General features: G+C 58.3%; 49 protein-coding genes and 8 tRNA genes (2 of these 57 running past the window's edge). 28 read left to right on the top strand and 29 right to left on the bottom strand.

Annotated features, from left to right (window positions below):
* Window positions 1-256 carry the start of an EamA family transporter RarD gene (rarD, locus tag BW958_RS17170; RefSeq protein WP_076577132.1) on the bottom strand. 635 nt of this gene lie to the left of the window's left edge, so 256 of the gene's 891 nt are visible here — the first part of the coding sequence; the start codon lies at window positions 254-256; its stop codon lies off the left edge, out of view.
* A gap of 94 nt (window positions 257-350) precedes the next feature.
* On the opposite strand from rarD, the gene BW958_RS17165 reads away from it, so the two are divergent.
* On the top strand, window positions 351-935 hold the full coding sequence (locus tag BW958_RS17165; RefSeq protein WP_076577130.1) for a uracil-DNA glycosylase family protein: 585 nt from the start codon (window positions 351-353) through the stop codon (window positions 933-935).
* Between the two features lie 6 nt (window positions 936-941).
* Here the strand turns inward: BW958_RS17165 and znuB are convergent, their stop codons facing one another.
* Both znuB and znuC read right to left on the bottom strand, forming a co-directional pair.
* Window positions 942-1,721, bottom strand: a complete 780-nt coding sequence (gene znuB, locus BW958_RS17160) for a zinc ABC transporter permease subunit ZnuB (protein WP_076577129.1) — start codon at window positions 1,719-1,721, stop codon at window positions 942-944.
* A 10-nt stretch (window positions 1,722-1,731) separates the two neighbouring features.
* Window positions 1,732-2,490 (bottom strand): zinc ABC transporter ATP-binding protein ZnuC, encoded by a 759-nt coding sequence (gene znuC / locus BW958_RS17155; protein WP_076577127.1) that lies wholly within the window; start codon window positions 2,488-2,490, stop codon window positions 1,732-1,734.
* A gap of 92 nt (window positions 2,491-2,582) precedes the next feature.
* On the opposite strand from znuC, the gene znuA reads away from it, so the two are divergent.
* The 20 genes from znuA (at window position 2,583) to mutT (ending at window position 26,521) form a co-directional block, all read left to right on the top strand.
* On the top strand, window positions 2,583-3,530 hold the full coding sequence (gene znuA, locus BW958_RS17150; RefSeq protein WP_076577126.1) for a zinc ABC transporter substrate-binding protein ZnuA: 948 nt from the start codon (window positions 2,583-2,585) through the stop codon (window positions 3,528-3,530).
* Between the two features lie 376 nt (window positions 3,531-3,906).
* On the top strand, window positions 3,907-5,253 hold the full coding sequence (gene mepM / locus BW958_RS17145) for a murein DD-endopeptidase MepM (RefSeq protein ID WP_076577124.1): 1,347 nt from the start codon (window positions 3,907-3,909) through the stop codon (window positions 5,251-5,253).
* Between the two features lie 304 nt (window positions 5,254-5,557).
* Entirely contained in the window at window positions 5,558-6,016 is a 459-nt protein-coding gene (mraZ, locus tag BW958_RS17140; protein WP_076577122.1) for a division/cell wall cluster transcriptional repressor MraZ, read from the top strand.
* Window positions 6,017-6,955: a 16S rRNA (cytosine(1402)-N(4))-methyltransferase RsmH gene (gene rsmH / locus BW958_RS17135; protein ID WP_076577121.1), complete on the top strand. Its 939-nt coding sequence runs from the start codon at window positions 6,017-6,019 to the stop codon at window positions 6,953-6,955.
* Window positions 6,956-6,959: 4 nt separating this feature from the next.
* Complete coding sequence (gene ftsL, locus BW958_RS17130) at window positions 6,960-7,274, top strand: cell division protein FtsL (RefSeq protein WP_076577120.1); 315 nt, start codon at window positions 6,960-6,962, stop codon at window positions 7,272-7,274.
* A complete protein-coding gene (locus BW958_RS17125) occupies window positions 7,271-9,046 on the top strand; it encodes a penicillin-binding transpeptidase domain-containing protein (RefSeq protein WP_076577118.1) in 1,776 nt (591 codons plus the stop codon). The genes ftsL and BW958_RS17125 overlap by 4 nt, the downstream gene beginning before the upstream one ends.
* A 52-nt stretch (window positions 9,047-9,098) precedes the next feature.
* Entirely contained in the window at window positions 9,099-10,511 is a 1,413-nt protein-coding gene (murE, locus tag BW958_RS17120) for a UDP-N-acetylmuramoyl-L-alanyl-D-glutamate--2,6-diaminopimelate ligase (RefSeq protein WP_372630011.1), read from the top strand.
* On the top strand, window positions 10,508-11,863 hold the full coding sequence (gene murF / locus BW958_RS17115; protein WP_076577115.1) for a UDP-N-acetylmuramoyl-tripeptide--D-alanyl-D-alanine ligase: 1,356 nt from the start codon (window positions 10,508-10,510) through the stop codon (window positions 11,861-11,863). Before murE ends, murF begins: the two co-directional genes overlap by 4 nt.
* Complete coding sequence (gene mraY / locus BW958_RS17110) at window positions 11,857-12,939, top strand: phospho-N-acetylmuramoyl-pentapeptide-transferase (RefSeq protein ID WP_076577114.1); 1,083 nt, start codon at window positions 11,857-11,859, stop codon at window positions 12,937-12,939. The genes murF and mraY overlap by 7 nt, the downstream gene beginning before the upstream one ends.
* A 4-nt stretch (window positions 12,940-12,943) precedes the next feature.
* Window positions 12,944-14,227 (top strand): UDP-N-acetylmuramoyl-L-alanine--D-glutamate ligase, encoded by a 1,284-nt coding sequence (gene murD / locus BW958_RS17105; RefSeq protein WP_076577113.1) that lies wholly within the window; start codon window positions 12,944-12,946, stop codon window positions 14,225-14,227.
* Complete coding sequence (gene ftsW, locus BW958_RS17100; protein ID WP_076577151.1) at window positions 14,227-15,411, top strand: cell division protein FtsW; 1,185 nt, start codon at window positions 14,227-14,229, stop codon at window positions 15,409-15,411. The genes murD and ftsW overlap by 1 nt, the downstream gene beginning before the upstream one ends.
* A complete protein-coding gene (murG, locus tag BW958_RS17095; protein ID WP_076577112.1) occupies window positions 15,408-16,478 on the top strand; it encodes an undecaprenyldiphospho-muramoylpentapeptide beta-N-acetylglucosaminyltransferase in 1,071 nt (356 codons plus the stop codon). The genes ftsW and murG overlap by 4 nt, the downstream gene beginning before the upstream one ends.
* Window positions 16,479-16,487: 9 nt before the next feature.
* Entirely contained in the window at window positions 16,488-17,942 is a 1,455-nt protein-coding gene (murC, locus tag BW958_RS17090; protein WP_076577110.1) for a UDP-N-acetylmuramate--L-alanine ligase, read from the top strand.
* Between the two features lie 97 nt (window positions 17,943-18,039).
* Window positions 18,040-18,792: a cell division protein FtsQ/DivIB gene (locus tag BW958_RS17085; RefSeq protein ID WP_076577109.1), complete on the top strand. Its 753-nt coding sequence runs from the start codon at window positions 18,040-18,042 to the stop codon at window positions 18,790-18,792.
* The gene (gene ftsA, locus BW958_RS17080; protein WP_076577107.1) at window positions 18,773-20,035 is read left to right on the top strand and encodes a cell division protein FtsA; all 1,263 of its coding nucleotides are present in this window, start codon (window positions 18,773-18,775) and stop codon (window positions 20,033-20,035) included. Before BW958_RS17085 ends, ftsA begins: the two co-directional genes overlap by 20 nt.
* Before the next feature lie 39 nt (window positions 20,036-20,074).
* The gene (ftsZ, locus tag BW958_RS17075) at window positions 20,075-21,226 is read left to right on the top strand and encodes a cell division protein FtsZ (protein ID WP_076577106.1); all 1,152 of its coding nucleotides are present in this window, start codon (window positions 20,075-20,077) and stop codon (window positions 21,224-21,226) included.
* A 99-nt stretch (window positions 21,227-21,325) separates the two neighbouring features.
* Window positions 21,326-22,249: a UDP-3-O-acyl-N-acetylglucosamine deacetylase gene (lpxC, locus tag BW958_RS17070; protein ID WP_076577104.1), complete on the top strand. Its 924-nt coding sequence runs from the start codon at window positions 21,326-21,328 to the stop codon at window positions 22,247-22,249.
* Between the two features lie 126 nt (window positions 22,250-22,375).
* Window positions 22,376-23,281 (top strand): M23 family metallopeptidase, encoded by a 906-nt coding sequence (locus BW958_RS17065; RefSeq protein WP_076577103.1) that lies wholly within the window; start codon window positions 22,376-22,378, stop codon window positions 23,279-23,281.
* Between the two features lie 55 nt (window positions 23,282-23,336).
* A complete protein-coding gene (secA, locus tag BW958_RS17060; RefSeq protein WP_076577101.1) occupies window positions 23,337-26,045 on the top strand; it encodes a preprotein translocase subunit SecA in 2,709 nt (902 codons plus the stop codon).
* 59 nt (window positions 26,046-26,104) lie between these two features.
* Window positions 26,105-26,521 carry an 8-oxo-dGTP diphosphatase MutT gene (gene mutT / locus BW958_RS17055; protein ID WP_076577100.1) on the top strand — a complete coding sequence of 139 codons (417 nt, stop codon included), beginning with the start codon at window positions 26,105-26,107 and terminating at the stop codon, window positions 26,519-26,521.
* Window positions 26,522-26,559: 38 nt separating this feature from the next.
* Here mutT and yacG read toward each other — a convergent pair whose 3' ends face one another.
* The 9 genes from yacG to BW958_RS17010 all read right to left on the bottom strand — a co-directional run bounded on the left by yacG (window position 26,560) and on the right by BW958_RS17010 (window position 34,055).
* Window positions 26,560-26,751 (bottom strand): DNA gyrase inhibitor YacG, encoded by a 192-nt coding sequence (gene yacG, locus BW958_RS17050; RefSeq protein ID WP_076577098.1) that lies wholly within the window; start codon window positions 26,749-26,751, stop codon window positions 26,560-26,562.
* Window positions 26,752-26,760: 9 nt separating this feature from the next.
* Window positions 26,761-27,483 carry a cell division protein ZapD gene (gene zapD, locus BW958_RS17045; RefSeq protein WP_076577097.1) on the bottom strand — a complete coding sequence of 241 codons (723 nt, stop codon included), beginning with the start codon at window positions 27,481-27,483 and terminating at the stop codon, window positions 26,761-26,763.
* Between the two features lie 38 nt (window positions 27,484-27,521).
* Window positions 27,522-28,136: a dephospho-CoA kinase gene (coaE, locus tag BW958_RS17040; RefSeq protein WP_076577095.1), complete on the bottom strand. Its 615-nt coding sequence runs from the start codon at window positions 28,134-28,136 to the stop codon at window positions 27,522-27,524.
* Between the two features lies 1 nt (window position 28,137).
* Entirely contained in the window at window positions 28,138-29,016 is an 879-nt protein-coding gene (locus BW958_RS17035) for a prepilin peptidase (RefSeq protein ID WP_076577094.1), read from the bottom strand.
* Between the two features lie 23 nt (window positions 29,017-29,039).
* Entirely contained in the window at window positions 29,040-30,269 is a 1,230-nt protein-coding gene (locus BW958_RS17030; protein ID WP_076577092.1) for a type II secretion system F family protein, read from the bottom strand.
* 17 nt (window positions 30,270-30,286) lie between these two features.
* A complete protein-coding gene (pilB, locus tag BW958_RS17025) occupies window positions 30,287-31,993 on the bottom strand; it encodes a type IV-A pilus assembly ATPase PilB (RefSeq protein WP_076577091.1) in 1,707 nt (568 codons plus the stop codon).
* A 7-nt stretch (window positions 31,994-32,000) separates the two neighbouring features.
* Window positions 32,001-32,432 (bottom strand): pilin, encoded by a 432-nt coding sequence (locus BW958_RS17020; RefSeq protein WP_076577089.1) that lies wholly within the window; start codon window positions 32,430-32,432, stop codon window positions 32,001-32,003.
* A gap of 277 nt (window positions 32,433-32,709) precedes the next feature.
* The gene (gene nadC, locus BW958_RS17015; RefSeq protein ID WP_076577088.1) at window positions 32,710-33,567 is read right to left on the bottom strand and encodes a carboxylating nicotinate-nucleotide diphosphorylase; all 858 of its coding nucleotides are present in this window, start codon (window positions 33,565-33,567) and stop codon (window positions 32,710-32,712) included.
* A 5-nt stretch (window positions 33,568-33,572) separates the two neighbouring features.
* A complete protein-coding gene (locus tag BW958_RS17010; RefSeq protein WP_076577086.1) occupies window positions 33,573-34,055 on the bottom strand; it encodes a retropepsin-like aspartic protease family protein in 483 nt (160 codons plus the stop codon).
* A gap of 24 nt (window positions 34,056-34,079) precedes the next feature.
* Between BW958_RS17010 and ampD the strand changes: the two genes are divergently transcribed.
* The 5 genes from ampD to lpdA all read left to right on the top strand — a co-directional run bounded on the left by ampD (window position 34,080) and on the right by lpdA (window position 41,879).
* Window positions 34,080-34,652 carry a 1,6-anhydro-N-acetylmuramyl-L-alanine amidase AmpD gene (gene ampD / locus BW958_RS17005; RefSeq protein ID WP_076577085.1) on the top strand — a complete coding sequence of 191 codons (573 nt, stop codon included), beginning with the start codon at window positions 34,080-34,082 and terminating at the stop codon, window positions 34,650-34,652.
* A 274-nt stretch (window positions 34,653-34,926) separates the two neighbouring features.
* Complete coding sequence (pdhR, locus tag BW958_RS17000; RefSeq protein WP_076577083.1) at window positions 34,927-35,688, top strand: pyruvate dehydrogenase complex transcriptional repressor PdhR; 762 nt, start codon at window positions 34,927-34,929, stop codon at window positions 35,686-35,688.
* Between the two features lie 57 nt (window positions 35,689-35,745).
* Window positions 35,746-38,406: a pyruvate dehydrogenase (acetyl-transferring), homodimeric type gene (gene aceE, locus BW958_RS16995; protein ID WP_076577082.1), complete on the top strand. Its 2,661-nt coding sequence runs from the start codon at window positions 35,746-35,748 to the stop codon at window positions 38,404-38,406.
* Window positions 38,407-38,420: 14 nt separating this feature from the next.
* Window positions 38,421-40,301 (top strand): pyruvate dehydrogenase complex dihydrolipoyllysine-residue acetyltransferase, encoded by a 1,881-nt coding sequence (gene aceF / locus BW958_RS16990; protein WP_076577080.1) that lies wholly within the window; start codon window positions 38,421-38,423, stop codon window positions 40,299-40,301.
* A gap of 150 nt (window positions 40,302-40,451) precedes the next feature.
* On the top strand, window positions 40,452-41,879 hold the full coding sequence (gene lpdA / locus BW958_RS16985) for a dihydrolipoyl dehydrogenase (protein WP_076577079.1): 1,428 nt from the start codon (window positions 40,452-40,454) through the stop codon (window positions 41,877-41,879).
* Between the two features lie 122 nt (window positions 41,880-42,001).
* On the opposite strand, the gene BW958_RS16980 is transcribed toward lpdA, so the two are convergent.
* Together BW958_RS16980 and BW958_RS16975 are read right to left on the bottom strand one after the other, a co-directional pair.
* Window positions 42,002-43,648, bottom strand: a complete 1,647-nt coding sequence (locus tag BW958_RS16980) for a methyl-accepting chemotaxis protein (RefSeq protein WP_076577077.1) — start codon at window positions 43,646-43,648, stop codon at window positions 42,002-42,004.
* 99 nt (window positions 43,649-43,747) lie between these two features.
* On the bottom strand, window positions 43,748-45,658 hold the full coding sequence (locus BW958_RS16975; protein ID WP_076577075.1) for a methyl-accepting chemotaxis protein: 1,911 nt from the start codon (window positions 45,656-45,658) through the stop codon (window positions 43,748-43,750).
* A gap of 177 nt (window positions 45,659-45,835) precedes the next feature.
* On the opposite strand from BW958_RS16975, the gene BW958_RS16970 reads away from it, so the two are divergent.
* Complete coding sequence (locus BW958_RS16970) at window positions 45,836-48,100, top strand: patatin-like phospholipase family protein (RefSeq protein WP_076577074.1); 2,265 nt, start codon at window positions 45,836-45,838, stop codon at window positions 48,098-48,100.
* Window positions 48,101-48,309: 209 nt separating this feature from the next.
* On the top strand, window positions 48,310-50,907 hold the full coding sequence (acnB, locus tag BW958_RS16965) for a bifunctional aconitate hydratase 2/2-methylisocitrate dehydratase (protein ID WP_076577072.1): 2,598 nt from the start codon (window positions 48,310-48,312) through the stop codon (window positions 50,905-50,907).
* Window positions 50,908-50,948: 41 nt separating this feature from the next.
* On the opposite strand, the gene yqfB is transcribed toward acnB, so the two are convergent.
* The 15 genes from yqfB to BW958_RS16890 all read right to left on the bottom strand — a co-directional run.
* Window positions 50,949-51,269 (bottom strand): N(4)-acetylcytidine aminohydrolase, encoded by a 321-nt coding sequence (gene yqfB, locus BW958_RS16960; protein WP_076577071.1) that lies wholly within the window; start codon window positions 51,267-51,269, stop codon window positions 50,949-50,951.
* An 18-nt stretch (window positions 51,270-51,287) separates the two neighbouring features.
* A complete protein-coding gene (locus tag BW958_RS16955) occupies window positions 51,288-51,959 on the bottom strand; it encodes a Crp/Fnr family transcriptional regulator (protein WP_076577069.1) in 672 nt (223 codons plus the stop codon).
* A 62-nt stretch (window positions 51,960-52,021) separates the two neighbouring features.
* Window positions 52,022-52,747, bottom strand: coding sequence for a nucleoside phosphorylase (locus BW958_RS16950; RefSeq protein WP_076577068.1), 726 nt, complete (start codon window positions 52,745-52,747; stop codon window positions 52,022-52,024).
* A complete protein-coding gene (gene pnuC, locus BW958_RS16945) occupies window positions 52,744-53,460 on the bottom strand; it encodes a nicotinamide riboside transporter PnuC (protein ID WP_076577066.1) in 717 nt (238 codons plus the stop codon). Before pnuC ends, BW958_RS16950 begins: the two co-directional genes overlap by 4 nt.
* Window positions 53,461-53,592: 132 nt before the next feature.
* A tRNA-Leu gene (locus BW958_RS16940) sits at window positions 53,593-53,675 on the bottom strand.
* Between the two features lie 8 nt (window positions 53,676-53,683).
* Window positions 53,684-53,760, bottom strand: a tRNA-Met gene (locus BW958_RS16935).
* 63 nt (window positions 53,761-53,823) lie between these two features.
* Window positions 53,824-53,898 (bottom strand) — tRNA-Gln (locus BW958_RS16930).
* Window positions 53,899-53,934: 36 nt separating this feature from the next.
* Window positions 53,935-54,009, bottom strand: a tRNA-Gln gene (locus tag BW958_RS16925).
* 8 nt (window positions 54,010-54,017) lie between these two features.
* Window positions 54,018-54,094, bottom strand: a tRNA-Met gene (locus BW958_RS16920).
* Between the two features lie 6 nt (window positions 54,095-54,100).
* Window positions 54,101-54,175, bottom strand: a tRNA-Gln gene (locus BW958_RS16915).
* A 37-nt stretch (window positions 54,176-54,212) separates the two neighbouring features.
* A tRNA-Gln gene (locus BW958_RS16910) sits at window positions 54,213-54,287 on the bottom strand.
* Window positions 54,288-54,294: 7 nt separating this feature from the next.
* Window positions 54,295-54,371 (bottom strand) — tRNA-Met (locus BW958_RS16905).
* Window positions 54,372-54,592: 221 nt separating this feature from the next.
* Window positions 54,593-55,684, bottom strand: coding sequence for a redox-regulated ATPase YchF (ychF, locus tag BW958_RS16900; RefSeq protein ID WP_076577064.1), 1,092 nt, complete (start codon window positions 55,682-55,684; stop codon window positions 54,593-54,595).
* Window positions 55,685-55,721: 37 nt separating this feature from the next.
* Window positions 55,722-56,312, bottom strand: a complete 591-nt coding sequence (pth, locus tag BW958_RS16895) for an aminoacyl-tRNA hydrolase (protein WP_076577062.1) — start codon at window positions 56,310-56,312, stop codon at window positions 55,722-55,724.
* Between the two features lie 124 nt (window positions 56,313-56,436).
* Window positions 56,437-57,671, bottom strand: the 3' portion of a protein-coding gene (locus BW958_RS16890; RefSeq protein ID WP_076577060.1) for a bifunctional metallophosphatase/5'-nucleotidase. The gene runs 763 nt beyond the window's last position; the window shows 1,235 of its 1,998 coding nt (coding positions 764-1,998); the start codon falls outside the window, past its right edge; its stop codon occupies window positions 56,437-56,439.

The raw sequence follows: 57,671 nt of genomic DNA, 5'->3' as shown, positions 1-57,671 counted from the left end.
TGCTCCAGCTTACCGACATAACGGGGCCGGCCAGCACAATCAACAGCAGCTGACGCGGTTCACGGCAGAGGCGCTGCCAAGGTAGCGGGCGGCCGGTAATGCGCAAAAACAGGGTAAGCAGCACCACCGACCAGATGACCCGGTGCGACAGCAACTCCCACATATCGATGGGAGGCATAAATTGGTAATAAAGCGGGAGCAGACCCCAGACGACAAAGGCCAGAGCGACAACGCCCGGGCCTGATAACAGCGGCATGATGTGTGTATTAAATTAAACAAACTGCGCGCAGTGTAGTGAGCTACTGTTCACTCGGCAAGCAGCCGTGCAAAAAATCGGTTAGCATCGCGGCATGGAAACACTCGAACAACTGTTTTGCCGCATTCGTGCCTGCGCGCACTGTGCGTCGCATCTTCCGTTTGGTCCGCGCCCGGTTATCCGTGGTAGTGCCACGTCGCGTCTGCTGATTATCGGTCAGGCGCCTGGAACCAAGGTACATGCCAGCGGTATTCCTTGGGATGACGCCTCAGGAGGCCGGCTGCGTGAGTGGCTGGCTATCGATAAGTCGACCTTCTATGACGAGGCCCGGGTTGCCATCATGCCGATGGGGCTCTGCTACCCCGGCCGGGGCCGCTCGGGCGATCTGCCGCCGCGCCCTGAGTGTGCGCCGCGCTGGCATGGCGAAGTATTGGCAAAGATGCCGCATATCGAGCAAGTGCTGCTGATTGGGCAATATGCCCAGCAGTATTATCTGGGCAGCGACTGGAAAGGCACGCTGGGCGAGACGGTGCGCCAATGGGCGCAGTTGCGCTTACACCTGTTGCCGCTGCCCCACCCATCTCCACGCAACACCTTGTGGCTAAAGAAAAATCCCTGGTTTGAAGCCGAGATTTTGCCGGTGCTGCGCCAACGAGTGGCTGATCTATTGGCGCGCTAACACGCATTAGACCCGTTTGAGCTGGGCGAGGATAAACAGGCCGGCGGCGCACACTACCACCGACGGACCGGCCGGCGTGTCTTTAAACCAGGAGAGCATCAGGCCACCGACGACGGCGAGACAACCAACCAGCGAGGCCAGCAGTGCCATCTGCTCCGGGGTTTTGCTAAAGCGACGCGCGGTGGCCGCCGGGATGACCAGCAGCGCCGTAATAATCAGTGCGCCGACAAACTTCATGGCGACCGCGATCACTAGGCCTATCAACAGCATCAGTGTGGCGCGCAGCAGGTCAACCCGTATTCCTTCCACCCGTGCCAGCTCTTCTGAAACGGTCATCGACAGTAGCGGATTCCACAGCCGCCACAGCAAAAGCAATACCAGTGCGCCGCCGCCGTAGATCCAAGCCAGATCGGAGGGCTGTACCGAGAGCAGGTCACCAAACAGGTAAGACATCAGATCGACCCGCACATTGTCCATAAAGGCCAGCGTGACCAGCCCCAGCGAGAGGGCGCTGTGAGCCAGAATGCCGAGCAGGGTGTCGGTGGCGACCAGTTGATTGCGACTTAAGATAAACAGCAAGGTAGCCATGGCCAGACAGCAGACGATCACCGCCAGCATCAGGTTGGCCTGCAGCAAAATTCCCAGTGCAATGCCAAGCAGACAGGAGTGGGAGAGGGTGTCGCCGAAGTAGGCCATCTTGCGCCACACCACGAAACTGCCCAGTGGGCCGGCCAGAATCGCAATACCAATGCCCGCAGCCAGAGCGTAAAGCAGAAAACTTTCCAAGCGAAACTCCTCAGTGGCGAGCGGGCAGACGAATAACCGGGGCACCGTGATGGTGGTGATGTTCACCGTCGCAGTGGTGGTGATGGGTATAGACGGCGAGTTGCTCTTGCTCAGGGCGACCGAACAGGCGGGCAAATTCAGGGTGGCGGGCCACGCTTTCCGGGGCTCCGTGGCAGCAGACATGGCCGTTGAGGCAGATCACTTCATGCGTGCTGGCCATCACCAGATGCAGGTCGTGGGACACCATCAACACGGCGCAGTTGAGCTCGCCAGCAAGGGCACTAATCAGGGCATACAGCTCGATCTGGCCGCTGACATCAACACCTTGTACCGGTTCATCCAGCACCAGTAATTCGGGCTCGACCAGCAGGGCGCGAGCCAGCAATACCCGTTGCAGTTCGCCACCGGAGAGTTGCTGCATCCGGTTTTGCAGCAGATCGCTGATATCCAGACGCGAGAGCACCTCACCCAGCGCTCTGCGGCTACCGCGTGCCAGTTTCAGGAAGCGCTCTACCGTAATGGGAAGGGTGGGATCGAGGTGGATCTTTTGCGGCACGTAGCCAATGCGCAGACGCGGCTGACGAAGAATCTCTCCGCTATCGTGCTTGAGCAGCCCGAGCACCAGCTTGCTGAGGGTGCTTTTACCTGCCCCGTTGGGACCAACTAACGTGGTGATCTTGCCCTTATCCAGTGTCAGGGAGATGTTGTCGAGCACGGGACGTCCCTCGAAGGAGAGGCAGACATCCTTCAGCTCCACCAGTGTGGTCATGAGAAACTCCGGGGTTTACTGCTGCGATTAATGTTATAGTATAACAACTTATTGTGGTTATGTTACCACGCTTCGCGAGTTGATGAGATCCTATGAAACGTCTTTTTTTAAGCCTGATGTTGCTGGGCTCGGCATTGCCAGCCAGTGCGGCAGAAGTATTGACCACTATCAAGCCGATTGGCTTTATCGCAGCGGCAATCACCCGCGATATCAGTACGCCTGAAGTGTTGCTGCCAAGTGGCGCCTCACCGCATGATTTTGCGCTGCGCCCTTCGGATATTCGTCGCATCGAGAGCGCCGATCTGGTGGTTTGGGTTGGCCCCGATCTTGAGCAGTTCATGGTCAAACCCTTGGCCGGCAAGAGCAATACACTGACATTGTTGGATATTCCTGGCTTACCGCTGCATCGCTTTAGTGAAGAGGACTCGCATGAGCATGACCACGACCACGATGCCGGAGCTCATGAGGCGCATGGTCACGACCACGATGACGGCGATCATGATGAGCATGATCATGACCACCATGCTGGTGGCATCGATCCGCATATCTGGCTGGGCCCCAATCTGGCGGTGCCGATTGCCAAGGCGATTGTGGAACGACTGAGTGCCATTGATCCGGCTAATCAAGCCCGCTACCAGGCCAACTTAGCCCGCTTTGAGCAAGAGCTGGCGCTCAAAGACAAGCAAGTGGCCAGCATGATGGAGCCGGTTAAGAAGCAAGGCTATTTCGTGTTCCATGAGGCTTATGGCTATTGGGAGCGTCATTACGGCATGCAGGCTAAGGGACATTTCACCGTGAGCCCTGAGCGCCGTCCTGGTGCCAAGACGCTGGTGGCTATTCGCAAGGCACTGGAAGAGCAGCAGGCTCGCTGTGTGTTTGCCGAGCCGCAATTCAAGCCGGATGTGATTGAATCGGTGGCGCGCAATACCGGCGCCAAGGTGCTGATCCAGGATGAGACTGGTGGCGATCTGGCGGTCGGGCCGGATGCCTATATCCAGTGGATGGATAATATGGCCAAGGGGTTTGCTGCCTGCCAATAATCGAGACGGAACAAGCCGTCTTTGGTTCAATTCATGTCACTCCGGATTCGACGGAGTATGGGGCCGTGCATCAGCGCGGCCCTGTCATAACCGACAAAATGTATTTTGTTTGTTAATTGTCCTGCGCAAAAATCAACAACTGCACTACATTTCTCGGGCGGGAATTTATTTTTATACGATCTTGACCAATAAATATGAAAAAAATTGTGAAAAAAGTCCCCCATTTCTGCCCTCCGCTCACGTTTATGCATAAAATGCGTCGAGGCAGAGAAATTTGAATGAACTCTCTCGGACGAAAACTGTCGAATGGGCAGTTTGACTCTTTTTTATCAGGCCATAGGGCTCAAGGTTCACAATTCCAAAAACAGGATAACGGATGAAGCGACTCCGTCCCTTGGTGGCTCACGCGGCCAACTGGGAACCCCCGGTTCCCCGAAAACATTTTTATGCAATTCTGATTCTGACATGGCTCACCTTGTCGGCTGTCGCTTTGCTGCCTGCGCCCGGCGATATTCTCGAACAACCCCTGCGTCTTGAATTGCCCCTCTCTGCCCAGGGGACTAACACCGACCAGAACAATACCGAATTTAACGCGATCCCCGATCATGAACTGGTCGATCCCGGTACTGACAGTACCCCCGATGATGATATTCCTGCGGTCGCCGAGCCGGAGTGGATGGAATACAAGATCCGTGATGGCGAAAACCTGACCGCGATTTTCAATAATCTCGGTCTGTCGAACACCACGCTCTATAAGGTGATCGATGCTGATACCAAGAATCGTCTGGCCAGCCTAAAGCCAGGTCAGGTCATTGAGGTGCTGATCGATCAAGACAGCCTGCTGCAACAGCTCAAGTTCCGCCTGAATATCAAAGAGACCCTGATTCTTGAGCGCAAGGACGATCAGTACGAAGAGCGGGTGCTGAGCAAGGATGTGGAGTGGCAAAACAGTACCCTGCTCGGCAAGATCAATGGCAGCTTCTATCAAAGTGCCCGTAATGCCGGTCTGAGTTCTGCCCATATCCAGAAAATTGCCAACCTGTTCCAGTGGCGCATGAACATCTCTCGCGAGCTCAAGCAAGGCGATACCTTCAAGGTGTTGCTCAAGAACGAGACGGTTGAGGACCAGAAAACCGGTAACAGCGTGTTGCTCGGTGTGGAGTTCAAGACCGGAGGCAAGAGCGTATCCGCCTGGCTGTCTGATGATGGCAATTATTATGATGGTGATGGTGCGAGTCTGGAGCGCGGTTTTCGCCGTTTCCCGACACACACCCGCTACCGTGTCAGCTCAGCATTCAACCCGGCCCGTAAGCATCCGATTACTGGTTTAGTGCGTCCGCACGAAGGGACTGACTTTGCCACGCCGGTAGGTGCTCCGGTGCTCTCGACCGGTGATGGGATTGTGCTCAAAGCAACCAGCCACCCGTTGGCTGGCACCTATGTGGTGATTCGCCACAGCCGTACCGTGACGACCCGCTATCTGCACCTGAGTAAACTGCTGGTCAAGACCGGGCAGCAGGTGAAAATGGGCGACAAGATTGCTCTGACCGGTAATACCGGCCGTTCAACCGGTGCCCACCTTCACTATGAAGTGCGAATCAACAACCGTCCGGTTGATCCGATGAAGGTCAAGCTGCCGATGGCAGAACCTCTGTCGGGTAAGGCCAAACGCCAGTTCTTGGCCAAAGTGACTCAGTATCGAAAGGCACTTGCCGATTCGTAAATCCGACAGCATAAAGCCCCTCTCGAAGGGGCTTTTTGTTGTATATCCCTCTAATTCCCCCGCAACACCCTCTGCAATGGTTCATTTATTGAGCCTTTAAGGTCGCCGAGAGAGAAGAATATTTTATTTAAAATCAGTGCCCTCGATCTTTTTGGTAGAAATGGCGGCAAATAAGGGTCGATCCAGGCTCTGCCTTGCTTGAAAAGGGTCGGTGGGCTCCTTAAACTTTACAGTGGAGAAAAGTGGATCAAAGTGGTTTTTTGATCCCAAGGAAGGGTCACTACTTTCATTCAGGGGAGACAGGATGCTGCGTGGTGCACATGCCATCAGTCTCGATAGCAAGGGGCGGTTGGCGATTCCGACCAGATTTCGTGATTGGCTTCGCGACGAGAGCGACGGCCAGCTGGTCTGCACCATCGATCTTTGCGATCCCTGTCTGCTGCTCTACCCCTTAGGCGAATGGGAGGAAGTGGAACGCAGGCTGCGCTCCCTCTCCAGCATGAATCCGGCCGAGCGGCGCGTGCAGCGCCTACTGCTGGGACATGCCAGTGAATGTGAATTGGATAATAACGGTCGTCTGCTGCTGCCCGCTCCGCTGCGGTTGCATGCCGGGCTCGACAAAAAAGTGATGCTGGTTGGCCAGCTCAACAAGTTCGAGTTATGGGATGAGGCTCGTTGGCTGCAACGTGTGCAAGACGATATCAAGGACTTTGCCCAGGACGATGGGGCAAGTTCGGAGCGACTACGGGATTTCTCATTATAAATGACGCAAGGTTTTGAACACGTCACCGTACTGCTAAACGAGGCAGTCGACGGGCTGGCTATTAAGCCGGATGGCATCTATGTCGATGGTACTTTCGGCAGGGGTGGTCATTCTCGATTGATCCTGCAGCAGCTTGGGCCGCAAGGGCGCCTGATTGCGATCGATCGCGATCCGCAGGCGATTGCCGAGGCGTCCACCATCGATGATCCCCGTTTTGAAATTGTGCACGGTCCCTTCTCCGGCGTGGCCGGCTATATCGCCGAGCGCGGCCTGACCGGCCAGATCGATGGTTTCCTGATGGATTTGGGCGTCTCTTCGCCGCAGCTGGACGATGCCGAGCGCGGTTTCAGCTTTATGAAAGATGGCCCGCTCGACATGCGTATGGACCCCACCAGTGGCCAAAGCGCCGCCGAGTGGCTGGCTCATGCCGATGCCGATGACATCTCCTGGGTGCTGAAAACCTTCGGTGAAGAGCGGTTTGCCAAGAAGATTGCCCGCGCCATTGTTCATGATCGGGATGAAACCCCCTTTATCCGGACCCGCCAGTTGGCCGAGATGATTGCCCGGGTCAATCCGAGCAAAGAGAAAGGCAAGCATGCGGCGACTCGCAGCTTCCAAGCAATTCGCATCTACATCAACAGCGAACTCGACGAGATTGAAAAGGCGCTCTCGGCCTCTATTTCCATCCTCAAGGCGGGTGGGCGTTTGTCTGTCATCAGCTTCCACTCCCTTGAAGATCGACTGGTGAAGCACTTCATTCGCAAGCATGAAAAAGGACCGGAGATTCCGCATGGGCTGCCGCTGACCGAAGCCCAGCTTAAGGGCGATCGCAAGCTTAAGTCGGTTGGCAAGGCCTTGAAGCCCTCTGATGACGAAGTGACCCACAACAGCCGGTCACGCAGCTCGGTGCTGCGCGTGGCCGAACGGTTGGCGGAGTAGTCTCATGGCTGATGAGCGCATCAACCTCTCCCGTGAAATTGTTGCCGACCTGTGGCGACACAAGCTGCAGTTGCTGCTGGTGGTCGCCGTGCTGGGTACGGCGTTTGCGGTCATTCTGGTGACCAACATGACGCGGGGGATGACGGCCAAGTACAACGAGATGATGGCCGAGCGGGATGCGTTGGAGATCGAGTGGCGCCACCTGTTGCTCGAGCAGGGAACCCTTGCCGAGCACTCACGGGTGGCGGCGTTGGCCATGGAGAAGTTGCAGATGGCCAGACCCGTGGTGACGACTGAGAAGGTGATCATTCAACCATGATACGTAGCAAGAGCACACCTTCCAAAACGACGGCAGCCAAGGGAGCCAAGGCCCCGGCCACGATGCACCCGTGGCGTTTTCGTACCCTGATTTTCTTTATCGGACTGGCGTTTGGCGGTTTGGTGTTACGTCTGGCCTGGATCCAGGTGATCGATCCGGATCGCCTGCGCCAGGAAGGGGACATGCGCTCCCTGCGTACCACGGAAACCCAGGCCGTGCGCGGCATGATCAGTGACCGTAATGGCGAGCAACTCGCGGTTTCTGTTCCGGTAGAGGCTGTTTGGGCCGATCCCAAGACGGTGCATGAATCCGGCGCCATCAGCAATGAACGAGCCTGGCAGGCGCTCTCTGAAGTGCTCAAGGTTGACCTTAAGACGCTCAAGGAGCGGGTAGCCAACCCGAAGAAGCGGTTTGTCTACCTGCAGCGTCAGGTGACGCCAGCTGTCGCAGAATATATCAAAGGTTTGAAGCTCGGTGGCGTGTTCCTGCGTCCCGAGTCGCGCCGTTTCTACCCGACCGGTGAAATCAGTGCTCACCTGGTGGGGGTGACCAACATCGATGGTCACGGTATTGAAGGTATTGAACGTAGCTATGACGACTGGCTGACCGCCACTCCGGGTGAGATGCGGGTGCGTAAGGACCGGCACGGTCGGGTGATCGAGCAGCTGGGGATCGTCAAGGAAGGAAAGGATGCCAACGATCTGCACCTGAGCATCGATCAGCGCGCCCAATCCATTGCCTATCGTGCGCTCAAGAAAACCACTGATGAGAACATGGCCACCTCGGGTTCCATGGTGATGCTCGACATCAAGACCGGCGAAGTGCTGGCGATGGTCAACACTCCCTCTTACAACCCCAACAACCGTGGCCAGTATCAGACCTTCCGGGTTCGTAACCGGGTGGTGACCGATACCTACGAGCCGGGCTCGACCGTTAAGCCACTGATAGTCCTTAGCGCCTTGGCGGCCGGGGTGACCGACTGGAAGGAAGTGTTCGATACCAGTGGCCTGATCATCGGTGGCAAGCAGATCCGCGACGTGCACCGCATGAACAGTGGCACCATCTACGACATTTTGCGTTACTCCTCCAACATCGGGATGTCACGCATTGCCCTGCGTATGCAGGCGCAAGACATGATCAACACGCTCAGTATGTTTGGCTTTGGTATCGAGTCCGGTAGCGGCCTGATGGGCGAAACCGGCGGTATGTTGCCGCAACGTCGGCGCTGGTCCGATATCGAGCGCGCAACGCTCGGCTTTGGTTACGGCCTGCGGGTGACCCCGCTGCAGCTGGCATCGGCTTACTCCACCCTTGCCAATAGCGGCTGCCGGGTGCCGATCTCGGTCGTTAAGCTCGACAAGGCTCCCCAATGTGAACAGGTGGTCAATCGCACCAACGCTCAGGCCATGATCAATGCGCTTGAGTATGTGGTTGACCAGGGTATCCCCAAGGCCAAGGTGCCGGGCTATCGCGTTGGCGGTAAGAGTGGTACGGCCCGGGTCGCGGTTGCCGGTGGGTACGGCAAGGACTACATGGCCTGGTTTGCCGGTTTTGCGCCAGTCAGCAACCCGCGTTACGCCATGGTGGTAGTGATCAACGAGCCGAAGGGCAATGCCTACTACGGTGGTGCGGTTGCGGCGCCGGCCTTTGCGGAAGCCATGGGCGGCATTTTGCAGCTGTTTAACGTGCGTCCCGATGCCGAGCCTGCCATGACCCCGAATAACAACAGCAAACTAGCCCGTCAGGAGGCTCCCCTTGTTCCCCGCACTTGATTACCTGCTGCAGCCGTTCGGGCTGACAGCGCCGGCCGTCTCTCTGGAGGCCATGACGCTCGATAGCCGTCAGGTCAGCTCCGGAACGCTATTTGTGGCCATTCGGGGACATCAGGTTGATGGTCGTCGTTTTATTGAGCAGGCGGCAGCCCAAGGCGCAGCTGCCATTCTCTATGAGGCTGACGATGAGTTTGTGGCGCCAGCCCTCGGCATTCCCTGCCTCGGTCTGCGTGAGTTGCCGCGCCATCTGTCGGCTCTGGCCGGCCGGTTCTATGGTGAGCCGGTTGAGCGCATGAATCTGGTGGGCGTAACCGGCACCAACGGCAAGAGCACTACGGCCCTGCTGGTCGCAAACTGGCGCACTCTGCTGGGCGGTCAGGCTGGCGTGATGGGCACGGTCGGCAATGGCTTGTTCGGCCATCTGATTGAAGCCGCCAACACCACCGGCAGCGCCATTGAAGTACAGAGCAACCTCAATAGCCTGGCCAATCAGGGCGCCGATCTGGTCGCGATGGAAGTCTCCAGCCATGGTCTGGTGCAGCATCGGGTGGCGGGTCTGACATTTTCGGCGGTGGCGTACACCAACCTCAGCCGCGATCATCTCGACTACCACGGTACTATGACGGCCTATGCCGAGGCCAAGGAGCTGTTGCTGGCACACGTGAATGAGGCCTGCGCTGTCATCAACGCCGATGATGAGATCGGACGCCAATGGCTGGCGTCACGGCCCGCTGCGGTTGCTTACAGCGTGGAAGGTGGGCTTGATTCCCATCCGGGTCCGCAGCTGAATGCATCCGAGCTTGAATTTCACCAGCAAGGATTTCGCGCTCGCATTACCTCCCCTTGGGGGAATGGTGTATTATCCGCCCCCTTGCTGGGTCGCTTTAACGTCTCCAATGTTCTGGCCGCGCTTGGCGTGATGCTGGTGCTGGGTTACGACTTCGACACCCTGCTCGCTACGGCACCGCAACTGCAACCGGTCACTGGTCGTATGGAGTGCTTCGGTGGTAGCGGCAAACCGCTGGCGGTGGTCGATTATGCCCACACGCCGGATGCGCTTGAGAAGGCGTTGCAGGCACTGCGAGTGCACTGTCACGGACAACTCTGGTGTCTGGTCGGTTGTGGTGGCGATCGGGATCGCGGTAAGCGCCCCATGATGGCGGCGATTGCCGAGCAGTTTGCCGATCGCGTCATTCTGACCGATGACAATCCGCGTACCGAAGATCCGCTGCAGATCATGAGCGACATGGTGGCGGGCTTGCGTGAGCCCGGAAGCGTGCAAATTGAGCACGACCGTATCAAGGCGATTGGTTTGGCCGTTGCACAGGCCGCTCAGCAAGACATCATCCTGGTGGCCGGAAAGGGTCACGAGGATTATCAGATCATTGGCAAGGAAAAGCGCCACTATAGCGACCGTGAAACGGTTGCCGCAGTGCTGCAAACATTACCGGAGTCATTCGCATGATGACCCTTCAACTCTCTGACATCAGCGCGGCCCTGGATGCCCGTATGGTCGGGGAGGATAAGTCGATCACCGCAGTCAGTACCGACACGCGTCAACTGGCTGCCGGCTCTCTGTTCGTTGCCCTGCGCGGCGAACGTTTTGATGCCCACGATTTCTGCGAGCAGGCTGTCGCCGCCGGAGCCAGCGCACTGCTGGTCGAGCGCGAATTGCCGCTGCCTGTCACCCAGCTGGTTGTCAGCGACTCTCTGCGTGCATTGGGCCGTCTTGGCAAGCTGGTGCGCCAGCGTATCAATCCGAAGGTTCTGGCCATCACCGGCAGCTGTGGCAAGACCACGGTCAAGGAGATGGCTTCGGCCATTCTCTCCCGTGAAGGCGAAGTGCTCGCCACGGCCGGTAACTTCAACAATGAAGTGGGTGTGCCGCTGACGCTGCTGCGTCTGGAACCTCATCACCGCTTTGCCGTGATGGAGCTGGGGGCCAATCACCCCGGTGAAATTGCCTGGACGACGTCCTTGGCCCTGCCTGATGCGGCCATCATCAACAACGTAGCAGCGGCTCACTTGGAGGGCTTTGGCTCACTCGAAGGGATCTATCACGCCAAGAGTGAAATTTTCCAAGGGCTGAGCCAGCAAGGTACCGCCATCGTCAACGCCGATAACGAGTTCTGGCCGAAATGGCAGGCAAGTGGCATTGACTGCGCGTTTTCGATCGATGATCAAACCCAGCCGTTCCACGCGCGCGAGGTCAAAATCAACGCAGCTGGCTGCGCCGAATTTGTCATGGTGACCCCGCACGGTGAGATCAGCGTGACGCTGGCCATTCCGGGGCGCCACAACATAGCCAACGCACTGGCTGCCGCAGCAGGCTGTCAGGCGCTCGGCGCATCACTGGCCTCGATCAAGGCGGGGCTGGAGCAGATGGCTCCGGTGAAGGGGCGTTTCTGCGTGCAGCGCTGGGGCGGCCTGACCCTGATTGATGACACCTATAACGCCAGCGTCGAGTCAGTGCTGGCTGGCATTGATGCTCTGACCAACATGGCGGGCTTCAAGGTACTGGTCTTTGGCGACATGCTGGAGATGGGCGATGAGGCCTCCGAGCAACATGCCCGGGTGGGTCGTCATGCCCGTGAGCAGGCGCTGGATGCCGTGCTGACCGTCGGTAAGGAGAGTCGTCACACCGCAGACGCCGCAGGTGGACGACATTTTGATAACAAGGCGTCGCTGTTCGAAGTGCTTGCAAACATGATTGGAACCCACGCGGAAATCGCAATACTGGTCAAGGGAGCACGCGGCTCCCGGATGGAAGATATCGTCGAGATGGTCAAGCACCATCAGGAGCAAGCCCAATGCTAGTCTGGCTTGCCGAGTTACTGACTCCTCACTTCACCTTCTTTAACGTCTTCTCTTATCTGACGTTTCGCGCCATTTTGTCGATCATCACCGGCCTGGGCTTTGCGCTCTGGATGGGGCCGCGTTTGATTCGTCGTCTGCAGATCCTCAAATTCGGTCAGGTGATCCGTCAGGAAGGGCCAGAGTCCCACCTGAGCAAGGCGGGCACCCCGACCATGGGGGGCCTGATGATTCTGGCCTCCATTTTTGTGTCGACGCTGCTGTGGTGCCGCCTCGATAACAGCTATGTGTGGCTGGTGCTGTTCGTGCTGGGCGCCTATGGCGCAATTGGCTTTGTCGATGACTATCGCAAGGTGGTGCGCAAGAACACCGATGGGTTGATCGCCCGCTGGAAGTATTTCTGGCAGTCACTGGTGGCGCTGATTGTGGCATTTGTTCTCTACAGCACCGCCACCCATCCGGGTCAGACCCAGTTGGTGGTTCCCTTCTTCAAGGAGGTGATGCCGCAACTGGGGCTGCTGTTTATCCTGCTCACCTACTTTGTCATTGTCGGGACCTCCAACGCCGTCAACCTGACCGACGGTCTCGATGGTCTGGCCATCATGCCGACCGTCATGGTGGCTGCCGGCTTTGCTCTGATTGCCTGGGCAACCGGTAACGTGAACTATGCCGCATACCTGCATATCCCGTATGTGCCTTACACCTCTGAGCTGGTGATCGTCTGCACCGCTATTATCGGTGCTGGCTTGGGCTTTCTCTGGTTCAACACCTATCCAGCTCAAGTTTTTATGGGTGACGTCGGCTCGCTGGCTCTCGGCGGGGCGCTTGGCACCATCGCCGTGCTGGTGCGCCAAGAGTTCCTGCTGGTGATCATGGGTGGTGTGTTTGTGATGGAAACCCTGTCGGTCATCCTGCAGGTGGGTTCATACAAGCTGCGCGGCGTACGGATTTTCCGCATGGCGCCCATTCATCACCACTATGAGAAGAAAGGATGGCCGGAGCCGCGCGTTATCGTGCGCTTCTGGATCATCACCTTGGTGCTGGTTCTGCTGGGTCTGGCGACCCTGAAGGTGAGGTAACGCCATGGTCATCATCATTGGACTTGGCAAAACCGGCCTCTCCTGTGTGGAGTACTTCCTCGCCAAGGGCGTCACGCCGCTGGTGATGGATACCCGCGCCAATCCGCCGGGTCGCGATCAACTGCCGGCTGGCGTCGAGTTGGTGCAGGGTCTGGATCGTGAACGCCTCAAGCATGCCCACATGATCGTGGCCAGCCCCGGTATCGCCCTGGCGACCCCCGAGCTGAAAGAGGCCGCCGAGCGCGGTGTGCAGATCGTCGGTGATATCGAACTGTTTGTGCGGGAAGCCCAGGCACCGATCATCGCCATCACTGGCTCCAATGGCAAAAGCACCGTTACCACTTTGGTGGGTGAGATGATTGCCGAAGCCGGCCTGCGTGTCGGTGTCGGTGGCAACATCGGCATTCCGGCGCTGGAACTGCTTAAAACGCCGGCCGATCTCTATGTGCTGGAGCTCTCCAGCTTCCAGCTTGAGACGACACACAGTCTGCGCGCCGCAGCATCCGTGGTGCTCAATCTCTCTGAAGATCACATGGATCGCTACGAGGGTATGGCCGACTACCGCGCCGCCAAGATGGTGGTGCATCAGCACTCAAGCCATATTCTGGTCAATCGTGACGATCAGCAGACCCGCCCTGATGTGGGCAAAGCCTGGGGCAGTTTCGGTCTCGACAGCGCCGCTTATGGCCGTGTGGAAGTTGACGGGCGTCTTTGGCTGAGCCTGCTGGGTGAGCCGCTGCTGCCGGTCGATGAGATGAAAATAGTGGGAGCCCACAACCACGCCAACGCACTCGCCGCCATGGCGCTGTGTGATGCAGTGGGTATCGTGCGTGAGCCGCAACTGGCGGTATTGCGCCGCTTTGAAGGTCTGCCGCACCGTGCCCGCTTTGTGCGCGAGGTTAACGGCGTGCGCTGGATTAATGACTCCAAGGCCACCAACGTCGGTGCCACGCTGGCCGCAGTTGCTGGCGTTCGTGAGGCGGTGCAGGGCAAGTTGATTTTGCTGGCCGGTGGTCAGGGCAAGGGGCAGGACTTCGGTCCACTGCAGGCACTGCTCGGTAGCCAGATCGATCACATGCTCTGCTTCGGTCAGGATGGCGCCATGCTGGCCGCGCTGGGTGAGCAAACCGAACTGGTCGCGAACATGGAAGAGGCGGTCAAACGCGCCTTTGCCATGGCCAAAGCGGGTGACTGGGTGCTGCTGGCACCGGCCTGCGCGAGTCTGGATCAGTTCAAATCCTTTGAAGTGCGCGGCGACCGCTTCACCGAGCAGGTACTGGCACTATGATGGCCCTGTTGCGATCAACCGGCTCCTGGTTCTGGCGCATCCTGATGCCCCAGCGACCCGGTGCGCTTTATGATCGCCAACTGGTGACCCTAGCCTTTGCCTTGATGTCGGTCGGACTCATCATCGTGGCTTCTGCCTCGATTCCGGAAGGGATCTCGCTGGCCGATGATCCGTTCATGTTCGTCAAACGCCACGGCATGTTCCTGGTCATGGCTCTCGGTATCGCCTGGTTTGTGCTGCAGGTGCCGATGGCTCGCTGGCAGACCTATAACGCGCCATTGCTAGTGCTCGCGATTCTGATGCTGCTGTTGGTGCTGGTTGCCGGTCGCAGCGTAAACGGCTCGGTGCGCTGGTTGCCGCTGGGGCCGTTCAACCTGCAGCCGGCCGAGTTTGCCAAGCTGGCACTGTTTGTCTATCTGGCCGGCTATCTGGTGCGCCGCCAGCATGAAGTGCGCGAGCGTTTTATCGGCTTTATGAAGCCGATGGCGGTCTTGTTTGTGCTGGCCATCCTGCTGCTGCTGCAGCCCGATCTCGGGTCAGTGATCGTGATGTTTGTGACCACCCTCGGCATGCTGTTTCTGGCCGGTGCCCGGCTGGTGCAGTTTATCGGCCTCATCCTGGTGGGGGTGAGTGCGGTGGTGACCCTGATCATCGCTGAGCCTTACCGGATGCGGCGGGTGACTTCGTTCCTTGATCCCTGGGCCGACCCGTTTGGTAGCGGCTATCAGTTGACCCAATCCCTGATGGCGTTTGGCCGTGGCAGCTGGTTGGGCGAGGGGCTCGGTAACTCCATTCAGAAGCTCGAATATCTGCCGGAAGCCCACACCGACTTCGTTTTCGCCATCCTCGGTGAGGAGCTTGGTTATGTGGGTGTGCTGGGGGTGCTGGCCCTGCAATTTTTCATGGCGGCCAAGGCATTGCGCTTGGGCCACGCCTGCGTTCAGGCCCAGCGTCTGTACGAAGGGTATCTGTCGATCGGTATCGGGATCTGGTTTAGCTTCCAGACCTTCGTTAACGTCGGCGCGGCCAGCGGCATGATGCCCACCAAGGGGCTGACCCTGCCGCTGGTCAGCTATGGTGGGTCCAGTCTCATCATCATGTCGATTGCGGTAAGTATGTTGATTCGTATCGATTTTGAATTGCGCCAGGCCAGTGCCCAGGCGCGTGTGCGGGAGGCGTCGTGAGCAAGACTCTGTTGGTGATGGCTGGTGGTACCGGGGGGCATGTGTTCCCGGGGTTGGCCGTGGCCGATCGATTAAAGGATCAAGGGTGGACCATTCACTGGCTCGGCACGGCCGACCGGATGGAGGCCGAGCTGGTACCATCGCATGGCTACCCCATCTCCTTTATCGATATTCAGGGTGTACGCGGTAACGGCATCAAGCGGCTACTGGCCGCTCCCTATCGCGTGGTGAAATCGATTCTGCAAGCGCGTCAGGTGCTACGTGACATCCGCCCTGACGTGGTGCTCGGCATGGGTGGGTTTGCTTCCGGCCCGGGCGGCGTCGCGGCCTGGATGGCAGGGATCCCGCTGCTGCTGCACGAGCAAAATGCCTCGGCAGGACTGACCAACAAGCTGCTGGCAAAGATTGCTCGCCGTGTCTTGATGGCCTTCCCCGGCGCCTTCGCCCCGAGCAGCCGCACCGCCGTGGTCGGGAATCCGGTTCGTCCCGAAGTGGTTGCGCTGCCAGATCCTGTCGTGCGTATGGCACATGGCGATCGCCCGCTGCGGCTGCTGATTATCGGCGGCAGTCTGGGGGCGCGCGTGCTCAACGAGCAGGTACCGCTCGCGGTGGCGGCCGCTGGCATTCCCATTGAGGTGCGCCACCAGACCGGCAAAGGTAATCAAGAGGCGGTCAGCACTGCCTACAGCAAGCTGGGGCTGACGGCGGACGTCAGCGATTTTATCAAGGACATGGCCGGCGCCTATGCGTGGGCCGATCTGGTGGTCTGCCGGGCAGGAGCCCTGACCGTATCGGAAGTGGCGGCAGCTGGCCTAGCGGCCATCTTCGTTCCGCTGCCCCATGCGGTGGATGATCACCAGACCCGTAACGCCCTGACGCTGGTTGATGGCGGCGCGGCAGAATTTCTGGCCCAGGCTGATCTGACGCCTGCCTCGCTGGCAGCGCGTCTGGTGTGGCTGGCAGGCCGGCGTGACACATTACTGAATATGGCCCAGGCCGCCCGACGCATCGCGATTGTCGATGCGGCAGAGCGGGTTGCCGACGAATGCAAACGTCTGGCCAAGTGAGAGAGAGCTATGACCAAGGTTGAACTGGCAAAACTGCGTACTGTGATCCCCCAAATGCGCCGCGTGCGTCGCATTCACTTTATCGGCATCGGTGGTGCCGGTATGGGCGGGATCGCCGAGGTCCTGGCCAATGAAGGTTATCAGGTCAGTGGCTCCGACCTGTCGCGCAATGCCGTGACCGAGCGCCTTGCTGCGCTGGGCGCCGAGATCCATCTCGGCCACCGAGCTGAAAATATCCATGATGCCAGCGTGGTAGTGGTCTCTACCGCTATCCGTCAGGACAACCCCGAGTTGGTCGCTGCCCGTGAGCTGCGCATCCCGGTGGTTCGCCGCGCCGAGATGCTGGCTGAGCTGATGCGTTTTCGCCACGGTATCGCCATTGCCGGTACCCACGGCAAGACCACGACTACCAGTCTGGTGGCCAGTATCTATGCCGAAGCCGAGCGCGATCCGACCTTTGTGATTGGTGGCTTGCTTAACAGTGCCGGCACCAATGCCCGTCTCGGCAGCAGTCGTTATCTGATTGCCGAAGCCGACGAGAGCGATGCCTCGTTCCTGCATTTGCAGCCGATGGTCTCCATCGTGACCAACATTGAAGCGGATCACATGGACACCTATGGCGGTGATTTTTCCAAGCTGCGCTCCACCTTTATCGAATTTCTCCACAATCTGCCCTTCTACGGCCTGGCTGTGGTCTGTGTCGATGATCCGGTGATCCGTGGCATGCTCGACGAGATTGCCCGTCCGACCGTGACTTATGGCCTGTCGGCGGATGCCGATGTGCAGGTGCTCGATTTTGTGCAGACTACCAACCACAGCACCTTCCGCGTTCGTCGCAAAGAAGGTGGTGAGCTGGCGGTGAAACTGAATCTGCCAGGCATCCACAATGCTCTCAATGCGGCGGCAGCGATCGCCGTGGCCACCGAAGATGGCATTGAGGACGACGCGATTGTGTGTGCGCTGGCCAAATTTGAAGGGGTTGGCCGCCGCTTCCAGCAGTTCGGCGAGTTCGAAACCGGTCGTGGCAAGGCCATGTTGGTCGATGACTATGGCCACCACCCAAGCGAAGTGAAGGTCACCATCAATGCTGCGCGCGCCGGCTGGCCCGAGAAGCGGCTGGTGATGGTGTTCCAGCCGCACCGCTACACCCGCACCCGTGATCTCTACGAGGATTTTGCCGAAGTGCTCTCGAAGGTGGATGTGCTGGTGATGCTGGAAGTGTATTCTGCCGGTGAAGATCCGATTCCCGGGGCGGATGGGCGTGCACTGTGCCGTTCGATTCGCTCCCGTGGCGCCCTCGAACCTATTTTCGTAGCCACTCCGGACGATGTGCCGGCGGTGCTGGCTGGCATAGTGACCGATGGTGATCTGGTGCTGACCCAGGGTGCCGGCAATGTGGGGGCACTGAGCCGTCGTCTGGCCGAGATGAAACTGGACATCAACCTGATGAAAACAGGTGGCTGAGCCAGCCAAGGAGTTTTTGACCGTCATGGCGGGGTCGATATAATGGCGAGTCCGATTTGCATGCCGCTGGAATAAGGCGTTGGACGGGGAGCGCAGGTTGGAGGCAAGGCTACAAACGCGCACCAAAGGGGGCTTTCTGGCAGGGGTATTGTTCTTCCTGCTGGTATTGTGGGGGCTCTACCGGGGTGCGCTGAATGTCAGCGACTGGCTGACAGACGTTAATCGCTTGCCCATGAGTGAGCTGTTGCTGCAGGGTCAGCACGAATATGTCACACCGGAGGAGGTGCGCAAGTCGGTACTGGATGGTGCCCAAACGCGCAACTTCTTCGAATTGGATGTGAATGCGGTACAGAATCGCCTGCGTGCGCTGCCATGGGTGGCCCAGGTCTCTGTACGCAAGAAGTGGCCAAACGAGATCAAGGTGTTTCTCACCGAGCAGTCAGTGGCGGCGCGCTGGAATGGCAACCGCTTTTTGAACCGGGGAGGTGAGGTCTTTGCAGCACCGAATCGGGTCAAGCAGCCGCTGGTTGAGCTGTCGGGGCCGGATGATCAGGCAAAACGGGTTTTGGATGCCTACCAGCAGTACGATGCTCTGCTGGGCCCCAAGGGGTTCAAGGTGGCCAAGGTCAATCTCACGGCGCGTCATGCCTGGGAAGTGACCCTGGAGGGTGGTATCCAGCTGTTTCTGGGGCGAGCGGATGATCTCTCCAGATTGCAGCGGTTTATTGATGTCTTTCCGGACATCCAGCCCCATGAGCTAATTGCTTATGTGGATCTGCGATACGACACCGGATTGGCTGTTGGGTGGAAAAAGAACGAAGAGAACGGGAATGACCAAAGCCGCAGATAGAAATCTGATTGTCGGGCTGGATATCGGCACAACCAAGGTGGCGGTTCTGGTCGGTGAGGTTCTGCCGGACGGTGAATTAAATGTCATCGGCATGGGCAGTCACGCCTCACGCGGCATGGACAAAGGGGGCGTGAATGACCTCGATTCGGTGGTCAAGTCCCTGCGCCGTGCGGTGGAAGAGGCGGAAATGATGGCAGATTGCCAGATTAGCTCCGTCTATCTGGGGCTCTCCGGCAAGCATATCGACTGCCGCAACGAGACCGGCATGGTTCCCATCTCCGACGAGGAGGTGACCCAGGAGGATGTGGATAACGTGATCCACACCGCCAAGTCGGTGCGTCTGTCTGATGAGCTGCGCGTGTTGCACGTGCTGCCGCAAGAGTTTGCCATCGATTATCAGGAAGGGATCAAAAATCCGGTCGGTCTCTCTGGTGTGCGTATGGCGGCCAAGGTTCATCTGGTCACCTGCCATAACGACATGGCGCGCAATATCGAGAAGTGCGTGGAGAAGGTGGGTCTGCGGGTTGACCAGCTGATTTTCTCCGCACTTGCGTCAAGCTATGCCGTCCTGACCGAGGATGAGAAGGAGCTGGGTGTCTGCGTGGTGGATATTGGTGGTGGCACCATGGATATGTCCCTGTTTACCGGGGGCGCCCTGCGTCACACCAAGGTGATTCCGTATGCCGGTAGCACAGTGACCAGCGATATCGCCTACGCCTTTGGCACGCCGCCGCTGGATGCGGAAGCCATCAAGGTACGTTATGGCTGCGCCTTGGGCCGATTGGTCAGCAAGGAAGACACCATCGAGGTGCCCAGTGTCGGTGGCCGTCCCGCTCGGAGCCTGCAGCGTCAGACTCTGGCGGAGGTGATCGAGCCCCGTTACGCCGAACTGTTGTCGATGGTGAATGACGAGCTGGTCAGGGTCCAGAACGAACTCAAGCAGCAGGGGGTCAAGCATCAGCTGGCCGCCGGCGTGGTGCTCACCGGTGGTGCCGCTCAGATTGAGGGTGTCGTCGAGTGCGCCGAACAAGTATTCCAGTGCCAGGTGCGGGTGGGCGAACCGCTCAACGTGCGTGGTCTGAGTGATTATGTGCAGGCTCCCGTCTATTCGACGGCGGTTGGTCTGCTGCAATATGGCCGCATGCACCAAAATAGCGGCCCGAGTAAGGAATATAACACCGCCAAGGCGAGCGTTGGGGGCCTGGTCAAACGGGTCAGCAACTGGCTGCGTGGCGAGTTCTAAGAATTTTGCTGAGTCAGGCAAATAAAGCGGAGAGACAACATGTTTGAATTTATGGATAGCCATACTGACGAAGCCGTCATCAAGGTGATCGGTGTCGGTGGTGGTGGTGGTAACGCCGTTGAGCACATGGTGCGTCAGAACATCGAAGGCGTTGAGTTCATCACCGTCAACACAGATGCTCAGGCGCTGCGTAACTCCAGTGCCAACACCACCCTGCAGATCGGTGGCAACATCACCAAGGGTCTGGGTGCTGGTGCCAATCCGGAAGTGGGTCGCGACGCCGCGATGGAAGATCGCGAGAGCCTGCGTGAAGTGCTGGCTGGCTCCGACATGATATTTATCGCTGCCGGTATGGGTGGTGGTACCGGTACCGGTGCTGCGCCGATCGTGGCCGAAGTGGCCCGCGAAATGAATATCCTGACCGTGGCTGTGGTGACCAAGCCGTTCTCCTTCGAAGGCAAGAAGCGTCAGAGCTTTGCTCAGCAAGGTATCGAAGAGCTGGCCAAGAACGTCGACTCCCTGATCACCATCCCGAACGACAAGCTGCTGAAGGTGCTGGGTCGTGGCATCTCCCTGCTGGACGCCTTCAAGGCGGCCAACGATGTGCTGCTGGGTGCCGTGCAAGGTATCGCCGAGCTGATTACTCGTCCCGGCCTCATCAACGTCGACTTTGCCGACGTGCGCACCGTGATGCGTGAAATGGGTACTGCCATGATGGGTACCGGCTCTGCATCCGGTGATGACCGTGCCGAAGAAGCTGCCGAGAAGGCTATCTCCAGCCCGCTGCTGGAAGATGTCGATCTGGCGGGTGCTCGTGGCATCCTGGTCAACATCACTGCTGGTCTTGATATGACCATCGAAGAGTTCGAAACCGTGGGTAACGCAGTCAAGGCCTTCGCCTCTGAAAATGCCACCGTGGTTGTCGGTACTGTTATCGATCCGGAAATGCAGGACGAACTGCGTGTGACCGTGGTTGCGACCGGTATTGGTTCCGAGCGCAAGCCGGACATCACGCTGGTCAAGAGCAGCCAGGTGCAAGAGCGCCCGGTTCGCCAACCGATCGGTGACATGATGCAAGGTCGCGTCATGGACGAAGCGCCGGCCAAGGTGGCTAACGCCGTCGAGCCGCAAGTTCGTCGTGAACCGGACTATCTGGATATCCCGGCCTTCCTGCGCAAACAGGCTGACTAAGGGGGGTAACCCCCTCGGTTTGTTTGTTGTCTAAGGAATGTGCTATCATGGCCAGCCAGGTCTTGTTGGCCACGTTTATTGCTATTGAGCGGATACACCATGATTAGACAAAGAACCCTGAAAACGAGTGTCCAGGCCACCGGTGTCGGTCTGCATTCTGGTCGGAAGGTCACGATGACATTCCGTCCGGCTCCCGTTAACACGGGGATCGTTTACTTGCGTACCGATCTCAATCCTGTGGTAGCGCTGGCCGCTAATGCCGACCAGGTTCGTGACACGCTGCTCTGTACTGCGCTGGTCAATGACCAGGGCGTGCGGGTATCGACCATCGAGCACCTCTCTGCCGCATTGGCGGGTATGGGGATCGATAACCTGTATGTAGAAGTGGATGCACCGGAAGTGCCGGTGATGGATGGCAGTGCCTATCCGTTCATCTACTTGCTGCAGGAAGTGGGTATCCGTGAGCAAAACGCAGCCAAGCAGTTTGTTCGCATCAAGCAGAGCATTCGCGTCGAAGACGGCGACAAGTGGGCGGAATTCCACCCTTATCGCAACGGCTTCAAGATGGATCTCGAGATCGACTTCCAGCATCCGGTGTTTGAAGGCCGCAACCAGCGTTGCGTACTGGATTTCTCCGGGTCGTCGTTCGTCAAAGAGATCAGTCGTGCTCGTACCTTCGGCTTCATGCGCGATATCGAGTACCTGCGTTCCCAGAATCTGGCCCTCGGTGGCAGCCTGGAAAACGCCGTGGTGCTGGATGACTACCGCGTACTGAACGAAGATGGTCTGCGTTATGACGACGAGTTCGTTAAGCACAAGATGCTGGACGCTATCGGCGACCTCTACATGTGCAACCGCAGTATCATTGGTGAGTTCCGTGCCTACAAGACAGGTCACGCGCTCAACAACAAACTGCTGCGTGCTTTGCTCGCCAATCAGGAAGCCTGGGAACTGGTGACCTTCGAAGGTGAGCAAGCCAAGGCTCCTATCGCCTACTACGACCACGGTCTGGTACTGGCTTGATAGGATGAGTGACGGGACGTCGGTATCCTCTCCGCACCGACGTCCTGTTCCTTTTACTCTCTATTCCCGAATACACCGCCTCTCCCGGCTGTTTTCCACAACGACCGAGCAGACAGTGAATCTTCTATGAGCATTACCCTAATCTTCAACGGCAAGCGGCGGCGCAAGCTGCACCTCTCCCGCTCGCACCTGTTCGGAGTCGGGGTGGTGCTGTGCGCGACGTTGGCTGCGGCAGGTTGGAGCATTCACGACCACTGGCAACGCAAAATCGCCACGCTCGAGCTGGCGCTCGACGCTGCCCACGTCCAGTCACAAGTCAGTGCCGATGACGCATCCCGCCAGCAAATGGCTGCGCTGGCGGCCCAAGTGGGTACCATGCAGGCCCAGTTGGGCCGCCTCAATGCCCTCGGTGAGCGACTTACCGAAGAGGCCGATCTCGATCCCGATGAGTTCAATTTCAGCGAGCCGCCCCCTATGGGCGGCCCCTCTTACGATCCGGATCTGGAAGTGGGACTCAATGAGCTGCAAGATTCGATGAAAAATCTTGGTTATCAGCTCTCAAACAAGGAAGAACAGCTCGCAGTCCTTGAATCCTTCATGCTGAACCACAATATTGCGGATAGAGAGCTGATCGACGGCAGCCCCGTGAAGGGACGCAATGCCTGGGTCTCCTCCGGTTTTGGTGGCCGCGTTGATCCCTTTAACGGTCGCGCCAAGATGCATAAAGGCATCGATTTTCGTGGCAAAGTGGGAACGCCGATTTTAGCCAGCGGCCCCGGTGTTATCAGTTGGTCGGGACGTCACCCCGAATTTGGCATCATGGTTGAGATCAGCCATGGCAATGGGTTGGTGACGCGCTACGCCCATAATTCAAAGTCCTTGGTTCAAGTCGGGACTCTGGTTGAAAAAGGGCAGAAAATTGCCCTGATGGGACGCACCGGACGCGCCACCGGTGTTCACCTGCATTATGAAGTCTTGAAAAATGGTCGTCAGGTCAACCCGTCGCACTACATGCTGGTACGACAGGGTTAGGTTGTTTTCTTTTGACCCTTCGGGGTGCGTTTATCACCAGAAATAGTTGGTACTCATGATCAGCACACTGCTTACCAAGATTATTGGCAGCCGGAATGACAGAACACTCAAGGCGCTGCGCAAAATCGTAAAACAAATCAATGCGATGGAGCCGCAGTTCGAGTCCCTGTCAGATCAGGAGCTGCAAGCCAAGACCGCCGAATACCGCCAGCGTCTCGAGCAGGGTGAAACCCTTGAGCAGTTGCTGCCTGAGGCCTTTGCCACCGTGCGCGAAGCCTCCAAGCGGGTATTCGGTATGCGCCATTTCGATGTGCAGCTGATCGGTGGCATGGTGCTCGACTCCAACCGTATTGCCGAAATGAAGACCGGTGAAGGTAAGACTCTTACGGCAACGCTTCCGGCTTACCTCAATGCCCTCTCTGGCCGTGGCGTGCACGTGGTGACCGTGAACGACTACCTGGCTCGCCGTGACGCGGAAGCTAACCGTCCGCTGTTTACCTTCCTCGGCATGACCGTCGATTGCAACGTGCCGGGCATGAATCCGGCCGAGAAGCGCGCAGCCTATGCCGCCGATATCACGTACGGTACTAACAACGAATTTGGCTTCGACTACCTGCGTGACAACATGGCATTCACGCCCGAGCAGCGCGTGCAGCGCCCGCTCAACTATGCGCTGGTGGACGAAGTGGACTCGGTCCTTATCGATGAAGCCCGTACCCCGCTCATCATCTCCGGTCCGGCCGAAGACAGCTCCGAGCTCTATATCCGCGTCAACAAGCTGATCCCGAAACTGGTCAAGCAGGACAAGGAAGATACTGAAGAGTACACCGGCGACGGCCACTACACGGTGGATGAGAAAAACCGCCAGGCCCTGTTGACCGAAAACGGCCAGATCTTCGTTGAAGAGCTGCTCAAGCAGGAAGGCATGCTGGATCAGGACGATTCCCTGTTCTCTGCCGCCAACATCACTCTGCTGCACCACGTTAATGCCGGTCTGCGTGCTCATACCCTGTTTGAGCGTAACGTCGATTACATCGTGCAAAACGACGAGATCGTCATCGTGGACGAACACACCGGCCGTACCATGCCGGGTCGCCGCTGGTCCGATGGTCTGCATCAGGCGGTGGAAGCCAAGGAAGGGGTGAAGATTCAAAACGAGAACCAGACGCTGGCCTCGATCACCTTCCAGAACTACTTCCGTCTTTACGACAAGCTGGCCGGTATGACCGGTACTGCCGATACCGAAGCCTTTGAATTCCGTCAGATCTACGGTCTCGACACCGTGGTGATCCCGACCAACCGTCCAATGGTTCGCAAGGACATGGGCGATCTGGTGTATCTGACCGCTAACGAGAAGTACAACGCCATCGTTCAGGACATCCGCGAGTGTGTGAAGCGCGGTCAGCCGGTACTGGTAGGTACAGTTTCGATTGAAAACTCAGAGCTGCTCTCCGGCATCCTCAAGAAAGAGGGGATTGCCCACCAGGTGTTGAACGCCAAGTTCCACGCCATGGAAGCGGAGATCGTCGCGCAAGCTGGTCAGCCGAGTGCTGTGACCATCGCCACCAACATGGCTGGTCGTGGTACTGACATCGTGCTGGGCGGTAACTGGCAATCGGAGATCGCCAAGCTTGAGAACCCGACCGACGAACAGCTCGCCACCATCAAGTCCGAGTGGCAAGTGCGTCACGATGCGGTGATCGCCTCCGGCGGTCTGCACATCATCGGTACCGAGCGTCACGAATCCCGTCGTATCGACAACCAGCTGCGTGGCCGTTCCGGCCGTCAGGGCGACCCCGGTTCTTCCCGCTTCTACCTCTCTATGGAAGATACCCTGATGCGTATCTTCGCTTCTGACCGTGTCAGCGGCATGATGAAGAAGCTCGGCATGGAAGAGGGTGAGGCTATCGAGCACCCTTGGGTCACCAAGGCCATCGAGAACGCTCAGCGCAAGGTGGAAGGTCGTAACTTCGATATCCGTAAGAGCCTGCTTGAGTTTGACGATGTGGCTAACGACCAGCGTAAGGTGGTCTATGAACAGCGTAACGAGCTGCTCGATACCGCCGATATCTCCGAGACCATCCACGTTATCCGTGATGACGTTTATAACTCGGTGATCGACGAGTACATTCCGCCACACTCTCTGGAAGAGCAGTGGGATGTGGCCGGCCTCGAAGCGCGCCTCAAGAGCGAATTCTCCCTCGAGCTGCCGCTGACCCACTGGCTGGAGCAGGACGACAAGCTGTATGAAGAGAAGCTGCGCGAGCGCATTCTCGAAGAAGCCGGTCGTGTCTATTCCCACAAGCAGGAAATGGTCGGTGTCGACGTGCTGCGCAACTTCGAGAAGGCGGTCATGCTGCAGACTCTCGACGGTCTGTGGAAAGAGCACCTGGCGGCGATGGATCACCTGCGTCAGGGTATCCATCTGCGCGGTTATGCTCAGAAGAATCCCAAGCAGGAGTACAAGCGCGAATCGTTCGAGCTGTTCACCCAGATGCTGGAAACCCTCAAGCGTGACGTGATCAGCGTGCTCAGCCGCGTTCAGGTGCAAGAGCGTGACGTGGAGACCATGGAAGAGCAGCAGCGCCAGCGCGCCGAATCGGCCCCGCGTACCTACTCCCATGAAGCGGCCGAGAACCAGCTGGCCGAGCCGGAGCAGGAAGGTCAGCCTTTCGTGCGCGAAGAGCAGAAGGTTGGACGCAATGATCCCTGCCCCTGTGGCTCAGGCAAAAAATTCAAGCAATGCCACGGCAAACTGAGCTAAGGTCAATGCGGTAGATGTGGGGCGAGCCAGGTGCTCGCCCCATTGTTTGAGGAAGCGTGATGGAAGAGCAAAAGAAACGGATTTGGGTGGCTGTCGGAGTCATTGAAAACGAGCGGGGTGAGATCCTGTTGGCCAAGCGCTCGGCCGACCGCCATCAGGGCGACCGCTGGGAATTTCCCGGTGGCAAGGTAGAAAGCGGTGAGGACCTGTTGATGGCTCTTGACCGCGAGCTGTGGGAAGAGATCGGTATCCGGGTGCTCGACTGTGCGCCCTTTATGGAGCTTTGCCACGACTATCCGGAGAAGTCGGTTCTGCTCGATATCTGGAAGGTAACCCGCTTTGAAGGGGAGCCCTATGGTAAAGAGGGGCAGGAGTGCCGCTGGGTACCGCTGCTGCGCCTGCATGAGTACCAATTCCCCGATGCCAACTCGCCGATTGTTCAGCGCTTGCAGCAGAGCATTCATCGCCGCATTTAAGTCAGAAACCACAAGGGCCCAGCAGGGCCCTTGTTTATTTAGATTGACGCTGACTCATCGTCAAAGTCCGGTGGTGTATCGCTCTCTCCACCCGGAATACGCTTCTCTTCGCTGGCCCATTCGCCGAGGTCAATCAGCTGGCAGCGCTTGCAGCAGAAGGGGCGATAGGGGCTTTGCGGTCCCCATTCGACCTCTTTCTGGCAGGTCGGGCAGGTAACTCTGGTCACCATGGTCAAACCTTAGCAGCAAGCCAGCTGGAACTGGACATCGCCCAGCGCCTGTTCGGTTGCTGGCAGGAAGCGCAGTGCAAAGCGGTTCTTGTGGCCGCTCAAGGTCGGGTAGCAGCCCTGGCTGTGCTCGAGCTTGATGCGGATCAGTTCGGCGCCATCGGCCACGTCCTGATAGAAACCGTTGCTTGCCACCTTATCGCCGAAGCTGCCCGATTCACGCCACAGGCGCAGCAGCAGGGTAATCGCTTCGATCATCAGGCCGATGTCGGCCAGCCAGTTTTGCATCTGCGGCTGACGCAGCGACAGCGGTTGGGCCAGCCAGTGGTGCAGTTGCGGCACATCAAAGGCACACAGACCGCCCGGAATGGAGAAGCGCTGGCGAATAGAGCCGAGCAGACGGTCCTCTTTCAGGCGGGCGCCCGGACGCGGCGAGTTAAGCAACTGGCGTGACAGGGTGACAATCTCGGTCTGCATGTGGTCGATCTGCTCGAGATCGGCTTCTGGCAGGGCGGCCCAGCGGGTCAACCGTTGACCGAGACGCTCGAGATCCTTGATAAGATCGGCCCGCAGATCACCGCGCTCCAGCAGCTCCTGCAGATCGAAAATAGCCTTGAAACAGGCAATATGCCCCCAAGCCTGCTCGGCCTCGAGGTTGTCACGGATCTGGGCAAACAAAGTTTCCAGACGAAGGTATGTCCGGCTTTTTTCATTGAGGGGAAAATCGTAAATCATGCCTGTTCCTGGCCTGTACTGAATCGGCGCTAGTGTACCTATTGAGAAAGAGGTTGTTGAGTAGCAAATCGCATATATGCGGCATGCAACCTTAAAATCTCGGCCTGCAGGGCACTATCGTCCTGCTTTGTGTTATCAATCACATCATCGGCGTGGCTCAGTCGCTCGCTGCGGGTCGCCTGGGCGGCCAGGATGGCTCTGGCCTGTTCGGGCGTCACCTGGTCGCGGCGGCAGGTGCGCTCAATCTGGGTCGCCTCATCCACATCCACCACCAGCACCCGTTGCGCCAAGCCGGTAAGGTTGTTTTCAACCAGTAATGGCACCACCAGCAGGCAGTAGGGAGATTGCACAGCAGCGCATTGGCGCAGCATCTCTTCGCGAATGCGAGGGTGCAGCAGGGCATTGAGCCAGGCCTTCTCTTGCGGGTGGGCAAACACCCGCTCACGCAGCTGGCGGCGATTAAGACTGCCGTCACTCTCTAGCACCGCCGCACCGAAATGCTCGGCGATGGCCGCCAGGGCCGGAGAGCCGGGTTCGACCACTTGACGGGCCACCACGTCGGCATCGACAACCTCGATACCAAGGGCTGCAAAGCGGTTGGCAATGGTGGTCTTGCCGCTGCCAATCCCGCCGGTTACGGCCACGATGTACATATCAGCCCCCCAGCACCATGCCAAGATACCAGTGCAGAATGCTATCGCCCCACAGCAAGGCGATCCAGCCACCCAATGCCAGATAGGGGCCAAAAGGGATGGGAGTGCTTCGTTCGTTGCGTTTGGTGACAATTAACGTAATGCCGATGATGGCGCCAATCAGGGCTGAGACCAGCAAAATCAACGGCAATGCCTGCCACCCGAGCCAGGCGCCGAGCGCTGCCAGCAGCTTGAAATCACCATAGCCCATCCCCTCTTTGCCGGTCAGGAGCTTAAAGGCCCAGAAGAGGCTCCACAGCACCAGATAGCCGGCCACGGCACCAATGACGGCGCTTTGCAGCGAGACAAAGCCGTCCGTCAGATTGAGCAAAAGGCCCACCCACAGCAGAGGAAGGGTGAGCTGGTCGGGCAACAGCATCTTGTCCAGATCGATAAGCGTCAGGCAGATCAACGTCCAGGTCAGCAGCAATGCACCCAACATGGGCAGCCCGGCCGGCAGCTGCCACGCTACCAGCAAAGAGAGCAGCGCGGTGGCAAGCTCCACCAAGGGATAGCGAACCGATATGGCGCTATGGCAGCTGCTGCAGCGGCCGCGCAGCCAGAGCCAGCTTAACAGGGGGATATTTTCGGCTGCACTGATCTTGTGCCCGCAGTCTGGACAGGATGAGGCCGGCAGCATCAAGTTGAAACGGGGCTGCGGCTCGGCCGTTTGCTCGGGATGAAAATAGCCACGGTACTCATCCTGCCATTGCCGCTCGAGCATGATGGGCAGGCGGTGGATCACCACATTGAGAAAGCTGCCGACGGCCAAAGAAAAAAGGGCAATGGTCGTGAGGTAGAGCCAGGGTAACTGCTGGCTGAGTGTAATCAGAAAGGCCATAGGATCCAGAGCGTCAAAGGGGATTATCCCACCACGTCGCCCAACTTGAAGATGGGCAGATACATGGCGATGACCATGCCACCGACCAACACCCCGAGCACCACCATAATGAGGGGCTCAAGTAGGCTGGTCAGGCCATCGACCATATCGTCCACCTCTTGTTCATAGATGGTGGCGACCTTGGAGAGCATATCATCGATGGCACCCGATTCCTCGCCGATCATCACCATCTGTATCACCATGTCAGGGAACAACGCGACGGTTCGCATCGCCACATTCACCTGCATCCCGGCCATCACTTCGTTGCGAATCGAGAGGATGGCAGAGCGATAGACCACGTTGCCAGAGGCTCCCGCTGCCGAAATGAGGGCATCTACCAGCGGGATGCCGGCGGCAAAGGTGGTGGACAAGGTTCGGGCAAAGCGTGCCATGGCGGCCTTGTGCAGAATATTGCCCACAATCGGCAGGGTCAGAACCCAGCGGTCGGTGCCATCGCGTACTTTCTGCGAGGCGCGCCAGGCTCGCACATAGAGAAACAGCGCCAGGAACACGGAGCCAAAGATGAGATACCACCAGTGCTGTAAAAAGCGCGAGATGGCGATAACAAAACGGGTAAAGGGGGGGAGCTGCGCCCCGAAGCTTTTGAAGATCTCCTCAAACTGCGGGATGACGAACAGCAGCAAGATCGAGGTGACCACAATCGCCACCAGAATCACCATGGCCGGGTAGAACATCGCTTTTTTGATCTTGGATTTGAGCGCCTCGCTCTTTTCCCGGTAAGTGGCGATGCGATCGAAGATGGTTTCAAGCGCCCCCGACTGTTCACCGGCCTCGACCAGATCGCAATACAGCTGATCAAAATGGCGCGGGTGATGCCGCAGCGCATCCGACAGCGGGGTGCCGGTCTCAACCTCGTTGGCGATGGCGCCCATCAATTCGCGTACCGTCATCTTTTCATGGCTGCGGGCAATCACTTGCAGGGTTTGCACCAGCGGTACGCCGGCGGTCAGCATGGTGGTGATCTGGCGGGTGATGACCGCAATATCCATCGGCTTGGGTTTGGCCTGACGGTTAAACAGTCCCTGGGAGACTTTGCTGACCTTGGTGGTGGTCACTCCTTGCCGGCGCAGTTCGGTTTTCAGTGCCTGCACCGATTCGGCCTGCAACTCGCCAGAGACCCGCTCACCTTTGCGATTAAGGCCTTGCCAGCGATAGGGCTGAGGGCGGGGTGTCGGCTTGCTGGCTGCGGGCATGCGCTCTCCTTGGGCGGCTATTGCGTGGTAACCCGGTGGATTTCGGCCAGACTGGTGATGCCAAGACGGGCTTTCTCCAGGCCGGACTGACGCAAGGTTTGCATTCCCTCCCGCTGCGCCTGCTCGGCAATCAACAGCGCATTACCGCCTTCCATGATTATCCGGGCGATCTGCTCCGACATCGGCAGCATCTCGTAGAGTCCCACCCGCCCTTTGTAACCCGACGAGCAAGCATCACAGCCTACGGCGTGATAGAGGGTGATGCCGCTTTTGACTTGGGCCTCGCTGTAACCGAGCTTGAGCAGTTCTGCCTCGGGCACCGGATCGACCGCGCGGCAGTGGGGGCAAAGGCGACGAGCCAGCCGCTGGGCGATGATCAGGGTGACCGATGAGGCGATGTTAAAAGCCTGTACCCCCATATTCATCAAGCGGGTCAGGGTCTCGGCCGCTGAGTTGGTGTGCAGGGTGGAGAGAACCAGGTGGCCGGTCTGGGCTGCCTTGATGGCAATCTCGGCCGTTTCCAAGTCACGAATTTCGCCGACCATCACCACGTCCGGGTCTTGGCGTAAAAAGGCGCGCAAGGCGCTGGCAAAGCTCAGCCCGGCCTTGGGATTGATCTGCACCTGATTGACGCCAGGCAGGTTTATTTCGACCGGATCTTCGGCGGTCGAGATATTACATTCGATCCGGTTGAGGATATTGAGCCCGGTATAGAGCGAGACCGTTTTGCCCGAGCCGGTGGGGCCGGTGACCAGAATCATGCCCTGTGGGCGCTCCAGCGCGTGCAGGTAGCGGGCTTTTTGCGCGGTATCAAAGCCCAGTTGTTCGATATCCAGATGAGCGGCCGAGGAGTCGAGCAGACGGATAACCACCTTTTCGCCCCACAGGGTGGGCAGGGTATTGACCCGCATATCCATCGCCTTGCCACGCCCCAGTTTGAGCTTGATACGGCCATCTTGCGGCAAGCGCCGCTCGGCAATATCGAGGCGGGCCATGACTTTGAGGCGCGCGGCAAAGCGATTGGCCAGATTAACTGGCGGGGTGGCAATTTCGTGCAAGATGCCATCGATGCGAAAACGGATGCGGTAACGGGTTTCGTAAGGCTCGAAGTGCAGGTCAGATGCGCCGCGCTTGATGGCATCCATCATGATTTTGTTGATGTATTTGACAATTGGGGCATCGTCTTCACTGCTGCCGACGGTTTCATCCAGCCGGCTCTGCTCGTCGGCGACCTCAAGCTCGGAGATCTCGGCCTCATCAATCGCATCGAGCCCAAGCGCTTCGTGCTCATTTTCCAGCAGCTTGCCCATGGCATGGGTGAGCTTGGCTTCTTCGACCAGCAGCGCCTCGGTATGCAGGCTGAAATTAAAACCGAAATCTTCCAGCGCCGACACATTGGTCGGGTCTGACATGGCGATATAGAGTGTCTGCCCCTGGGTATAGATGGGCAGGGCATGGTGTTTCTCAATCAGCTTGCGATTGAGGTATTTTTGCGGGATTTCCGCGAGGGAGAAGGAGTCGAGATCAAGCAACGGAATCCCATACTCCTGCTCGCAGAAACTGGCCAGCTCGCGGCTGCCCAGAATCTGGTTTTCCACCAAAAACGCTACCAGCGGCTTATGCTGGGCGCGCGCCTCATTGAGGCAGTGCAATGACTGCTGCTCGCTAATCAGTGAGGCAGCGGCCAAGCTATGCGCCAGGCCGCTTAGGGGGGAGGTAGTCATTGCTTACTTAGCACACGCCAGCCCCTGTACATGAGGAGCCGGAAGCAGGGCCGACCCAGATTAATCGCCCACCAGATACGCTTCCTTCCATGATGTAGGTCAATTGATCTACAGCTGCACTGCCTTTAACTTCAATTTGGACTTGTGTTGAGTTATCTGTACCCGCTTGTACTTTGATTTCATCAACAAGCCCACCCGCTGCAGATGCGGCAGTAGGGATTCCATTAACCCCATCATTTTGGCAGCTGCTGATAGCGTTTGTTGACTGAAAACAGATTTCAATTGCGGACTTAAATGGACCCGCCGCAGTAATTACCTCAGTAAATTTGGCCTTCTTGGTGTATGTCTGATAAGCCGGTAGTGCAATCGCGGCCAAAATGGCGACGATCGCGACCACAATCATCAGTTCGATTAAGGTAAATCCCGTTTGTTTTTTCATGGCTAAGTTCCTTCTTGCGCTTGGTTACTGAGAAGTGGTGATGCACTACTGAGCTCATCGTCACTATGGTCTCTGAGCCGCCCGGCAGACACAACCTTCCCTGTCACATTTTTCATCAATGATTTATTGATGATGAACGCCAATGAAAACAAGGTGCTAGGTGGCAGAGGCTGACCTTGTTCACCACAGAACCGGTCAGTCTCTTGCTGAAGCCGCTATCAGTAAAAGAAAAGGCGCCAACGGCGCCTTTTGCAAGTTAGAAACGAATTCGTTGTGATCAGATAAAACGCATGGAGAGATCCAGCGCTCGCACATGCTTGGTCAGGGCGCCAACCGAGATAAAGTCGACGCCGGTTGCAGCGTATTGGGCCAGAGTATCGAGGGTCACATTACCCGACACTTCCAGCTTGGCGCGTCCCTGATTGATGGCGACCGCTTCACGCATCATGGCGGTTTCAAAGTTATCGAGCATGACGATATCGGCGCCGGCTGCCAGTGCCTGCTCCAGCTCGGTCAGGCTCTCCACCTCCACCTCTACCGGTTTACCAGGGTTGAGGAGACGGGCTTGGTTGACCGCTTCGGCGATACCGCCGCAGGCCAGAATGTGGTTTTCCTTGATGAGATAGGCATCATACAGCCCAATCCGGTGGTTTTTGCCGCCGCCACAGGTCACGGCATATTTCTCGGCCAGACGCAGGCCGGGTAGGGTCTTGCGGGTATCGAGCAGGCGGCAGTGGGTGCCTGCCAGTTTGGCCACATAGCAGGCCACCAGCGAGGCGACGCCAGAGAGGGTCTGCACAAAGTTCAGCGCATTACGCTCGCCGGTCAGCAGGATACGGGCCGGGCCGGTCAGGCGAAACAGCTCCTGATTGGGTTCGAGCGCGTCACCATCGGCCACTTGCCACTCAACGGACACTTGGCCGCCTAGCTGGGCAAACACCTCTTCGACCCAGGCTTTACCACAGAATACGCCGGCTTCGCGGGTGATAACCCGGGCGGTTGCGATGCGATCGCCCGGAATCAATTGGGCGGTGATGTCTGCGCTGGCATCCGGTCCTCCGTCCGGGGTGAGGGCTCCGCCCAGATCTTCCAGCAGAGCGGCGCGCACAGCGCGGCTAATATCCTGTTGTAGCATGCTTTTTATTCCTGCAGGGGGCGCAGCAGCAGACGCTGCCCACGCTGTACCATTTCCAGTTTCCCAATGGCATTCATGCCGACCAGCACGGTTTGGCCGGGATCTGCCGGGTTGATAAAGACCGCCAGATCGTACAGGGTCAGCGGCCCCATCTCCAGTTTCTCGATGCGGCCCATACCGACCGTTACAGGTCCACCGGCCGTGCTGACTTGCTGCTGGCCATGAGAGGTGATGCCGAGCCGCTGTGCCACTGCCTTGGGCAGGGTGACGCGAGTTGCGCCGGTATCGAGCATCAGTTGCACCGGTTGACCGTTGATGGCACCCTCGAGTCGGTAATGACCGGCCGGATCCCGTGGCAGGCTTAGCTCGCCACGGGCGGTGACCTCAGGCTGAAACTGGCGACTGAAATAGAGCGTCAACAGGCCGAGCAGTGCCAACCAGGCCAGCAACCAGAACCAGCGGGCTGTGCGGGGAACCAGATCGCGCATCGGAACGCTCACGGTAATCGGACAATGACCCAGACTAACACACAATTTTCTATCGATTCAGAGGGTTGGTGCGAGCAAGCTCGCAAGGTTCCCTCACCGCATCACAACCAGCGTCCGCAGGCTGACGATATCTCTTTGCTGGTGGTGCACAACATCAGTCTGCCACCCGGTGAGTTTGGTGGCCCCTGGATTGATGACCTGTTTCTCGGGCGTCTCGACCCCGCGGCGCATCCGTATTTTGCCGATATCCATCATCTGCGGGTGTCGGCCCACTGCCTTATTCGGCGTGATGGGGAGCTGGTGCAGTATGTCCCGTTTACGCTACGCGCCTGGCATGCCGGGGTCTCCACCTTTGCCGGGCGTGAGGCATGCAATGACTTCTCCATCGGGATTGAGCTCGAAGGCACTGATACCCTCCCTTACACGCCAGCCCAATATGCCGTGCTAGCCAGCGTCACCCATGCGTTGCAACAGCGCTTTCCGGCCATCACCACCGAGCGTATTACCGGTCATAGCGATATTGCACCCGGTCGAAAGAGTGACCCGGGCCCCAGTTTCAACTGGTCATACTTCCTTCAGCTTCTCCGCCCTATCTAAAATAAATAAAACCGCGTTTCACATAATAACCTTTCCCATATTAACCACATCGCCTGCGTGCGATGTGGTTGTTGGCGGCATGTTAATGTGATCGTTGGCGTGTTTATTGGTCATACCAATTTCTTTGATTCAGGTCATGCGGTGCAGGAAATACCTCTGGCTAGGTAGCCTGATTCGTTGATTCAGATCATCTTTTTGTTGGACTTTGCAGCATCCCTCTGCTAATTTCTGCTGCAACCATAAAATTGGTAATACCAATTTAACAATGATCCCCATGCCCTATCGCAAGATCACACAGCCCAAATTGGCCGATGCCATCGTGGCCGAGCTGGAAAACATGATTCTGGAAGGCAGTTTGCAGCCGGGTCAGAAATTGCCCCCCGAGCGCGAGTTGGCTATCCAGTTTCAGGTTTCCCGCCCTTCCTTGCGCGAAGCCATTCAGCGCCTGGAGGCCAAGGGCCTGCTGTACCGGCGTCAGGGGGGGGGAACTTATGTGCAGGATGCCCTGAGCAAGGGGTTGGCCGATCCCTTGTTCGAGCTGCTCTCCAAGCATCCGGAAGCCCAGTTTGATCTGCTGGAGTTCCGCCACGCGCTGGAGGGTATTTGCGCCTACTACGCCGCCTTGCGCGGCACCGAAGCCGACTTTGCCCGCATTCGCGCTGCGCAAAGCGCCATCGAAGAGGCCGGTAAGCAAGGGTTGGCAGAAGAGTCAGTCGCCGTTACCGCATTTTATTTGGCGGTGGCCGAGGCCTCTCACAATGTGGTTCTGCTTCATCTGCTGCGCGCCATGCAGCCGATGCTGGAACACAACATCCTGTGTAATAACGAGATTTTGAATCGCCGCCCGGGTGTGGTGGCAAAGATCCGGCGTCACCGCGTGACCCTGATCGAGGCCATCCTGTCGGGTGAGCCGGAGCAGGCCAGGGCTGCTTGCCATGAGCATCTGGCCTTTATCGAAGAGACCCTGCTTGATATGCAGCGGGAAGATAGCCGGATCGAACGATCCATGCGTCGCTCCCGCCGCCTAGAATCGTAGAGTCCGACCCCATTTTGCAGACTTAACTGCCGTGCAATAACAAAGTAGGAAACAGCCATGTCTGATATCCTGAAGAGTGATGTGGATCCGGTAGAGACCAGTGAGTGGTTGTCCGCTCTTGAATCTCTGCTCCGTGAAGAAGGCCCGGAACGTGCCCAGTTTATCCTGGAACAACTGGCCGAGAAGGCTCGCCAAGGCGGTATTGATATCGCCGAAGGTCAAGTCAGCGACTACCTGAACACCATCAAGGTGGAGCAGGAGCCGGCTTATCCGGGCAACCAGTCCCTTGAGCGCCGCATTCGCGCCATCATCCGCTGGAACGCGGTGATGATCGTGCTGCGTGCTTCCAAGAAGGATCTGGATCTGGGCGGTCACATGTCCTCCTTCGCCTCCAGCGCCACCATCTATGATGTCTGCTTCAACCACTTCTTCCGTGCTCGTAACGAGAAGGATGGCGGCGACCTGGTCTACTTCCAGGGTCACATCTCCCCGGGTATCTATGCACGTGCCTTTGCTGAAGGTCGTCTGACGGCTGCCCAGCTGGACAACTTCCGTCAGGAAGTGGACGGCAAGGGTATTCCTTCCTATCCGCACCCGAAACTGATGCCGGAATTCTGGCAATTCCCGACCGTATCCATGGGTCTGGGCCCGATCGCTGCTATCTATCAGGCGCGCTTCCTCAAATACCTGACTGACCGTGGCATCAAGGATTGCTCCGAGCAGACCGTTTACGCCTTCCTCGGTGACGGCGAGATGGACGAGCCGGAAGCCAAGGGCGCCCTGACCGTTGCCGTGCGTGAAAAGCTCGACAACCTGGTGTTTGTGGTCAACTGCAACCTGCAGCGTCTGGACGGTCCGGTCGTTGGTAACGGCAAGGTCGTTAACGAACTGGAAGGCCTGTTCCGCGGCGCCGGCTGGGACGTCACCAAGGTTATCTGGGGTCGCAAGTGGGATGAGCTGCTCAAGAAAGACACCTCTGGCAAGCTGATCCAGCTGATGAACGAGACCGTGGACGGTGACTATCAGACCATGAAGTCCCGCGACGGCGCCTACGTGCGTGAGCACTTCTTCAACCGTTATCCGGAAACCGCTGCGCTGGTCAAAGACATGACCGATGAGGAGATCTTCGCCCTCAACCGTGGTGGTCACGATCCGCAGAAGCTGTTTGCAGCATTCTCCAAGGCTGCCCAGACCAAGGACAAACCGACCGTTATCCTGGCCAAGACCATCAAGGGTTATGGCATGGGCGCGGCTGCCGAAGGCAAGAACATTGCTCACCAGGTCAAGAAGATGGAGCTCGACTCCGTGCGTCACCTGCGTGACCGCTTCAACCTGCCGGTCTCTGATGAGCAACTGGCTGACCTGCCATACCTGGAAATCAAGGAAGGCAGCGAAGAGCATGCCTACCTGCACGCCCGTCGTCAGGCCCTGAAGGGTTACCTGCCGACTCGTCTGCGCGAAAGCACCACCAAGCTGGATATCCCGGCACTGGATGCCTTTGATTCGCTGCTGGGTGAACAGGCGCGCGAAATCTCCACCACCATGGCGTTCGTGCGTTCCCTGAACGTGATGCTCAAAGACAAGTCCATCGGCAAGCGCATCGTTCCGATCCTGGCTGACGAAGCCCGTACCTTCGGTATGGAAGGCCTGTTCCGTCAAATCGGTATCTACAGCCCGCACGGTCAGCAATACACTCCGCAAGACCGCGACATCGTCTCCTACTACAAGGAAGACAAGCAGGGTCAGGTTCTGCAAGACGGCATCAACGAGCTGGGCGCCATGTCCTCCTGGCTGGCTGCTGCGACCTCTTACAGCACCAACGACTGCCCGATGATCCCGTTCTACATCTACTACTCCATGTTCGGCTTCCAACGGATCGGCGACATGGCGTGGGCAGCGGGCGACCAACAGGCCCGTGGCTTCCTGCTGGGCGCCACCTCCGGTCGTACTACCCTGAACGGCGAAGGTCTGCAGCACGAAGATGGTCATAGCCACATCCTGGCCGGCACCATCCCGAACTGCATCTCCTACGATCCGAGCTACGCCTATGAAGTGGCCGTGATCATTCAGGACGGTTTGCGCCGTATGTACGGTGAGAACCCGGAGAACGTGTTCTATTACCTGACCACCCTGAACGAAAACTATGCGATGCCTGCCATGCCTGCGGGTGCCGAAGAGGGTATCCGCAAGGGTATCTACAAGCTGGAAAGCGTGGCCGGTACCAAGGCTAAGGTACAGCTGATGGGCTGCGGCTCCATCCTGAACCATGTGCGCAAGGCTGCCCAGATCCTGGCTGCTGATTACGGCGTCGGCTCTGATGTGTTCAGCGTCACCTCCTTCAACGAACTGGCCCGTGACGGTCAGGACGCTGAACGCTGGAACATGCTGCACCCGACCGCTGAAGCCCGTGTACCGTATATCGCCCAAGTGATGGGCTCCGAGCCGGCTATCGCCGCGACTGACTACATGAAGTCCTTCGCCGATCAGGTTCGCGCCTTTATCCCGGCTGACAGCTATCGCGTACTGGGTACCGATGGTTTCGGTCGCTCTGACAGCCGTAGCAACCTGCGTCGTCACTTCGAAGTGAACGAGTACTACGTCGTGGTTGCCGCTCTGGGCGAGCTGGCCAAGCGTGGCGACATCGACAAGCAAGTGGTTGCCGATGCCATTAGCAAGTTCGGTATCGATGCCGACAAGGTCAACCCGCTGTACGCCTAAGAGGATCACGCACAATGTCCAAACAGATTATGGTGCCGGATATCGGTGCTGACGAAGTTGAAGTAACCGAGATCATGGTTGCAGTGGGCGATAAGGTCGAACTCGACCAGTCCATCATCTCTGTGGAAGGCGACAAGGCCTCCATGGAAGTGCCGGCGCCGCAAGCCGGTGTGGTCAAAGAGATCCTGATCAAGGTGGGTGACAAGGTCACCACCGGTAGCGCCATCATGGTGTTCGAAGAAGCGGGTGCAGCGGTTGCTGCGCCGGCTCCGGCTGCCCAAGCTGCCGCTCCGGTCGCGGCACCGGCTGCCGCTGCGGCCCCGCAGGATGTCTTCGTGCCGGATATCGGTGGCGATGAAGTCGCTGTGACCGAGATCATGGTGGCTGTCGGTGACAAGGTTGAAGCCGACCAGTCCCTGATCACCGTGGAAGGCGACAAGGCCTCCATGGAAGTACCGGCCCCGTTTGCCGGTGTGGTCAAAGAAATCAAGGTTGCTGCTGGTAGCAAGGTGTCTACTGGCTCGCTGATCATGGTGTTTGAAGTTGCGGGAGCCGCCCCGGCTGCCGTAGCTGCCCCGGCGCAAGCCGCCGCGCCTGCTGCTGCCCTGGTTGCCAGCGGTGCCAAAGACGTCAACGTGCCGGATATCGGTGGCGATGAAGTCGCGGTGACCGAGATCATGGTTGCCGTAGGTGACAAGGTTGAAGCCGACCAGTCCCTGATCACCGTGGAAGGCGACAAGGCCTCCATGGAAGTGCCAGCCCCGTTTGCCGGTGTGGTCAAGGAGATCAAGGTCAAGGCGGGCGACAAGGTTTCCACCGGTTCGCTGATCATGGTGTTCGAAGTGGCAGGTGCCGCTCCGGTTGCCGCTGCTGCAGTGGCCCCGACGGCCGCCGCGCCGGCTCCGGTTGCTGCCGCGCCGGTCGCCGCCAAGGCACAAGACAAGGGCGATTTCGAAGCCAACGATGCCTACGTCCACGCCTCTCCGGCGGTTCGCCGTCTGGCGCGCGAGTTCGGTGTCAACCTGGCCAAGGTTAAAGCGTCCGGTCGTAAGGGCCGTATCCTGAAAGAAGACGTTCAGGCATACGTGAAGGATGCCATCAAGCGTGCCGAATCCGCTCCGGCAGCCGGTGCGGCTGGCGCTGGCAACGGTCTGGGCGTACTGCCGTGGCCGAAGGTTGATTTCAGCAAGTTCGGTGATATCGAAGAGGTCGAACTGACCCGGATTCAGAAGATCTCCGGTCCGAACCTGCACCGTAACTGGGTGATGATCCCCCACGTTACCCAGTTCGACGAGGCGGATACCACCGAGCTGGAAGCGTTCCGCAAAGAGCAGAACGTGATGCTCGAAAAGCAGAAGCAGGACGTCAAGATCACCCCGCTGGTGTTCATCCTGAAGGCTGCCGCCAAGGCGCTGGAAGCTCACCCGCGCTTCTGCAGCTCCCTGTCGGAAGATGGCAGCAAGCTGATTATGAAGAAGTACATCCACATCGGTGTGGCGGTTGACACCCCCAACGGTCTGGTTGTCCCGGTCGTGCGCGATGTGAACAAGAAGGGCATCATGGAGCTGTCTCGCGATCTGGCCGAGATCTCCAAGAAGGCGCGTGCCGGTAAGCTGACTGCTGCTGACATGCAGGGCGGCTGCTTCACCATCTCCAGCCTGGGTGGCATCGGCGGTACCAGCTTTACCCCGATTGTCAACGCGCCGGAAGTGGCTATCCTCGGTGTTTCCAAGTCCGAGATGAAGCCGAAGTGGAACGGCAAGGAGTTCGTGCCGCGTCTGATGCTGCCGCTGGCGTTGAGCTACGATCACCGGGTGATCGATGGTGCCGATGGAGCTCGCTTCATCACCACCATGAATGGCGTGCTGTCCGACATTCGTCGACTGGTCCTGTAAGTGAGAGGGCGGGCCCAGAGCCCGCCCTTTTTGCTTCTCAATCAGGTAACAGGATTGTAAACTTGCCCCGGATTTCAAGCGCTGACAGCCCATCAATATGGGATTTCATACTGCGCTGTCCGGGGATACAAGAACGACAAAGAGGTCATGATGAGTAAAGAGATCAAAACCCAGGTCGTGGTTCTGGGTGCTGGCCCTGCCGGTTATTCCGCTGCCTTCCGCGCAGCCGACCTGGGCCTCGATACCGTAATCGTCGAGCGTTACTCAACCCTGGGTGGCGTCTGCCTGAACGTAGGTTGCATTCCTTCCAAGGCGCTGCTGCACGTTGCCAAGGTTATCGAAGAAGCCAAGGCGCTGGCCGAGCACGGCATCGTGTTTGGTGAACCCAAGACCGACATCACCAAGATTCGTCTGTGGAAAGAGAAGGTTATCAACCAGCTGACCGGCGGTCTGGCTGGCATGGCCAAGATGCGTAAGGTGCAAGTCGTCAACGGTTACGGCAAGTTCACCGGCCCGAACACCATTGAGGTGGACGGTGCTGATGGCAAGACTACCCTGACGTTCGACAACGCCATCATTGCTGCTGGCTCCCGTCCGGTGAAGCTACCCTTCATTCCGCACGACGACCCGCGGGTATGGGATTCGACTGATGCACTCGAGCTGACCACAGTTCCTGGCAAGCTGCTGGTACTGGGTGGCGGTATTATCGGTCTGGAAATGGGTACCGTCTACTCGGCCCTGGGCTCCGAAATCGACGTGGTCGAGTTCGCCGACCAGCTGGTTCCGGCTGCCGACAAAGATATCGTCAAGGTATATACCAAGCGCGTTGCCAAGAAGTTCAACATCATGCTGGAGACCAAGGTCACCGCTGTTGAAGCGCGCGAAGATGGTCTGTACGTCTCTTTCGAAGGCAAGCAGGCTCCGGCCGAGCCGGTTCGTTACGACAACGTGCTGGTTGCCGTGGGTCGTGTGCCGAACGGCAAGATGCTCGATGCCGAGAAGGCCGGTGTTGCCGTGAGCGAGCGCGGCTTTATCGAAGTCGACAAGCAACTGCGTACCAATGTTGCCCACATCCATGCCATCGGTGACATCGTGGGTCAGCCCATGCTGGCTCACAAGGGTGTGCACGAAGGCCACGTGGCGGCTGAAGTGATCGCGGGCAAGAAGCACTACTTCGATCCGAAGGTTATCCCGTCCATCGCCTATACCGAGCCGGAAATGGCTTGGGTTGGTCTGACCGAGAAGGAAGCCAAGCAGAAGGGCATTACTTTCGAAGTGGCCACCTTCCCGTGGGCAGCTTCCGGTCGTGCTATCGCCTCTGATTGTTCCGACGGTATGACCAAGCTGATCTTCGAAAAGGAGACCGGTCGTGTCATCGGTGGTGCTATCGTCGGCACCAATGGCGGCGAGCTGCTCGGTGAAATCGGTCTGGCCATCGAAATGGGTGCTGACGCCGAAGATATCGCCCTGACCATCCATGCTCACCCGACTCTGCACGAGTCCGTGGGTCTGGCTGCCGAAGTGTTCGAAGGCTCGATCACCGACCTGCCGAACGCCAAGGCCAAGAAGAAAAAGTAAGTTTCTTTGATATGAAAAAAGCCGCTCGTTTGAAGCGGCTTTTTTGTTGTCTGGCGGCAGCTTGGCTGCGATGGCCGCCTGCTTAGGCAAGTGGCGGCGGACCACTTGCCTGTGTCAGGTTGTTACAGACGGAAGTTACCGACCAACCGGTCCAGCTGCTGCGCCAGTTGCTGCAGATTGTGGCTCGAGCCGGTCAGCTGTTCGGCGATCTCGGTGGTTTCCAGGGTGAGCTGGTTAATCTCCTCGACGTTGCGATCCAGGTCGGCTACTACGGTGGACTGCTCTTCGGTGGCAGTGGCCACCTGAATGTTCATGTCGCTGATCTGGCTGATGTGGCTGGTGATATGACCCAGCGCCGCATTGGCCCGATCGGCTTGCTCTACCACCTGCAGACTTTGCTGGCGACCTTCCTGCATGGCTTCCACCGCCTTACCGGATTGCGCCTGCAGGCGGTTGATCATGCCCTGGATCTCTTCGGTCGAAGAGGCTGAGCGACTCGCCAAACTACGCACTTCATCGGCAACCACTGCAAAGCCTCGGCCCTGCTCGCCAGCGCGGGCCGCTTCGATGGCGGCGTTAAGCGCCAGCAGATTGGTCTGATCGGAGATGCTGCGGATGGTATCGAGAATGCTACCAATTGAGTCGGTTTGTGCGGCTAGCGAACCGATGACCTCGCTGATATCACCCAGCTCGCCAGAGAGTGCAGTGATACCTTGGCGCGCCTGTGCCACCACGTGAGCCCCTTTCTCGGCTTCGTCATTAGCCTGATTGGCTACCCCCGCCGCCTGTGAGGCATTACCGGCAATTTCGCTGACGGTGGCCCCCATCTCGTGAATGGCGGTCGCCACCTGAACGGTGCGATCACGCTGGGCATTGCAGTTTTGCTCGGTCACGTGGGCTTTGGTGGCCAGCTCATTGGCGGTGCCAGCCAGTTGGCGGGCGGTGTTGGCAACCTCCTCCATGGCAGCGTGAATACGCTGTACAAAGTGGTTAAAGCTGGTGGTGATCTTGGCAAATTCGTCGTTGCCACTTAGCTCGGCGCGGGAGTTAAGCGCCAAGTTTGCGGCAGCATGACCGATGTGGCGTTGCAGGAAGTCCACCCGCTTGCGCAGGCCGAGCAAAATCATGGCCGAGACCAGCAGGCAGATAAGCAGGGCGCCGGCGATGATGATGATCATCTCGTTCTGGCCTTGCGAGAAGCTCTCCTGGCTCAGCTGATGGCGCTGCTGGGCCAGTTTCATCAGGTCATCGAGCTGTTTGTTGGCCTCTTTGCGCATGGTGCCATAGGTGGCGGTGTATTGATCACGGTAGATCTGGCGAGCTTTTTCCATGTCGCCTTGCTCCATGGCCGCCAGCATGGGTTGCAGCTCATTTTTCTCCATGGATTCAAACTGGCTGAACAGGGTTTGTGCGCTTTGACGCGCCGCCGGATCAACCTGGGCGGTGACTGCCAGTTGCATAGCCTGGCGCATCTCTGGGATGTCCTCTTCACGCGCCTCTTTCACACGGGTCAGCACGCCCTTGGCATCTTTAAGTGAAGTATCTTGCAGCAGCATCATGTCGATGCCGACGCGCATACGCGGAATGCGGGAGACTACTTCTGCCATGGCGCGCATCGGAGTGGCGGTGTTTTCGTAAAGCGCACTGGCTTGCTGTTGAATTGAGCCCATGCTTTTGAGGCTGGCTGCGCCAACCAGAAACAGAGCCAGACACGGTACCGCGACCGCCAATAACAGCTGGCTTTTGAGTGTCAGTTTTCCCTCTAACATGGGGTATTCTCCTTGCGAGCATCGGTCACGCCATTGTGGCGCCGTTTTAGTATAGTCAGTGGTTACTTATAAAAAGGGGCGCTTATGCGCCCCTATTGTTTAAAGACGGAAATGGCCGACCAGTTGGTCGAGCTGCGATGAGAGTTGCTGCAGATTGCGGCTTGACTCGGTGAGCTGCTCGGCGATGTCGGCGGTCTCCATGGTCAGATGGTTAATCTCTTCAACGTTGCGGTTGATCTCGCCCACTACGCTCGATTGCTCCTCGGTAGCGGTGGCAACCTGGATGTTCATGTCGTTGATTTGGGCAATGTGGCTGGTGATTTGCCCCAACGCCTGATTAGCCTCATCGGCCTGAGACACCACCTGCTGGCTCTTCTCGCGGCCGGTACGCATGGCGTTGACCGCTTTGTCCGATTGCTCCTGCAGGCGGTTGATCATGGCCTGGATCTCTTCGGTCGATGCAGCAGAGCGGCTGGCAAGGTTACGAACCTCGTCGGCCACCACGGCAAAGCCGCGGCCCTGCTCGCCGGCTCGCGCTGCCTCAATGGCGGCGTTGAGAGCCAGCAAGTTGGTCTGCTCGGAGATGCTGCGGATGGTGTCGAGGATGCTGCCGATAGAGTCGGTCTGGCTCGCCAGCGATTCGATGACCTGGCCAACATGGTCAATTTCGCCAGAGAGGTGAACGATGCCCTGACGCGCCGTACCAACCACCTTGGCTCCACTGTCCGCTTGTTGATTGGCCTGACGGGCCACATCGGCGGCCAGCGATGCGTTACCGGCGATTTCACCCACGGTTGCCCCCATTTCGTTGATGGCGGTGGCCACCTGCATGGTGCGATCGCGCTGGGAGGTGCAGTTGTTTTGGGTCAGGTGGGCCTTGTTGGCCACCTCGTTGGCCGTGACGGCCAGATGACGGGAGTGCTCGGCCACTTCGGCAATCGAGGCATGGATCTTGGCCACAAAATTGTTAAAGCCTTTGGCGACCTCAGAAAGCTCATCACGACCTTCGACGTTCAGGCGATGGGTGAGATCGCCATCACCACTGCCCAGCTCGCGAAACAGTTTGCCAAGCTGCTGCAGCGGGCGGCTGACCGAGCCAGCCAGCAGTACGCCGAGTAGCCCCATGGCGGCAGCAATGGCCAGGCTTATCAGCAGGATCTTAGTGCCGGCTTCGCTCAGACCCGCGTAGATTTCGGCCTGCGGCACCTGCACGACAAGATACCAGCCGAGCAGCGGAATATAGCTCGACGCCAACACGGTGGGCTCACCATCTACGCTGGCCTCGGTCAGGGCGAATTGTTGTTTGCCGAGCAACAGACTGGCAGCGCTGCCAGCCAGCTGGCTCAGGCGATCCCGGTCGATACGCTGGGCATCAGGGTGAATCTTGATAACGCCTTCGCCATCGGTCATGAAGACAAACCCGGTCTGTGCCACCCGAAAGCCGGCTAGCATGCTCACCATGCTATCGAGTGACTTGGCAAGACCGGCGAGACCGCGTCCACCCAGCTGCTGGAAGTTGACGAACAGCTTCACCTCGCCGGTCTGCTCACGGAAGATGCTGACCATCAGGTCCTGCTGGCTCTTGGTGTAATCATAAAACCAGCTGTCTTGCGCCGGGGTGAGGTTACGCAGAAAGCCATCCTGGTTGTAGTAGGCCGCGCTCTGGCGATCGGCAAACGACGCGGTCACCAACCCATATTGGGCGGCGACATCTTTCAGTTGGCTTAGCAGGATGCCTTCCTGATCCTTGGGCATGCCGCGATTGACCCAGTCGAGGATAAACCGGTCGCTGGCCAGTTGACGGGCGGCGCTGGCCAGCGGATTGAGTTCGCTCTCGAGGGTCTTGCCGATCCGTTCGGTCAGGTTAGGTAGTTCATGCTCGAACATCCGCTCGCGGATTAGCTGCTGAGCCGAACGCTGGCTGAAGTAGCCGACCAGCAGGCAGGAGAGAACCACTGCCAGCAGGACGGTGGCGAGGATTTTCTGTTTGAGTGTCAGGTTGGCAAACACGGTTGGTTCCAAAAGAGTAAACAATAGACAAGTTCTCTATTGTAGCGGCCAAACATGTCATTTCTTGAATCTTTAAGGAGGCAAATAACAGATAAGCGTTTGCCGTCTCACGGCGCTTGCGCGGCCAGTCGTGCTCCTTATAGTAGTCATCTCCCTGAGTGACCGGATGAATGACCCATGAGTTTGCTGTGGCGCCGCTGTTTCCTGTTTGTTCTGCTTCTCTGCTCAACGGTGCTGCACGCTGCCGAGCGGCCACGGATTGCACTGGTGCTCAGTGGCGGGGGGGCCAAGGGCTCCGCTCACATCGGCATTCTCAAGGTTCTCGAAGAGAAGCACATCCCGGTCGACATGGTGGTGGGGACCAGCATGGGAGCCTATATCGCCGGACTCTATGCCATGGGGCTGTCGGCCGAAGAGGTCGAGAAGGTGACTCTGGGTATCGACTGGAATAAGGGGTATCAGGACCGCGTCGCCCGTAATGAGTTGTCGCTACGCCAAAAGCAGCAGGAAGAGCTCTATCAACTGCGCACTGACCTGGGTGTCAACGGCAATATGCTGCAAGCCCCCGGTGGCTTTTTCCAGGGGCAGGCAATGGCGGCGCTGCTGCGTGAGGCGACTTCCAATCTGCCGGTGCAAAAGAGCTTCAATGACTTGCCGATCCCTTATCGGGCGGTCGCCACCGACATGGAGAGCGTCACTCCGTTCGTGCTTGATCACGGCAGCCTGGCTAAGGCGATGCAGGCATCGATGTCGATTCAGGGCATCCTCAAGCCGGTGGAGTGGGAAGGGCATCTGCTCGCTGACGGCGGGGCGGTCAATAACATGCCGGTTGATGTGGCCAAAACGATGGGAGCTGACATCGTGATTGCCGTCGATATCAGCGCCCGCTTGCGCACCCGTGATGAGCTGAAATCGGGGTTGGCCATGGTGGATCAGCTCACCACCTATATGACCCAGGTGGGGACCGAGCGCCAAAAGGCGTTGATGGGTGACAAGGATATTTTGATCACCCCGGCGTTTGGCGACATGGGCATTGCCGACTTTGATCGGATGAAGGAAGGCATTCAGGACGGGGAGGTGGCTGCCCGCCGCCTGAGTCAGCAACTCGACAAACTTTCCCTGTCGCCAGCGCGCTATCAAGCATATCGCGACCATAAACTCAGTCGCCGTGCCGAGCGTAGCGGCTTGCCGGCGTATTACATCGATCGGGTCGAGATCCGTAACCAGTCGAATCTGGCGGATGAAACCATCCGCTCGGCGATGCAGATCAATCCGCGCAAGGTTCAGACTGGCGAAAGCCTGGAGGCCGGTATTCGCCGCATCTATGCACTCGAGTCGTTTGATCGGGTGACTTACCAGATTGAGGAGCGCGGCAGCGAGAATGTGCTGGTGGTCGATGCGCACCAGAAAAGCTGGGGACCGGGTTATCTCAATTTCCAGCTCGGTTTTAATGACGATTTTGAGAGTGAGTCCAACTACAACGTCGGGCTCTCTTACACCCTGACCAACATCAATCGCTGGGGTGGCGAGTGGCACAATGAGGCATCTCTGGGCACCTGGAAGCACCTGAAAACCGAGCTTTATACTCCGCTCGAACCGTCCCAGACCTATTTTGGCCAGTGGAATCTGGCCTATGACAAAGAGAGCCGCAGCCTCTATGTCGATCGTAACGAGGCGACCTTGAGTGGCAGTAAGAGCAGCAACGATTATTACTACTTTGACAGCCAGTATGGTTTCTGGTCGAGCGAGGCGCTGCTGGGCTGGAATATGCGCCCCTGGCAGCGATTGAGTATGGGGATGCAGGCCATGGTGGGCGATATCGATATCAGCAGTCTCGGTATCTCTGATATTTCGACCACCGCCTGGGGCCCCTTGCTACGGCTGGAGCACGACACACTCGATAGTCGCAATTTCCCCTATTTCGGGACCCGTTTTAGCGGCGAGGTCGGTTATCTCAATATCGGTCAGGATCAGCTCGATGGCGGCAGTCTGCATTCACAGGGCTCTACCTATGAGGTGAGCCTGATCAAGCCCTGGTCGTGGCAGCGGCACAGCCTGAATCTGCTGCTCTCCGCCGGCGGCACCCAGACCACCGAAGTGCTGCCGGTATTTGCCAAGGACCTAGGCGGCATGTTCAATCTGTCGGGCTACCAACCGCATCAGCTCTCAGGGCGCTATAGCTTGCTCGGTGGTTTGCGTTATATCTATCGTCTGGCAGATAACGACTTTGGTGCGTTCCGGCTGCCGCTCTATGTCGGTGGCTCGCTCGAGCGCGGCGGTGTGTGGGATGAAGGCGCGGATATCAGCTTCGACAGCTCGCTGACGGCGGGTTCGCTCTATATCGGCAGTGACACCTTTTTTGGCCCGTTGTTTCTCGGTGTCGGTGCCGCTCAAGGGGGGCATCAGGTGATCTATCTGCAGCTGGGCAGCACTTTCCACTAAGGGAATAGACATTTATTTAACAAATTTCACTGCCGTATCATTATTTATAACTATATGTTTATTAAATAAAAGAGTGTTTTTTATCCGCCCCTGTGTATGGGGTGGATTTTAATTAGTCGTTAAAACTTATATAGTGAGGTTCACCCTACGGGTGTCCTGCAAGGACGATCGCCGCCACGGCGACTCATAAGACCAAAGAGGAATTAGTCGTGCTTGAAACCTACCGTAAACACGTCGCAGAACGTGCCGCCGAGGGAGTGGTTGCCAAACCGCTGGATGCAGAGCAAGTTGCCGGCCTGGTTGAACTGCTCAAGACCCCCCCCGCTGGTGAAGAGAGCTTTCTGAAAGAACTGCTGTCCGAACGCATTCCCCCCGGTGTTGACGAAGCGGCTTACGTGAAGGCCGGATTCCTCACCGCCGTGGCCAAAGGGGAAACCAGTTCCCCCATCCTGTCCCGTGAAGAGGCTGTGACTCTGCTCGGCACCATGCAGGGTGGTTACAACATCCAGCCGCTGATTGATCTGCTCGATGATGCGACGCTGGCTCCACTGGCCGCCAAGGCGCTGTCCCATACCCTGCTGATGTTCGACTCTTTCCATGATATGGAAGAGAAGGTCAAGGCGGGCAACGTGTTTGCCAAGCAGGTAATGCAGTCCTGGGCTGACGCCGAGTGGTTCCTCTCCCGTCCGGCTCTGGCCGAGAAGATGACCGTGACCGTGTTCAAGGTGCCGGGAGAGACCAACACTGACGACCTGTCACCGGCACCCGATGCCTGGTCGCGTCCGGATATTCCGCTGCACGCTCTGGCCATGCTGAAGATGGCCCGTCCCGGTATCACCCCGGACAAGGACGGCACCATTGGTCCGATCAAGACCATCGACGAATTGAAGAAGAAGGGCTTCCCGCTGGCCTATGTGGGCGATGTGGTGGGGACCGGCTCTTCCCGTAAATCGGCCACCAACTCGGTGCTCTGGTTCATGGGTGATGACATTCCCCATGTGCCCAACAAGCGCGCCGGCGGCATCTGCCTCGGTGGCAAGATTGCGCCGATCTTCTTTAACACCATGGAAGATGCCGGCGCTCTGCCGATCGAAGTGGATGTTTCCAAGCTGGAAATGGGTGATGTCATCGATATCTATCCGTTTGCCGGCAAGATCACCCGTCACGGCAGTGACGAGGTGCTGGCCCAGTTTGAACTTAAAACCGATGTACTGATCGACGAAGTGCGCGCTGGTGGTCGTATTCCGCTGATTATCGGTCGCGGCCTGACCGACAAGGCACGTGAATCACTCGGTCTGCCGCACTCCGATGTGTTCCGCCGTCCGCAACCGGTGGCTGACACCGGCAAGGGTTTCACCCTGGCCCAGAAGATGGTCGGTAAAGCGTGTGGCGTGAAGGGAATTCGTCCCGGCACCTACTGCGAACCCAAGATGACCACCGTTGGTTCGCAAGATACCACCGGCCCGATGACCCGTGACGAGCTCAAAGACCTCGCCTGCCTCGGCTTCTCGGCCGATCTGGTGATGCAGTCGTTCTGCCACACGGCGGCGTATCCCAAGCCGGTTGACGTGCAGACTCACCACACCCTGCCTGATTTCATCATGAATCGTGGCGGTGTGAGCCTGCGTCCTGGCGATGGCGTTATCCACTCCTGGCTCAACCGTATGCTGCTGCCGGATACCGTGGGTACCGGTGGTGACTCTCACACCCGCTTCCCGATCGGTGTCTCCTTCCCGGCTGGCTCTGGTCTGGTCGCGTTTGCTGCCGCCACCGGCGTCATGCCGCTGGATATGCCGGAATCAGTGCTGGTGCGCTTCAAGGGCGAGCTGCAACCTGGGATCACCTTGCGTGATCTGGTGCATGCCATCCCCTATGCCGCCATCCAAAAGGGGCTGCTCACCGTTGAGAAAGCGGGCAAGAAGAACATCTTCTCCGGCCGCATTCTCGAAATCGAAGGCTTGCCGACCCTGAAGGTGGAACAGGCATTCGAGCTGGCCGACGCCAGTGCCGAGCGCTCTGCTGCAGGTTGCACCATCAAACTCGATAAAGAGCCGATCATTGAGTATCTCAACTCCAACATCGTGATGCTCAAGTGGATGCTGGCCGAAGGTTATGGCGATCCGCGTACCATCTCCCGTCGTATCAAGGGAATGGAAGAGTGGCTGGCCAACCCGACCCTGATGGAAGCGGATAAGGATGCCGAATACGCGGCCGTCATTGAGATCGATCTGGCCAGCATCAAGGAGCCGATCCTGTGTGCACCGAACGATCCGGACGATGCCCGCCTGCTCAGCACCGTGGCTGGTGACAAGATTGACGAAGTGTTCATCGGCTCGTGCATGACCAACATCGGTCACTTCCGCGCGGCCGGTAAGCTGCTTGGCAAGTTCACTGGCCAACTGCCGACTCGCATGTGGATTGCACCGCCGACCAAGATGGACAAAGACCAGCTGACTGAAGAGGGCTACTATGGCATCTTCGGCCGCGTCGGTGCCCGTATTGAAATCCCGGGCTGCTCTCTGTGCATGGGTAACCAGGCGCGGGTAGCGGATGAAGCGACCGTGGTCTCTACCTCGACCCGTAACTTCCCGAACCGTCTGGGCAAGGGCGCCAACGTCTATCTGGCTTCTGCCGAGCTTGCCGCTGTGGCTGCCATTCTGGGCAAGATACCGACCCCGGAAGAGTACCTGCATTACGCCAAGGAGCTCGACGCCACTGCCGCCGACACCTATCGCTACCTGAACTTCAACGAGATTGCTTTCTACACCCAGAAAGCTGACGCGGTGATCTTGCAGCAAGCGGTCTAAGTGTGCTGATAAACGAAAAACCGGCCTGCGGGCCGGTTTTTTTATGCGCGTTCAATCAATTTGAAGCAGATGACATACAGGGGCGGCAGCTGAGGGTAGATGCTGCGGATCACTGCTTTAAGCTCGTCCAGCGTCATGTTCTCCTGGCGGGCATGCTCGTCGTTGAGCTGATCGAAGGCGATGGGCGTAACGGACAGCACTTCGATCGTGCCGAACGGTTGCTGCTCGGGGTTGGTGAACAGCGCCAGCCGTTGGCCTGGCTGCCAGTTTGCTTCGCTTTCGTCACGGATGGTGATGGTTTTGCGCCCGGACTGGATATCGGCCACGAAGCGGCTGTAAAAGGTAAACACGGGATAAGACATGGGGCAGCGTTCCTTGGGTTACAGTTCGAGGTAGGCCTTGAGTGCGGCGGCGTCTTTGACCCGCAGCTGGCCATCGCGTTTTTCAATCAGCCCTTGCTCGACAAGATCGTTAACGGCGCGGCGATAGACCCGCTCTGTGGTTCCGAACCGCGCGGCCTCGTGGGCACACAGCCGCGACCCCAGCATGGGTGTGCGCTGATGCTCGCGCCACAGTTCAAAGGCAATGTTATAGGCGATGGGGTGTAGCAGGCGGCTGGTGGCAATATCGAGGGAATCCAGATAATCGCTGGCCAGCGCGCAGCTGAAAAACAGCAGCAGCTCGGGCTCTTGCTGCAGCTGCTGGCTAAGCAGGCTGGCATCAATCACATCAGCATCAAGCTCGCTGCGAGCCTCTACGCTCCACTGGATCGGTGTGCTGCCAAACAGCTCCATCTCGCCAAACAGCTGATGGTGGCACTCAACCTCACCGAGCTGAAAGACCCGGCCACTGGCCACGCCCGAATAAAGAGCAATCCGGCCAGTGGGAACCAGCAACAGCTCTTCGAGCGGATCGCCCTGGCGCATCATTCGCTCGCCGGGCAGAAAGCGCCGTCGATAGAGACTGCAGCGCTCCAGCAACCGGTCAAAACGCGGTTGCAGGAGCGTCAGTTGTGCGCCAAAGCGCTGGTTAGGGTAGGGCGTTCGCTGCATCTCAAGACTCTGGCAACGGGATCGGTCGTCAGGTTAGCAGGCTGTATGGACGCCGCCTAGTGTCAGCAGGTCAAGGCCCGCAGGGCGGCTGCAATCGCGTAGTGCTCGCCCGCCATCATCCGCCCCTCGGCGGCGGCATAATCGGCCACGCCCTCCTGCACTCCTTGCTGCCAGGCCACCACGTTACACAGCACGCTGGCAACCCGCACCTTACGGTAGCGGCCCACCACCATCAGCGCGCCGCTCTCCATGTCAGCAGCCAGAGTCCCCAGTTTGTGCCACTGCTCGCACACCGCCTGCTCATCATCGCGATAGAAGCCATCATGAGAGCGCACGAGTCCGTGATGGACCCGGTGCGGGCACTCAGCCAGCGCATCGAGCAGACGCTGCTGCAGCGCAAGGTCTGCGCAGGCCGGGTACTCAGCCGGCAGATAGGCCAGTGAGGCGCCGTCATGGCGCACAGCCCCCTCGACCACCACCAGATCGCCCAGTGCTATGTGTGGCTGCAAACTGCCGGCAGAGCCGACTCGCACCAGCTGCTTGGCGCCGCTTTGGGCCAGCTCTTCAAGCGCGATGATGGCGGAAGGGGCGCCGATCCCGGTGCTGCAGACGGTGATGGGCTGACCCTGATAGTGGCCGCCAAGCAGCCGAAACTCACGGTTATGACCTATCAGGGTCGGGTTATCCAGCAGTGTTCCGATACGGTCAACCCGGGCCGGGTCACCACACACGATCACCCGCTCGGCGATCTGCTCGGGCTGGCATTGCAGATGGGCTAGCAGGCTCATGCGCAGGCCTCCTCGGCAGGACGGCGGGTGGAAGCAATCCACATCCGGGTGCCGTTGGCGGCGATAAAGAGCAGGATCAGGTATTCCAGGGACATGGCGTAAACCCCCTGAGCGGCATAGACACCGACACTGATGATGTTGATGACCACCCACAGGATCCAGTTTTCCACATATTTGCGGGTCATCAGGATCTGGGCCACGACAGAGAGCACGGTGATGGCGGCATCCCAGAAGGGGAAGGCATCCGGCTGTGGAGAGGGTGGGGTGAGTCCGGCGCCAAACAGATTGAGCAAGCCCACCGAGGTGCGTGCCAGCGCGGCAAATACCGGATCAATAAAGAGGGCCAGCAAGGCGATGGCGATGACCGAGGCGATGCTGGTGGTCACCAGCTTGTTGCGCGGCAGCCAGCGGATGGCGAGGGCATCACCCTGCTCGTTAGCGGGGTGGGTCCAGGCATACCAGCCATAGACGTTGGCGCAAAAGAAGAACAGTTGCAGCAGAAGCAGCCCGTAGAGCTGGATCTGGAAGAAGATGATGGCAAACAGGGTGACGTTGATAAGACCAAACGGATAGTTGATGGTCTTCTCGAGGCTGGCAAACCAGATGCACAGCAGACCGAACAGGGTGCCGACGGCCTCAATCCAGGACATGGCGTAGCCGCCTTCGCCCAGCGGAATGGTGACCAGGGTATTGCTGATATCAAACCAGGACATGGGATGCTCCTTGCGACGTGAGGTAATGTCGGACCCATTGTAGGGAGGCGCGCAAGGAGAGGGGCATGACATTTGTCCGCCTATGGCGGAGCCGCAGCACAAGATTGTGAGGAGATAACTGATTCAAAAGGATGGTGCGGAAGGAGAGACTCGAACTCTCACGCCTAGGCGCCAGAACCTAAATCTGGTGCGTCTACCAATTTCGCCACTTCCGCAGGAAAGATGGTGGCTATGACGGGATTCGAACCTGTGACCCCCGCATTATGAGTGCGATGCTCTAACCAACTGAGCTACATAGCCATGTGCTAGCGGCAGGTGCCGAAAGCAGGATGAGTTGCTTGCCTTGGCAGACAAACAGAAATATGGCTGGGGTACTAGGATTCGAACCTAGGGATGGCGGGATCAAAACCCGCTGCCTTACCGCTTGGCGATACCCCAACAGCGACTGCGGCCGAAACCGAAGTGCTTGGAAAATGGCTGGGGTACTAGGATTCGAACCTAGGGATGGCGGGATCAAAACCCGCTGCCTTACCGCTTGGCGATACCCCAGCAGAAAATGGTGGCTATGACGGGATTCGAACCTGTGACCCCCGCATTATGAGTGCGATGCTCTAACCAACTGAGCTACATAGCCGGAAGATGGCTGGGGTACTAGGATTCGAACCTAGGGATGGCGGGATCAAAACCCGCTGCCTTACCGCTTGGCGATACCCCAACAGCAACCACGGTATACACCGAAGCGCTTTGAAAAATGGCTGGGGTACTAGGATTCGAACCTAGGAATGGCGGGATCAAAACCCGCTGCCTTACCGCTTGGCGATACCCCAGCAGAGATGGTGGCTATGACGGGATTCGAACCTGTGACCCCCGCATTATGAGTGCGATGCTCTAACCAACTGAGCTACATAGCCATCACTGCGACAGAACGAGATAGCTCGTCACTGTGCGGCGAGATTATGCGGATCACGCCTTGGGGCGTCAACCCTTTTTTCCCAGAAAAGCCGAAAAGCAGTGTGTTTGGCCAGTTCTTGTCCTGTGTTGCACAAAACCCCGACAATTCACACTTTTGCGAGTACTGAAGAGGGGCAGACAACAGATAGAAAAAGGGCCGGCAGTACCGGCCCCAGAGGGATTAGACGTTGAACAGGAAGTTCATCACGTCGCCATCTTTGACGATGTAATCCTTGCCTTCTGCGCGCATCTTGCCGGCTTCCTTGGCGCCTTGTTCACCCTTGTACTGGATGAAATCTTCAAAGGCGATGGTCTGGGCACGGATAAAGCCCTTTTCGAAGTCGGTGTGGATCTTGCCAGCTGCTTGCGGTGCGGTGGCGCCAACCGGGATGGTCCAAGCACGCACTTCCTTCACGCCAGCGGTGAAGTAGGTTTGCAGGTTGAGCAGGGTGTAACCGGAACGAATGACACGGTTCAGACCCGGCTCTTCGATACCGAGTTCGGCCATGAAATCGGCACGGTCGGCATCGTCCAGCTCAGCGATGTCAGATTCGATGGCGCAGCAAACCGGCACCACCACCGCGCCTTCGGCCGCAGCGATGTCACGAACGCGATCAAGGTAGGGGTTGTTTTCAAAACCGTCTTCGGCCACGTTGGCGATATACATGGTGGGCTTGAGGGTCAGGAAGTTGAAGTAGGCAATGGCCGCCAGCTCTTCCTTGGAGAGACCCAGACCACGGATCATCTTGCCCTCTTCCAGGCCAACCTTGACCTTCTCGAGCACTTCGACTTCAAACTTGGCATCCTTGTCACCACCCTTGGCGCGCTTGGCTTGGCGCAAAATGGCGCGCTCACAGGCTTCCAGGTCAGACAGGGCCAGTTCGGTGTTGATCACTTCGATGTCGTCGGCCGGGGATACCTTGCCGGCAACGTGGATGATGTTCTCATCTTCGAAGCAGCGCACTACGTGACCGATGGCGTCGGTTTCACGAATGTTGGCCAAGAACTGGTTACCCAGACCTTCACCCTTGGAGGCGCCTGCCACCAGGCCGGCGATATCGACGAACTCCATGGTAGTCGGCACGCAGCGCTGGGGTTTGACGATCTCGGCCAGTTGATCCATCCGCAGATCCGGTACCGGAACGACGCCGGTGTTCGGCTCGATGGTGCAGAACGGGAAGTTGGCGGCTTCGATACCGGCCTTGGTCAGCGCATTGAACAGGGTGGACTTGCCCACGTTGGGCAGACCCACGATACCGCATTTAAAACCCATGGTCGTTTACCTTACTTGATTGATTCGGTTAATCGGCTCAGCCGGCTTTGAAGCTGTGCAGCCGGTTCATGGCCTTGGTCATGTCCTGTTTGAACAGGATGTCGGTGGCGCGCAGGGATTCATCCAGCGCAGCATCGATCAGTTCCTGCTCTTTGGCGGGAGCCTTGGTCAGCACAAAGCCGGCCACCAGCTCCTTGCTGCCGGGATGGCCTATCCCCAGACGCAGCCGATAGAAATTGTTGTTATTGCCCAGCTTGGCAATGATGTCTTTCAGTCCATTATGGCCCCCGTGACCACCACCCTGCTTGAATTTGGCAATGCCGGGCGGCAGGTCAAGCTCATCATGGGCGACCAGGATCGCTTCTGGCTCAATCTGGTAGAAGCGTGCCAGTGCGGCCACCGCCTTGCCCGACAAATTCATAAACGTGTCTGGGACCAGCAGTCGTACGTCCTGTCCATCCACCTGCAAGCGAGCGGTCATGCCGAAGAACTTGGGCTCTTCACGCAGGCTGACATTGTGCCAGCGCGCCAACTGCTCGACGTACCAAGCGCCGGCATTGTGGCGCGTTTTGGCATATTCCGGGCCGGGATTACCGAGGCCCACAATCAGTTTGATCTGGCTGGTCACGCGTTCACTCTTTACTTTCACATTGGATTGCACGAAGGCATGCAGGGGAGTGCCCGAAGGCAAGAGGCGTATTCTAGCCGCGGGGCGGTGATCTCTCAACCAACCACCGCCCATGCGGCTGTGATCAGGGGTGACGCAGCAGGGTAACAGTCTCGTCTGGCAATGCAGTCAGCTGGCTACGTGCACTGCGCACATAGTCGGTGAAGGCGGCAGCGTCAGTGCCGCAGCCTACGCCGTCAGCCTTGCAGTCGAGCGCTTGGCCCTGATAGCTGGCGATGGCCTTGTCACCTTCCCGTTGCAGGGCGGTGACCGGGAACGCGGTCAGCGTGCCATTGACCAGTGCCAGATCAACCCGCTCGGCTCCCGGCTGCTGCTGGGCACGATAGACGGCATCCCACCCGTCGTTGCCGTTGGCGCAGTAGGCGTTCATGGCCACGCGATAGCGCACGTCATCTTCCAGTGCCTGCCACTGGCCATTGTGATTGAGCCACTCCAGCTGGGTCAGCTTGCCCGCTTTGCCGGCGTCGGTTTCCTGGAAGGTGTAGCGCAGGTGGCTGGCATAGGGGAATTTACCCGCATGGGAGCCTGAGGGCAGGGTGGCGGTGACGGTTTCGCTGATGAGGGCGCGCAGGTCAGAGCCCTTCAGGCTCAGTACCGACATCTGGTTTTTAAACGGCAGCAGGGTGAGGGCAGCGTCGCCTTCACGCCACTCGCCTGCGGCGATGCTGGCCCGCACACCGCCCACGGCGGTGATGGCGATATCCACCGGCTTGCCAATCACGGCTTGTACCGGGGCGCTGTTACTCCACCAGTATTGGGACTCGGCGACCAGAGGAGCTACGTCAGAGCCATGCTCGTCACTCTTGTCATCACCGGGACGACGCGGGTTGGCCAAGTCTGTCGGTACGCTGGCAATGACCTTGCCAAACGCCTTCTCCAGCGCCGGCTTGTAGTTGCTATCAATGACGCCGCGCAGACGGGCATCTTCGTCCACTCGCTCGATGTTGTGTTGCTGATCGATAAAGCTGGTGACCTTGTTGTGCTGATCGTCGCCCAGCGGGTGTTGATGAGCGGCATCGCTATAAAAATCGTTGCTGGCGAGCAAGGTATTGTTGCCATCGCATTCGGTCACGGCACCTTGGCCGTTAAAGGTCACCTTCACTTCACCCATGGCTTCGGCATAGGCGCCGGCCTGAACCACGCAGGTTTCTCCGACTCCGTCCGGATTGGTCACCATCTGGGCATACTGGGTGGCACTCTTGCCCATGCCGAGGTTGCTGAAGTCACCGAGCAGACTGTGGGAGTGGCCACCAACGATCACGTCGATGCCGTTTACCTTGGCGGCGAGGTCGAGGTCAC

This window comes from Aeromonas sp. RU39B, assembly GCF_900156095.1.
In the GTDB taxonomy this organism is placed as follows: domain Bacteria; phylum Pseudomonadota; class Gammaproteobacteria; order Enterobacterales; family Aeromonadaceae; genus Aeromonas.
Note: the sequence above shows the minus strand (reverse complement) of the source record. Positions and strands in the feature narration are given on the sequence as shown.

Bases quoted from the DNA above. Each gene is read 5' to 3' on its own strand.
- BW958_RS17165 (WP_076577130.1), top strand. From the start codon at position 351: ATGGAAACACTCGAACAACTGTTTTGCCGCATTCGTGCCTGCGCGCAC.
- znuC (WP_076577127.1), bottom strand. From the start codon at position 2,490: ATGACCACACTGGTGGAGCTGAAGGATGTCTGCCTCTCCTTCGAGGGA.
- znuA (WP_076577126.1), top strand. From the start codon at position 2,583: ATGAAACGTCTTTTTTTAAGCCTGATGTTGCTGGGCTCGGCATTGCCA.
- mepM (WP_076577124.1), top strand. From the start codon at position 3,907: ATGAAGCGACTCCGTCCCTTGGTGGCTCACGCGGCCAACTGGGAACCC.
- mraZ (WP_076577122.1), top strand. From the start codon at position 5,558: ATGCTGCGTGGTGCACATGCCATCAGTCTCGATAGCAAGGGGCGGTTG.
- rsmH (WP_076577121.1), top strand. From the start codon at position 6,017: ATGACGCAAGGTTTTGAACACGTCACCGTACTGCTAAACGAGGCAGTC.
- ftsL (WP_076577120.1), top strand. From the start codon at position 6,960: ATGGCTGATGAGCGCATCAACCTCTCCCGTGAAATTGTTGCCGACCTG.
- BW958_RS17125 (WP_076577118.1), top strand. From the start codon at position 7,271: ATGATACGTAGCAAGAGCACACCTTCCAAAACGACGGCAGCCAAGGGA.
- murE (WP_372630011.1), top strand. From the start codon at position 9,099: ATGACGCTCGATAGCCGTCAGGTCAGCTCCGGAACGCTATTTGTGGCC.
- murF (WP_076577115.1), top strand. From the start codon at position 10,508: ATGATGACCCTTCAACTCTCTGACATCAGCGCGGCCCTGGATGCCCGT.
- mraY (WP_076577114.1), top strand. From the start codon at position 11,857: ATGCTAGTCTGGCTTGCCGAGTTACTGACTCCTCACTTCACCTTCTTT.
- murD (WP_076577113.1), top strand. From the start codon at position 12,944: ATGGTCATCATCATTGGACTTGGCAAAACCGGCCTCTCCTGTGTGGAG.
- ftsW (WP_076577151.1), top strand. From the start codon at position 14,227: ATGGCCCTGTTGCGATCAACCGGCTCCTGGTTCTGGCGCATCCTGATG.
- murC (WP_076577110.1), top strand. From the start codon at position 16,488: ATGACCAAGGTTGAACTGGCAAAACTGCGTACTGTGATCCCCCAAATG.
- ftsA (WP_076577107.1), top strand. From the start codon at position 18,773: ATGACCAAAGCCGCAGATAGAAATCTGATTGTCGGGCTGGATATCGGC.
- ftsZ (WP_076577106.1), top strand. From the start codon at position 20,075: ATGTTTGAATTTATGGATAGCCATACTGACGAAGCCGTCATCAAGGTG.
- lpxC (WP_076577104.1), top strand. From the start codon at position 21,326: ATGATTAGACAAAGAACCCTGAAAACGAGTGTCCAGGCCACCGGTGTC.
- BW958_RS17065 (WP_076577103.1), top strand. From the start codon at position 22,376: ATGAGCATTACCCTAATCTTCAACGGCAAGCGGCGGCGCAAGCTGCAC.
- secA (WP_076577101.1), top strand. From the start codon at position 23,337: ATGATCAGCACACTGCTTACCAAGATTATTGGCAGCCGGAATGACAGA.
- mutT (WP_076577100.1), top strand. From the start codon at position 26,105: ATGGAAGAGCAAAAGAAACGGATTTGGGTGGCTGTCGGAGTCATTGAA.
- yacG (WP_076577098.1), bottom strand. From the start codon at position 26,751: ATGGTGACCAGAGTTACCTGCCCGACCTGCCAGAAAGAGGTCGAATGG.
- zapD (WP_076577097.1), bottom strand. From the start codon at position 27,483: ATGATTTACGATTTTCCCCTCAATGAAAAAAGCCGGACATACCTTCGT.
- coaE (WP_076577095.1), bottom strand. From the start codon at position 28,136: ATGTACATCGTGGCCGTAACCGGCGGGATTGGCAGCGGCAAGACCACC.
- BW958_RS17035 (WP_076577094.1), bottom strand. From the start codon at position 29,016: ATGGCCTTTCTGATTACACTCAGCCAGCAGTTACCCTGGCTCTACCTC.
- BW958_RS17030 (WP_076577092.1), bottom strand. From the start codon at position 30,269: ATGCCCGCAGCCAGCAAGCCGACACCCCGCCCTCAGCCCTATCGCTGG.
- pilB (WP_076577091.1), bottom strand. From the start codon at position 31,993: ATGACTACCTCCCCCCTAAGCGGCCTGGCGCATAGCTTGGCCGCTGCC.
- BW958_RS17020 (WP_076577089.1), bottom strand. From the start codon at position 32,432: ATGAAAAAACAAACGGGATTTACCTTAATCGAACTGATGATTGTGGTC.
- nadC (WP_076577088.1), bottom strand. From the start codon at position 33,567: ATGCTACAACAGGATATTAGCCGCGCTGTGCGCGCCGCTCTGCTGGAA.
- BW958_RS17010 (WP_076577086.1), bottom strand. From the start codon at position 34,055: ATGCGCGATCTGGTTCCCCGCACAGCCCGCTGGTTCTGGTTGCTGGCC.
- ampD (WP_076577085.1), top strand. From the start codon at position 34,080: ATGACCCAGACTAACACACAATTTTCTATCGATTCAGAGGGTTGGTGC.
- pdhR (WP_076577083.1), top strand. From the start codon at position 34,927: ATGCCCTATCGCAAGATCACACAGCCCAAATTGGCCGATGCCATCGTG.
- aceE (WP_076577082.1), top strand. From the start codon at position 35,746: ATGTCTGATATCCTGAAGAGTGATGTGGATCCGGTAGAGACCAGTGAG.
- aceF (WP_076577080.1), top strand. From the start codon at position 38,421: ATGTCCAAACAGATTATGGTGCCGGATATCGGTGCTGACGAAGTTGAA.
- lpdA (WP_076577079.1), top strand. From the start codon at position 40,452: ATGAGTAAAGAGATCAAAACCCAGGTCGTGGTTCTGGGTGCTGGCCCT.
- BW958_RS16980 (WP_076577077.1), bottom strand. From the start codon at position 43,648: ATGTTAGAGGGAAAACTGACACTCAAAAGCCAGCTGTTATTGGCGGTC.
- BW958_RS16970 (WP_076577074.1), top strand. From the start codon at position 45,836: ATGAGTTTGCTGTGGCGCCGCTGTTTCCTGTTTGTTCTGCTTCTCTGC.
- yqfB (WP_076577071.1), bottom strand. From the start codon at position 51,269: ATGTCTTATCCCGTGTTTACCTTTTACAGCCGCTTCGTGGCCGATATC.
- BW958_RS16955 (WP_076577069.1), bottom strand. From the start codon at position 51,959: ATGCAGCGAACGCCCTACCCTAACCAGCGCTTTGGCGCACAACTGACG.
- BW958_RS16950 (WP_076577068.1), bottom strand. From the start codon at position 52,747: ATGAGCCTGCTAGCCCATCTGCAATGCCAGCCCGAGCAGATCGCCGAG.
- pnuC (WP_076577066.1), bottom strand. From the start codon at position 53,460: ATGTCCTGGTTTGATATCAGCAATACCCTGGTCACCATTCCGCTGGGC.
- ychF (WP_076577064.1), bottom strand. From the start codon at position 55,684: ATGGGTTTTAAATGCGGTATCGTGGGTCTGCCCAACGTGGGCAAGTCC.